Raw genomic sequence first — 56,691 nt, 5'->3', positions numbered from 1 at the left:
GATGATGCCTGCCGGTCCTCTGGAGAGGCTCTGGCGCTGGATGCCGTCGGGCTCGCCGTGGGTACGAAAGCGCCCGTGCAGCCAGGCGACATCGAGCCCATCGAACCAGCCGTCGAAGGCATAGCGCAGCACGCTCTGAAATTCCCGGCGGGAAAAACCTGCGTAGCCTTTGGCGTGATTGGAGGCAGCGTAGTGCATATCCAACTTCAGCCGCGGCAAGCCGAAGTCGGCGAAATCCATACCTCCCAGCAGCTTGAACATCTCCTCGTCCTGCAGGCCGAAGTAGTAGAACAGCTTGCCGCTGCTGTTCCAGGTGCCGTTGTCCTGGGCGAAGAAGGTGCGGTCATAGTCGTCACCCCAGACCTTGTTCCAGGTCAGCCCGGCGTAGTAGCGGCTGAACCGGTACTTGAACAGCAGATCCAGATGCCGAGCATCGTGAGAGCGCTCCGCCTCATACAGCCCGCGCACGCCGGAATACTCGAAGCGCTTGCCGGCATCCTGTTGGCGCCCCCAGATGGCATACACATCGATGCCGCGCTCGGGGGCCAGTTCGAAACTGTGGGTCAGTTTCACCGAGGACGCGCGCAGGTAGTCCCGGGCCACGCCGTGTTCAAGCTGCAGGTTGCTGCCACCAGGCAACACATGACCCAGGGCATAGAGCCGCAGGTCATCGATCCTCTGTCCTCGATAGTTGCGCAGGTCCTGGTTCCAGCCCGAGTCGTTGCGCGGACTGAAACCGTCGATGCGGCTGAAGTTCAGGCTTAGCGCGCCACGCTCGTAGCTCAGGTCCTGGCCCAGGGTGGCCGCCGGCAGGATGCGCGAATAGCGATCGTCGCGGTAAAGCTGGTATTGCCGGCTTTTTTTCCCCACTCCGGCGCTGAAGGTTCCGGCTTCATCCACCCAGCGCCCACGCAGGTACAGTTCGAGGGGCTTGGCGATGCCATGGGGCTGCTGCACGCTGCGGTCGGCTCGCAGGTTGCTGATGTTGTTGGCGTCTCGCCCTACGTGCAAGGCATCGGCCAGGCCATAGCTGTAGTCGAGACCCAGCACCTCGCGGTACCAGCCGGAACTGAAGCTGAACTGGGTGGCCTGTACCCATTCATCCCGGGTCGGACCGACCCCTCCCCCGTCGTTTTCCTTCCAGTAGGACTGGCTGTAACGCAAGGACCTGCGGCTGTCCTCGAAAAAGCCCTCGGCCAAGGCCCCACCGGCCACCAGACAACACAACAGCCCGCTCAGATAACGTTGCTCAGCCCGCATGAGATCACCTGTTCTTATTATTGGAATTGGCGTCATGGCCGCCGAAGGCGGACCAGGCTTCATTCTCGGAGCAGCGGGGCAAAGGGCAATGGGCACTGGTTCCGCAGAATGGAACCCGGTGTCTGAGGAGAGCGTTGTCCGCGCAGCACGATCAGGGCAGCCGGAATGCCCGAGCGGGAGGTTTCAGGCGATGTCTTTCTGCACCTGCTCGACGGTTTCCGCCAGTAGCCACAGGTGGCGGTTGCGCACCTGTTCGACACAGGCCAGGTCCCGCGGCCAGTGCAGGGCGATACTGCCGATCACCCGGCCTTCGGCCTGCAGCGGCAAGGCCACGGCGCGGATCAGGAACGGCAGGCGCACCGGGTATTCCCAGTGCCCTTCGGTGCGCTGGCCGAACCCCAGGTGCTGGGATTCCAGGCACTGTTGCCGGGCTTCGGCCGGCACCTGCTCCTGCTCGGCCAGACGCTCGACTTCTGCACTGGCCAGGGCCCCCAGGCAGGCCTTGCCCATGGCCGAATGAAACAGGCTGGCATGCTGGCCGACAATCCGGCTGTTGCTCGGGTAGCGCTTGCGCAATACCTCGGGCACCGCACTTTCCAGGACCTCCAGGCTCTCGCCGTCGAAGCTCGACAGGTCGGTGACCAATCCGGTACGTGCACTCAATTCCAGCAACCAGGGCGCCGCCTGCTCCACCATCTGGCGCTTGAAGCGCTGCCGGCTGTCACCGAACAGGCTCCGGGCGCTCAGGCGGTAGCGCCGGTCACTCAGGCCTCGATAGATCCAGCCCTGTTCCTGCAGGGTCAGCAGCATGCGCGATACCGTGGCCTTGGCCAGGCCCGTCAGGTAGTGCAGCTCCTCCAGGCCCAGGGCCTGGTGCTGGCCGATCAGCTCGACAATGGCCAGGGCCCGCTCCACTGAGCGCACGCTGCCGGTTTCTACCTTGCTGGCCATAGTCCGAGCTCCCTGACTGAGGAAAAGGTTTTACCCAGCAAGATGCGGGCCTGCGGACCTTGGCGACCACACCCCTTTGATTACCGCAGGTTGCCCGGCGGCCGCTGCCGCACCCACTGCGTCAGCTGCTCATGGGCGTAAGCCAATTGCAGCACGGCGTGGTCGGCCTGGGCCGGACCGATGATCTGCAGCCCCATGGGCAAACCGGCCAGGTTGAAACCCACCGGAATGCTGATACTGGGCAAGCCGGCCAGGGTCGGGCCGATCACCACTTCCATCCAGCGGTGGTAAGTGTCCATTTCCTGCCCATCGATCTGCCGCGGCCAGGCTTGCCGTGCATCGAAAGGGAACACTTGGGCGGTGGGCAGCAGCAGGAAATCGTAACGCTCGAACAGGCGCTGCAACGCGCGATACCAGTCGCTGCGGCTCTGGGAAGCGCGATACACATCCGCCGCGCTCAGCTTCGCCGCGCCCTCCACTTCCCAGCACGCTTCCGGCTTGAGCCAGCGGCGCTTGTCCGGGTCGTCGTACAGCGCCCCCAGGGAGCCCTGGACCAGCCAGTGGCGGTGTACCAGCCAGCAATCCCAGAGCTGGGCCAGGGAAAAGTCCGGCTGGCAGCTTTCCACCTCGCAGCCCAGGCTGGCGAAATCCCCGAGGGCCTTTTCGCACAGGCCCAGTACGCCCTGCTCCATGGCCAGGTAGCCGTTGTAGTCCCCCAGCCAGCCCAGGCGCAGGCCCTTCACATTTCGTTGCAGCGCCGCCTCCGGTTGCGCCGATGGGTCCTTCAGCGACAGAGGCGCCCGGGCGTCAAACCCGGCCTGGGTACCCAACAGCCGCGCCACGTCGGCCACCGTGCGCCCCATGGGACCTTCGGTGGCCAACTGCTGCACGGACAGTTCCGGAGTCGGGCCGAACGGCACCCGGCCCTGGGAGGGGCGCATGCCGAACACGTTGTTGAAGGCTGCGGGGTTGCGCAACGAGCCCATCATGTCGCTGCCGTCGGCCACCGGCAGCATGCGCAGGGCCAGAGCCACCGCGGCCCCGCCGCTGCTGCCGCCGGCACACAGGGTGCTGTCGTAGGCGTTGCCCGTGGTGCCGAACAACTGGTTGTAGGTATGGGAGCCCAGGCCGAACTCGGGCACGTTGCTCTTGCCGACGATGATCGCGCCACTGGCCCGGACCCGCGCCACGCTGATGGCATCCTGCTGGGGCACATGCTCGGCAAACAGCGGCGAACCCATGCTGGTGGTCATCCCGGCGGTGGCCGCCAGGTCCTTGATCGCCTGGGGCATGCCGTGCATCCAGCCCATGGACTGGCCCTGGGCCAATTGCCGGTCTCGCTCGTCGGCCTGCTCCAGCAGGGCCTCGGGGTCCCCCAGCGAGACCAGGGCATTGACCAGTGGATTGCAGCGCTCGATCTGCGCCAGGTAGGCCTGCATCACTTCGCGGCAGGACAGCTCGCGGGCATGGATGGCCCGGGACAGCGCCAGGGCATCCAGGTCGACAATCGACGCATTGATCGATGGTTCTGCGGGGTTGATCAAGACTCACCTCCCAGGCTCACGGCATCGGGTTTTTCGTCTCTGACCGCGTCATACATGCAGTAGGTACCCAGCAGGCTGAGGACCGAGGTCAGCAGGACATAGAAGGCTGGCGCCACCGGCGTGGCCATGACCTTGCTCAGCCAGGTCACGATCAACGGCGCAAAGCCACCGAACAGCATGACCGTGACGTTATACGCCACCGACACTCCGGTGGAGCGCACCTCGATGGGAAACTGCTCGGCCAGGGCCGTGGGGCCGGGGCCGAAGAAACCGCCGATGGCCCCGCACAGCAGCATCTGCATCACCAGCAGGCGCTCGATGGATGGCGCCGCAGCGACCCACACATACAAGGGATAGACCATGACAAAAAACGCCAGGGTGAACGCCATCAGCACTGGACGTCGCCCAATGCGATCCGACAAGGCCCCGGCAAAGGGAATCACCAGGGTCATCAGGGCCACGGCGAACATCTGCACCAACAGCACCTGATCCAGGGGCAGGCCGAGGTTGGTGTGGGCAAAGGTCGGCATGTTCACCAGCACCACATAAAAGGACACGGTGCCCCCGCAGCACATGCACATGGACACCAGGATCGCTCGGCGATAGGCCGATACCACCTGCCACAACCCGGGCCCTTTGCCACGCACCTGCTTGCGTGCCTCGACAAAGGCTTGCGGCTCTTCCATGTACTTGCGGATCCACAGCCCCACCGGACCGATCAGCAGGCCGATCACGAATGGCAGGCGCCAGCCCCAGAGTTCCAGGGTCTGGGGCGAAAAGAAATGGGTCACCGCCGCCACCATCGCCGCCCCGCTGAATACCGCCAGGCACTGCCCCACCAACTGCCAGGAGCCGTAAAGGCCCTTGCGGTGGGGCGGCGCACTCTCCACCAGGTAGGCCGTGGCGCTGGCGTACTCACCACCGGTGGCAAAGCCCTGGAGCATGCGTGCCACCACGATCAGCAGCGGCGCTCCGATACCGATGGCCGCATAGTTGGGGGCGAACACGATCATCGCGATGGCCAGGGTCATCAGTTGGATGATCACCAGCATCGCCGCCTTGCGGCCCCTGCGATCGGAATAGATCCCCAGCAGCACACCGCCCACCGGGCGCATGAAGAAACCCACACCGAAGGTGGCCAGGGCCATCAGCAGCGAGGTGTATTCATCTTCCGCGGGAAAGAACTGGCGAGCGATGAAGCTGGCGAGAAAGCCGTAGACGATGAAGTCGTACCATTCCAGGGCGTTGCCGACCACGGCGGCAACCACCTGCCGGGTCCTGGAAACAGAGGGAGTCGAGACGCTCATGGGATGTTCCTTGGAGACTTTTGAGCCTTCTGGCGGGCTCGCTAAAGTGCCGGGCGCCTACAACACGCCCGGGGCAGTCAGGGACACAGGAACAGGAAGGGTCAGGACGGTTTGAGCCAGCTTTCCGCCAGGGCGCCCCAATAGGCCGCGCCGGTGAGGAGGATGTCGTCGTTGAAGTCGTAACCCGGGTTATGCACCATCGGCTGGGCCACGCCGTTGCCGATGAACAGGTAGCTGCCCGGGCAGCGCTGCAGCATCCAGCCGAAGTCTTCGCTGCCCATCAGCTTCGGTGTATTGCCGTTGACCGCCTCGGCCCCCACCAGCTCGACACCGATCTTGCGGGCGAACTCGGTTTCCTCCGGGCTGTTGACCAGCACCGGATAGGCCGGGCGATGCTCGATACTGACCGAGCAACCGAAACTCTCGGCCTGGGTGCGGATAATGGCCTTGACCCGCTCCAGCATCTGCTCGCGCACCGGTGCGTTGAGGGCCCGCAGGCTCAGGCGCAGCAGGGCCTGCTGGGGAATGACGTTGGCCGCCTCGCCGGCTTGCAGGGCACCGACGGTGACCACCGCGGCTTCCTGGGCATCGATGTTGCGCGCTACCACTGTCTGCAAGGCCATGACCATGCTCGCCGCTGCCACCAGCGGGTCTACCGTCAGGTGCGGCATGGAGCCATGGCCGCCGACGCCTTCGACTATCACGTTAAGCAGGTCCTGGGAGGCCATCATCGGCCCCTCGCGAAAGCCCAGGTGCCCGGCCGGCAGCCCCGGCATGTTGTGCAGGCCAAACAGGGCATCACAGGGGAAACGCTCCAGCAGGCCGTCGGCAAGCATGGCCTCGGCGCCACCCTGGCCCTCCTCCGCCGGCTGGAAGATCAGGTTCAGGGTGCCGTCGAACTGCCGGGTGGCCGCCAGGTAACGGGCCGCCCCGAGAAGTAGGGTGGTGTGGCCGTCATGCCCGCAGGCGTGCATGCAACCGCTGTAGCGGCTGCTGTAGGGCACCCCGGTGTTCTCGATGATCGGCAGGGCGTCCATGTCGGCCCGCAGGCCCAGGGTGCGGGGGCTGCTGCCGTTGCGCAGCACCCCTACGACGCCGGTCCGGCCCACGCCGGTGTGCACTTCATAACCCCACTCTTCAAGGCTGCGGGCCACCAGCGCCGCGGTGCGGTTTTCCTCGAAACCCAGCTCGGGGTGGGCGTGAATGTCCTGGCGGATGGCCCGCAGGTCGCTGGCGACATCGTTGAGCCAGGCAAGAATGTGCTGGTGTCGGGTCATGGCGTATCTCCTCTGGGCCGGGTGGGTTCCCGTTCTTTTTTTCGGAGCGCTGCACGAGGGCCAGGGCGTGCTCGAAGCTCTGCGTCAGATAACCGCGAGCCGGGGCACAGGACAATCAAATGTGGTTCCACTGGATGGAACACAAAGCTGCCGCCATCGTTTCGACCCCGGTCAGGGGGCCAGGCGGCAACCTTCACGGGCACTGCGCCAGACCGCGCTATGGGTGCGCCCCAGCGCGCTGGCGGTGACACGACGGGGCTGCGGCTCATCGAGAAAAGCGCTGGTGGGCAGGTACTGGCGCACGTAGGCGCGGCAGTAGTCGGCAGGTTGTTGCATGACGTAACGGCAGGAGCAGTACTCCTTGGCGGTGTAGGCCCCGAGGATGTCCGGGAAGGCCTGCAACGCCACCCGCTGCTGCCAGCCCCAGCCCAGCAGCAGGAGCAGGAGCAGCCCGAGCGCCAGCAGGCTGAGCAGCGGACGCCGACGGATCAAGGGCCAGGGCTTCATGGCTGCTCCGGCGTGGCGAAGGCGGCCAGCACCCGCTTGAGCAATTCATTGTGCTGGTAGCTCCCGTCACGGTCGTCGCCATAGCGCACGATCACCAGGCGCTGCGCCGGCAGCACATACAGCGCCTGGCCCCAGTGTCCCAGCGCGGCGTAGGTATCGGCGGGGGCATCCGGCCAGGGTCGTGGCGCCCCGTCCACCTCGCGGTTGAGCCACCAGTGCCCGCCCGCCACGGCCACGTCCTGGTTGGCCCGATAGCCACGAAAGGGCGTGCGGCAGAATTCGACCCAGGCCTTGGGCAGCAATTGCCGGTCGCGCCAACGGCCATCGCGCTGCATCAGCAGGCCAATGCGAGCCAGATCGCGGGCCGTCAGGTAGAGGTACGAGGAAGCGACGAAAGTGCCAGCAGCATCCCGCTCCCACACCGCCTGGGTGATACCCAGGGGTTCGAACAGGGCACGCCAGGGATAGTCCGCATACTGCCCCTCCCCCACCATGCCCCGCAGGCTGGCCGCCAGCAGGTTGCTGTCGCCGCTGGAATAGCGAAACACCTGGCCCGGCGGGCCGGAGGCGGTCTGTTGCGCGGTGAAGGCGGCCATGTCCCGGTGCCCGCGGGTGTAGAGCATGGCCACCACCGAAGAGTTGAGAGGGGCGTATTCATAGTCTTCCTGCCAATCCAGGCCCGAGGCCCAGTGCAGCAGGTCCGCCAGGGTGATGTCGGGATGGGCCTCGAGCGGCGGGTAGAACTTCGCCGCCGGGTCCTGCAACTGGAACCGCCCCTCGCCAAAGGCCACTCCCAGCAGCACCGCCAGCAGGCTCTTGCTGGCGGACCAGGCGAGATGGGGCGTCTGTGGCCCGGTTGCCCCGGCGTAGCGCTCGTAGAGCAGTCGACCGTCGCGGATCACCAGCAAGGCGTCGGTGCGAATGCCCTGGCGGGATTCATCGTCCCGGGGCACAAAGGCGTATTCCTCCAGGGCCTGCAGCGCCGGGCCGCTGGCTGGCGTGCCCTGGCTCCATTGCAGCGCCGGCCACTCCTCGGCCCGGGCCGGCAGGCTGAGTAATAGAAGCAGGGCCAGCAGCAACCAAGCTTTGGGCATGAAGGACACTCGAGAGCCGTCTGGGGCCGAGCCTATTGCGGGCACATGACCGTTTCGCGACAACCTTCGCCGGCAAGCCGGCTCCTACAGGGTTGGGCGAATATTCGATAGGGCGCGAGAACCGCTTCTTGTAGGAGCTGGCTTGCCAGCGAATGCGGTTTCGGAGACTGCGCATTCCTCGCGGCAAGCCGGCTCCTACAGGGAGGCCAGGGCCTTGGCCAGGCGCTGTGCGCGAGCGCTGGCGGCGAGGTCCAGCAGGGCCTGGTCGCGGGTCCATTGCTCGCGCCAGAGCTGTGGCCCCTGGGCGAAGGCAATGCCGATCTCGGGTTTCAGCGCCTCGAACTGCACGAACAGGCCCGCCAGCAGAATGTGCCCGCTGCTCAGCGCCGGGTTCTGCCGGCTGGCTTCGGCACAGCCGGCCAGCAAGCCCAGCAATTGCAATTGCAAGGGCTGCGGCCAGCCGCTGTCCTGCCCCACGCCATACAGCCAGGCCAGCATGGCGCTCAGGACATAGATGTCTTCCAGGGTGCGGAACGGCTTGACGTAGGCATCCCAGCCGTCGCCGGCGAGCAACTCGCAGGCGGCGTTGTCCAGCTCCAGGCAGCCGTGGCTGATCTCCGGCATCAGGGCAATGGCAGGCAAGGTCTGGACCTTGACCCCGGGCTCGCCGGGATAGACCACCGTCAGGCGCAGGGCTGCGCGCTCCCCCGGGGCTTCGCAGCGAGCCGCCACCAGCAGCCAGTCGGCGGCATCTCCGGCAGTGACGAAATCCTTGCGCCCGTGCAGGCGCAGATCCTCCAGGCGGGTCTGCATGTCCGCCGGGCGCAGGCTGCGGCGTTCGGTCGCGCACAAAGCCCCCAGACTGGACGGCGCGCTGGGCCACAACATGCGCAATGCCGCCTGGTAGCCCACCAGGAACGCCAGCCCCGGGGTGGCCATCAAGCGCCCGCCGCGCACCGCCAGTTCGAAGGGCGTGACGTTGCCCAGGTGCGCCAGCAAAGCCCCGTAGCCCTCGGCCAGGTCGGGGTTGGCGGGCAATCGTTCACAGCTCTCGAGCAGGGCTTGCCAGGGCATTCGAAGGTCCTCAGGGGCTGTCATATAAGCATCACCAAAGCTTCATGGCGATGACACCGGGGCTACATAGCCTGACTTTGCACAACAAAGTCGATTGGCTGCAACCCAAGGCGGGTCAGTAGCCCGCACGGAGATTCACGATGACTCAGATCGCCCGCATCAGCGACACCGGCACTGAACGCCGCCTGCAAGCCGAACGCCTGATCGGCGCGAAGGCTCTGCAAGAAGCCCAGGCCCTGCGTTTCAACGTCTTCAGTGGCGAGTTCAACGCCAAGCTCAAGGGCGCGGAACTGGGTCTGGACATGGATGACTATGACGTTCATTGCAGCCACATCGGTGTGCGCGACCTGAACACCGGGCGCCTGGTGGCCACCACCCGCCTGCTGGACCACCAGGCCGCCAGCAGCCTGGGGCGTTTCTACAGCGAAGAAGAATTCAGCCTGCACGGCCTGGTGCAGCTCAAAGGGCCGATCCTGGAGATCGGCCGCACCTGCGTCGACCCGGCCTACCGCAACGGCGGCACCATCGCCGTGCTCTGGGGCGAACTGGCGGAAGTGCTCAATCAGGGTGGCTACAGCTACCTGATGGGTTGCGCCAGCATTCCCATGCAGGACGGCGGCGTGCAGGCCCAGGCGATCATGCAGCGCCTGCGCGAGCGCTACCTGTGCACCGAGCACCTGCGGGCCGAGCCGAAGAACCCGCTGCCGAGCCTGGACATTCCGTCCAATGTGATCGCCGAGATGCCGCCCCTGCTCAAGGCCTACATGCGCCTGGGCGCGAAGATCTGCGGCGAGCCGTGCTGGGACGAGGATTTCCAGGTCGCCGATGTGTTCATCCTGCTCAAGCGCGACGAGCTGTGCCCGCGCTACGCCCGGCACTTCAAGGCGGCGGTCTGATGCGCCGGCTGCGGGTCTACGGGCGTATCGCCCGAGTGCTGCTGGTGGTGGCGCTGGGCCTGAGCATGGCCAGTATCTTCGGTTTGCTGGAACGCTTGGGGGTCGCCAACTCCATGGTCCGGCGCCAGCGCTGGTCGCGCTTCTTCATGGCACGCTTGAGCAATGCCCTGCCCTTTCAGGTCTCGGTGCATGGCGAGCTGCCCCGCCAACCGATGCTCTGGATCAGCAACCATGTGTCCTGGACCGATATCCCGCTGCTGGGCATGCTGACGCCGCTGTCCTTCCTGTCCAAGGCCGAAGTGCGCACCTGGCCGGTGGCCGGTTGGCTGGCCGCCAAGGCCGGCAGCCTGTTCATCCGCCGCGGCGCCGGTGACAGCCAGTTGATCCGCAAGCAGATGACCCGGCATTTGCAGGAGCAGCACCCACTGCTGCTGTTCCCCGAAGGCACCACCACCGATGGCCGTGGCCTGCGCACCTTCCACGGGCGCTTGCTGGCCAGCGCCATCGATGCCGACGTCTGCCTGCAACCAGTGGCGATCCGTTACCTGCGCGACGGCCAGATCGATACCCTGGCGCCCTTCATCGGCGACGACGATCTGCTCTCGCACCTGATGCGCCTGTTCGCCAATGACCGGGGCCAGGTGGAGATCCACCTGCTCAAGCCGATTGCCTGCCAGGGCCAGGAACGTGCGGCGCTGGCCTTCCAGGCCCAGCAAGCAGTGCAGAAGGCGCTGTTCGGTGATGTCATGCTGCCCGCCGAACCACGCCGCAACGGCGAACTGGTCGCCGCCTGAAACTCTCTGCAGGAGCCGGCTTGCCGGCGAAAAGGCCCTTGAAACCTGCGTCGGTCATGAGAGCACCTTCGCTGGCAAGCCAGCTCCTACAACAGCCATCGTGAGTCAGGGCAATTGGATGTGCTGCGCGGCGAATGCCTGCAATTGCGGGTAGAAAGCGCGGAAGTCTTCGCTCAACGGTTCATACAGCCGTTCCAGCTCGACCATCGCCGCGGTCAGCTCCTCTGGCCGTGACAGGCGCCGGGCAATCCCCCGCAACACCGGCTCCAGCACCGCGAACTCGCGATAGGAACCCAGCCAGTCATCCGCCGCCATGTAAGGCGCAATCTGCGCCAGCCGCGCCGGCAACTGCGGCTCGGCCGCCAGCACCCGGTACACCTCGGCGGTGAACAGCGGCAGGGGCCGGTCGGCGTAATGCTGCCAATCCCGGGCCAGGCAATGGTCGAAGAACACGTCGATGACGATGCCGGCGTAACGCCTTCGCGTCAGGGAGAAACGCGACAGCGCCGCCACCACCAGCGGGTGACTGTCGGTGTAGGTATCGATGCGCCGATGCAGCTGGATCGCCGCCTCGACCTCGGGCGAAAACTGCCCTTGCAGGCGTCCCTTGACGAAATCGCCATACAGGCTGCCGAGTAATTGACCCGGGCGCTGGCCGCCAAGGTGCAGATGTGCGAGATAATTCATGGACGCAGCTTAGCACTGCGACCAACATATCGTTATAACCCGATATACCGATAAGTAATGATTTAAGACCAAAATCATATTGGTATATCGCGAAATAACGATTTAAATTTCGCTTCATCGCGATACAACGTTTCACAAAAAACGAGCACCGCCATGTCCCTCGACCTCGACGAAATAATAAAAGCCCTGGCACATCCGGTTCGCAGGGAAATCCTGCACTGGCTGAAAGACCCGACTGTCGAATTTCCCGATCAGGCTCACAGCAATGAGCACGGCGTCTGCGCCGGGCAGATCGACCAACGCTGCGGCCTGTCGCAGTCGACCGTGTCCGCCCACCTCGCCACCTTGCAACGCGCAGGCCTGATCAGCAGCCGGAAAGTCGGCCAATGGCATTTTTTCAAACGCAACGAGGAAACCATCCAGCAGTTCCTCACGCAAATGAGCCAACAGCTCTGACCTGACAAGGACCCGACAATGCCCCTTTCGCTTCTCATCCTGGCCTTGAGTGCCTTCGCCATCGGTACCACCGAGTTCGTCATCATGGGCCTGCTGCCCGATGTGGCGGCGGACCTCGGCGTGTCGATTCCCGGCGCCGGCTGGCTGGTCACCGGCTACGCCCTTGGGGTGGCCATCGGCGCGCCCTTCATGGCCCTGGCCACTGCCCGCCTGCCCCGCAAGGCAGCCCTGGTGGCGCTGATGGGAATCTTCATTGTCGGCAACCTGCTGTGTGCACTGGCCAGTGATTACAACGTGCTGATGTTTGCCCGGGTGATCACCGCGCTGTGCCATGGTGCCTTCTTTGGCATCGGTTCAGTGGTGGCCGCCGGCCTGGTGCCCGCCAACAAGCGCGCTTCGGCCGTGGCCCTGATGTTCACCGGCCTGACCCTGGCCAACGTCCTTGGCGTGCCCCTGGGCACCGCCCTGGGCCAGGCCGCCGGCTGGCGCTCGACCTTCTGGGCGGTGACGGTCATCGGCGTGGTGGCGCTGATCGGCCTGCTGCGCTTCCTGCCGGCCAAGCGCGACGAGGAAAAACTCGACATGCGTGCAGAGCTGGCGGCCCTCAAGGGCGCGGGCATCTGGCTGTCCCTGAGCATGACCGCGCTGTTCGCCGCGTCGATGTTCACCCTCTTCACCTACGTTGCACCGCTGCTCGGTGATGTCACCGGTGTCTCGCCCAAGGGCGTGACCTGGACCCTGCTGCTGATCGGCCTGGGCCTGACCCTGGGCAACATCATCGGCGGCAAACTGGCGGACAAGCGCCTGGGCGCCACCCTGATCGGCGTGTTCGCGGCCATGGCCGTGGTCTCCACCGTACTGACCTGGACCAGCGTGGCGCTGATCCCCACCGAGATCACCCTGTTCCTCTGGGCCACCGCTTCGTTTGCCGCAGTGCCGGCGTTGCAGGTCAACGTAGTGACCTTCGGCAAGGCCGCACCGAACCTGGTTTCGACCCTGAACATCGGCGCCTTCAACATCGGCAATGCCCTGGGTGCCTGGGTCGGCGGCAGCGTCATCGCCCACGGCTTCGGCCTGACCAGCGTGCCGTTGGCGGCTGCGGCCCTGGCGATCCTGGCCCTGCTGGTGACGCTGATTACCTTTCGCCAGGGCGGCAACGCCGAACTGGCTCCTGCAACCCACTGATCCTCTCCCTATCCCTTAAAGAAGGCTGCATTCCATGACGACTCTCTTTGATCCGATCAAACTCGGCGATCTCGAACTGTCCAACCGCATCATCATGGCGCCGCTGACCCGCTGCCGCGCCGATGCCGGCCGCGTACCCAACGCGCTGATGGCCGAGTACTACGTACAACGGGCTTCCGCCGGCCTGATCCTCAGCGAGGCCACCTCGGTGACCCCCATGGGCGTGGGCTACCCGGACACCCCCGGCATCTGGTCCAACGACCAGGTGCGTGGCTGGGCCAATGTGACCAAGGCAGTACACGGCGCCGGCGGCAAGATCTTCCTGCAGCTGTGGCACGTCGGACGCATCTCCCACCCGTCCTATCTGAACGGCGAAACCCCGGTGGCACCCAGCGCCCTGCAGCCCAAGGGGCATGTCAGCCTGGTGCGCCCACTGGCCGACTTCCCAACTCCGCGGGCCCTGGAAACCGCTGAAATCGCCGACATCGTCGACGCCTACCGGGTCGGCGCGGAAAACGCCAAGGCCGCCGGTTTCGACGGCGTGGAAATCCACGGCGCCAACGGCTACCTGCTGGACCAGTTCCTGCAAAGCAGCACCAACCAGCGTACCGACCAGTACGGCGGCTCCCTGGAAAACCGTGCCCGCCTGCTGCTGGAAGTCACCGACGCGGCCATCGAGATCTGGGGTGCCGGCCGGGTAGGCGTGCACCTGGCACCACGTGCCGACTCCCATGACATGGGTGATGCCAACCTGGCGGAGACCTTCACCTACGTCGCTCGGGAGCTGGGCAAACGCGGTATCGCCTTTATCTGCTCCCGGGAGAAAGAAGGCGCCGACAGCCTGGGCCCGCAACTCAAAGAAGCCTTCGGCGGCCCCTACATCGCCAACGAACGCTTCACCAAGGACAGCGCCAACGCCTGGTTGGCCGCTGGCAAGGCTGACGCCGTGGCCTTTGGTGTGCCCTTCATCGCCAACCCTGACCTGCCAGCCCGCCTGAAGGCCGATGCGCCGTTGAACGAAGCGCACCCGGAAACCTTCTACGGCAAGGGCCCGGTCGGCTATATCGACTACCCGACTCTGTAAGCCTGCATCGCTCGATAAAAAGCCCCGACTCTCGCGAGCCGGGGCTTTTTCATGGCCTGCACATTCGTTGTAGCCGCTGCCGCAGGCTCGGGCCGCGTACGCACGGTCGCCCCGAAGGGGCGCGATCATCTCAAGTTCGATGAAGGTCCTGCGGACCTTGTCGCGGCCTGCGGCAGGGGCTACAGAAAGCCATTCAGCGTTTGCGCTGGGCCCAGGCCACCGCCAGGCCGCTGAGGCAGATGACCGCGATACCGACCAGGGCGTACTGGTCCGGGGTATGGTCGAAGATCAGGTAGCCAAAGAGCCCGGCGAAAAGAATCTGCCCATAGCTGAAAGGCGCCAGCATCGCCGGCGCGGCATGGCGGAACGCCTGGGTTAGCAACATGTGGCCGAGCATGCCGCAGGTGCCCAGGCCGATCATGAACAGCCCATGAACTAGCGTCGGCGTGCTCCAGAAGAACGGCAGCAGCGCGCTCATGATCAGGCTGTTGAGGATCCCGGTGAGAAAGTTGCTGGTGGTCGGGCTGTCGACACCACTGAGCTTGCGGGTCAGCAACTGGTAGAAGCCGAAGCACAGCGCCGACCCCAGCGGCAGCAGGATTGCCGGCGTGAACAACGCGCCCCCGGGACGCACCACAATCAGCACCCCGACGAACCCCGCCAGCACTGCCAGCCACTGGGCGCGACTGACCCGCTCCCCCAGAAACGGCACCGACAGGGCAGTCACCAGCAAGGGCGCCAGGAAGTTGACCGCGGTCGCTTCTGCCAGGGGTATATAGCGCAGGCCGGTGGTGAACAGCAGGCTGGTGCCGATCAGGCACAGGGCCCGCAGCAATTGCAGCCCGGGGCGCTTGGTGCGCACCACCGCAGAGAAACCACTGCGCGGCACGAAGACCACCAGCATCAACAGGGTGTGCACCACATAGCGGGCCCAGACCACCATGACGATGGGATAAAAAGCCGACAGGTATTTGGATAACGTGTCGTGGCTGGCAAACAACAGGACCGCCAGGCAGATCAGGGCGATCCCCTTGATGGGGTGTTCCGCGCCGTTGAACGGTGAAGGGCTCACACTCATTCACACACCCGCAACAAAATCCCTACAAAATACGTAGCTCGCTATCTATCAACCGGCAGCAAGCCCGTATATAAAAGCACCCCATTGTGAAGTGCGACCCCGGGTATGAACGTCCCTCGCCTTAAATGTTGACACAACCGGACTCAATTACGCATTTTGTCTTAATGACGGAGGTTGGGGCTCAAGCGCAGCATATCCAGCCCGATGTCGATCCAGCGCTCTGCTTCGGTGTGCAGGGCGAAGCTGTCAGGGGCCAGCAACCACTGGTAGAGAATGCCATCGATGAACGCATGCAACGTGATAGCTGCCCGCGCCGCATCGAGATTCTCGGGCAATTGCCCACGATTCACTGCATTACGCAACGCCAGCTCGATGTGTACGTTGCAGTCCAGGCTGGCAGCGCGACGCTGGCGGCGCAGGTCGCACATTTCGTCGGTGAACTCGCACTTGTGAAACAGGATTTCATTGATGCGTCGGGTTTTCGGGTCCAGGGCAACTTGATGAAACAAATGAATGAGCAGCTTGCGCATGCAGCCCAACGGGTCCATTTCATCTACATTCTCACTGGCCGCGGCCATTTCATCCAAAGGTTCACGCAGGCTGTCGAGCATGGCCTGCACCAGGTCGGCCTTGTTGCTGAAGTGCCAATAGATGGCACCTCGCGTGACTCCCGCCAGCGCCGCGATGTCGGCCAGGGTGGTACGCGCCACGCCACGCTCGTAAAAGGCCTTTTCGGCAGCCTCGAGTATCTGGCTGCGAGTTTCTTGAGCTTCCTCTTTGGTACGACGGACCATGGCAGTAAAACCTCGATCAGGATCTTTCAGCGATGCGTGAAGACCTTCTGAATAAATATGGAACGGCATCTCGAGTGCCGTTTGCCCAGCCTACAATTCAACACCTACAGGGGCTTTTGTAACCGGATGGGTACGCCGCAGGGGTATTTACAAACAACCATGAACGTAAGTATATTCCTTAGCAAGCTACTTATCCACTCAGCCAAGCATTTTTACCCTTCCACTTTTCTTGTGCGCATCTTGCGTGCCTGACCCGAGGATTTTCATGCAACTCAAGCCAGCTGTTACCGCTCTGGTCACTGCCGTCGCCCTGGCATCGCTGCTCAGCGGATGTAAAAAGGAAGAGGCGGCACCTGCCCCTCAAGCCCCTCAGGTCGGCGTCGTTACCCTGCAACCACAAGCCTTTACCTTGACTTCCGAACTCCCGGGCCGGACCACTGCGTTCCGCATCGCCGAAGTTCGCCCACAGGTAAACGGGATCATTCTCAAGCGTCTGTTCAAAGAAGGTGGAGACGTCAAGGAAGGTCAGCAGCTTTATCAGATCGATCCATCGGTCTATGAGGCAACGCTGAAGAGTGCCGAGGCTAATCTGCAATCGACCAAGTCGATTTCTGATCGCTACAAGCAACTGGTCAACGAGCAGGCCGTAAGCCGCCAGGAATACGACACTGCCGTGGCCAACCGCCTGCAGTCGGAAGCCTCGCTGCAAAGCGCCCAGATCAACCTGCGCTACACCAAAGTGCTGTCGCCACTGACCGGCCGAATCGGCCGTTCCTCGGTGACCGAAGGCGCCCTGGTGAGCAATGGCCAGGCCGATGCCATGGCCGTGATCCAGCAGCTGGACCCAATCTACGTCGACGTTACCCAGTCCTCGGTGGAACTGCTGGAACTGCGTCGCGAACTGGAAAGCGGCCGCCTGCAGAAAGTCGGCGACAATGCCGCCAAGGTCAAACTGACCCTGGAAGACGGCAGCCAGTACAAGCTCGACGGCAAGCTGGAATTCTCCGAAGTCTCGGTGGACGAAACCACCGGCTCGGTGACCCTGCGCGCAGTGTTCCCGAACCCTGAGCACACCCTGCTGCCTGGCATGTTCGTCCACGCCCAGCTGCAAGCCGGGGTGAACAGCGCGGCGATCCTGGCTCCCCAGCAAGGCGTGACGCGCGACCTGAAAGGCACCCCGACCGCCCTGGTGGTTGGCCCGGATAACAAGGTCGAGCTGCGTCAACTCAAGGCCAGCCGCACGGTCGGCAGCCAGTGGTTGGTGGAAGATGGGCTGAAAGCCGGCGATCGCCTGATCACCGAAGGCCTGCAGTTCGTCAAGCCGGGCATTGAAGTCAAGGCCAGCGAAGCAACCAACGTTCCAGCGAAGAACCCGGCCCCTGCACAGGCAACTGACAAAGCTGCAGGCGGCAAAGGGGAGTAAACCATGTCGAAATTTTTTATCGACCGTCCGATCTTCGCCTGGGTAATCGCCCTGGTGATCATGTTGGTCGGGGCTCTATCGATCCTCAAATTGCCGATCAACCAGTACCCGAGCATCGCGCCGCCAGCGATCGCCATCTCCGTGACCTACCCAGGCGCTTCCGCACAGACCGTGCAGGACACCGTGGTTCAGGTGATCGAGCAGCAGCTCAACGGTATCGACAACCTGCGTTATGTGTCCTCGGAAAGTAACTCCGACGGCAGCATGACCATCACCGCGACCTTCGAACAGGGCACCAACTCGGACACCGCGCAGGTTCAGGTACAGAACAAGCTCAACCTGGCCACTCCGCTGCTGCCTCAAGAAGTGCAGCAGCAGGGTATCCGCGTGACCAAGGCAGTGAAGAACTTCCTGCTGGTGATCGGCGTGGTTTCCGAGGACGGCAGCATGTCCAAGGACGACCTGTCGAACTACATCGTGTCGAACATGCAGGACCCGATCTCGCGGACCGCGGGCGTCGGTGACTTCCAGGTATTCGGTGCCCAGTACGCGATGCGGATCTGGCTCGACCCGGCCAAGCTTAACAACTACAACCTGACCCCGGTGGACGTGAAGACCGCGGTTGCCGCGCAGAACGTCCAGGTATCGTCCGGCCAGCTCGGCGGCCTGCCTGCCCTGCCCGGCCAGCAACTCAACGCCACCATCATCGGCAAGACCCGCCTGCAGACTGCCGAGCAGTTCAAGGCGATCCTGCTGAAGGTCAACAAGGACGGCTCGCAAGTGCGTCTGGGCGATGTCGCGGACGTCGGCCTGGGTGGCGAGAACTACGCCATCAGCGCCCAGTTCAACGGCAAGCCGGCGTCCGGCCTGGCAGTGAAACTGGCCAACGGCGCCAACGCCCTGGACACCGCCAAGGCCCTGCGCAACACCATCAAGGACCTGGAACCCTTCTTCCCGCAAGGGATGAAGGTGGTGTTCCCGTATGACACCACCCCGGTGGTGACCGAATCCATCAAGGGTGTGGTTGAAACCCTGGTGGAAGCGATCGTCCTGGTGTTCCTGGTGATGTTCCTGTTCCTGCAGAACTTCCGCGCCACGGTGATCACCACCATGACGGTGCCGGTGGTACTGCTGGGTACCTTCGGCATCCTTGCGGCGGCCGGTTTCAGCATCAACACCCTGACCATGTTCGGCATGGTGCTGGCCATCGGCTTGCTGGTGGACGACGCCATCGTCGTGGTGGAGAACGTCGAGCGGGTGATGCACGAGGAAGGGCTGTCGCCCAAGGAGGCGACGAAAAAGTCCATGGGCCAGATCCAGGGAGCCCTGGTGGGTATCGCCCTGGTGCTGTCCGCGGTACTGCTGCCAATGGCCTTCTTCAGCGGCTCCACCGGGGTGATCTACAAGCAGTTCTCGATCACCGTGGTCTCGGCCATGGCCCTGTCGGTGCTGGTTGCCCTGATCTTCACTCCGGCCCTGTGCGCCACCATGCTCAAGGCCGTACCGCAAGGCGAACACGCCACCGAGAAGCGCGGCTTCTTCGGCTGGTTCAACCGCACCTTCGATCGCAGCGTGAAGAGCTACGAACGCGGCGTGGGCAACATGCTGCGCCACAAGGTTCCGTACCTGCTGGCCTACGTGCTGATCGTCCTGGGCATGATCTGGCTGTTCACTCGCATCCCGACCGCGTTCCTGCCGGAAGAAGACCAGGGCGTTCTGTTCGCCCAGGTACAGACTCCGGCCGGCTCCAGTGCCGAGCGGACCCAGGTGGTGGTGGACGAAATGCGCGCCTACCTGCTGGACAAGGAAAAGGACACCGTGGCTTCGGTGTTCACCGTGAACGGCTTCAACTTCGCCGGTCGCGGCCAGAGCTCGGGCATGGCCTTCATCATGCTCAAGCCGTGGGGCGAGCGTTCCGCGGAAAACAACGTGTTCAACCTGGCAGCCCGCGCCCAGCAGCACTTCTTCAGTTTCCGTGACGCGATGGTGTTCGCCTTCGCCCCTCCGGCGGTACTGGAGCTGGGTAACGCCACCGGTTTCGACGTGTTCCTCCAGGACCGCGCCGGTATCGGCCATGAGAAACTGATGGCTGCACGCAACCAGTTCCTCGGCATGGCAGCCCAGAGCAAGGTGCTGTCCCAGGTACGTCCGAACGGCCTGAACGATGAACCGCAGTACCAGTTGACCATCGACGACGAGCGCGCCAGTGCCCTGGGCGTGACCCTCACCGATATCAACAACACCCTGTCGATTGCCCTGGGCAGTAGCTACGTCAACGACTTCATCGACCGTGGTCGGGTGAAGAAGGTGTACATCCAGGGTCAGGCCGGTGCCCGCATGAGCCCCGAAGACCTGAAGAAGTGGTACGTACGCAACAGCGCCGGAACCATGGTGCCGTTCTCCTCCTTCGCCAAGGGCGAGTGGATCTACGGCTCGCCCAAGCTGGCCCGTTACAACGGCGTGGAAGCCATGGAAGTGCTCGGTGCCCCGGCCCCTGGCTACAGTACCGGTGAAGCCATGGCCGAAGTCGAGGCCATTGCCGCGAAGCTGCCGGCGGGTGTCGGTATCTCCTGGACCGGCCTGTCCTACGAGGAACGTCTGTCGGGCTCCCAGGCACCTGCGCTGTACGCCTTGTCCCTGCTGATGGTGTTCCTGTGTCTGGCGGCGCTGTATGAAAGCTGGTCGATTCCGATCGCAGTGATGCTGGTTGTGCCCCTGGGGATCATCGGTGCACTCATGGCAACCAGCATGCGCGGCCTGTCCAACGACGTGTACTTCCAGGTGGGTCTGTTGGTGACCATTGGTCTGGCGGCGAAAAACGCCATTCTGATCGTCGAGTTCGCCAAGGAACTGCACGAGCAGGGCCGCAGCCTGGTAGACGCCGCGGTGGAAGCCTGCCGGATGCGTCTGCGGCCGATCATCATGACCTCCCTGGCCTTCGTCCTCGGGGTCGTGCCACTGGCCATCTCCACGGGCGCCGGCTCGGGTAGCCAGCATGCGATCGGTACCGGGGTGATCGGCGGTATGCTCACCGCGACTATCCTGGCGATCTTCTGGGTGCCATTGTTCTTCGTCACCGTATCGTCCATGGGCCGCAGGAAAGCGGACCTGTCAGAAACTACTGCAACCCCTAATGAGGCTGGCCAATGAGCAAGTCGCTACTCTCCCTGGCAATCACCGCCATCGCGCTAAGTGGTTGCTCGCTGATCCCGGATTACCAGCGCCCGGAAGCGCCGGTGGCGGCGCAGTTCCCCCAAGGCCCAGCCTACTCGCCAAAGGAGGCCGCCAACGTGGCGGCCGCCGAACAGGGCTGGCGGCAGTTCTTCCATGACCCGGCTCTGCAGCAACTGATCCAGACGTCCCTGGAAAACAACCGCGACCTCAGGGTCGCGGCGCTGAACATCGATGCCTACGCCGCGCAGTACCAGATCCAGCGGGCTGACCTGTTCCCTGCGGTTTCGGCCAACGCCAGCGGCAGCCGCCAGCGCACTCCGGCACGCATGTCGCAGACCGGCGAAGCCGGGATCACCAGCCAGTACTCGGCCACCGTGGGCGTCAGTGCCTATGAACTGGACCTGTTCGGCCGCGTTCGCAGCCTGAGCGAGCAGGCCCTGCAGACCTACTTCTCCAGCGAAGAAGCCCGGCGCAGCACCCAGATCAGCCTGGTGGCCAGCGTGGCCAACGCCTACATGACCTGGCAGGCCGACAAGGAACTGCTGAAGCTGACCCAGGACACCCTCGCCGCCTACGAGGAAAGCTACCGGCTGACCTCGCGCAGCAACGAAGTGGGTGTGGCGTCGGCCCTGGACCTGAGCCAGTCGCGGACCTCGGTGGAAAACGCCCGGGTGCAACTGGCCCGTTACACCCGCCAGGTGGCCCAGGACGAAAACAGCCTGACCCTGCTGCTGGGTGCGGCGATTCCGGCCAATCTGCCGAAGGCCCAGCCGCTGTCGGCTGACCTGCTGAGCGACCTGCCGGCAGGCTTGCCGTCGGAGCTGCTGCAACGGCGTCCGGACATCCTCGAAGCCGAGTACAAGCTGAAAGCGGCCAACGCCAATATCGGCGCGGCGCGGGCAGCGTTCTTCCCGAGCATCAGCCTGACCGCCAATGCCGGTACCTTGAGCCCGGATCTCTCGGGCCTGTTCAAGGGGGGCTCGGGCACCTGGCTGTTCCAGCCGCAGATCAACCTGCCGATCTTCAACGCCGGCAGCCTGCGCGCCAGCCTGGACTACTCGAAAATCCAGAAAGACATCACCGTCGCGCAGTACGAGAAATCCATCCAGACCGCCTTCCAGGAAGTCTCCGATGGCCTGGCGGCACGCCAGACCTACAACCAGCAGTTGCAGGCCCAGCGTGATTTCGTCAACGCCAACCAGGACTACTATCGTCTGGCCGAGCGCCGCTACCGTATCGGGGTCGACAGCAACCTGACCTTCCTCGATGCCCAGCGGTCGCTGTTCAGCGCCCAGCAGGCACTGATCACCGATCGCCTGTCGCAGCTCACCAGCGAGGTCAACCTGTACAAGGCCCTCGGCGGTGGCTGGAGCGAACAGACAGCGAAGAACGAGCCACTGGCGGAAAAAGCCCCGGCGCTGCACCTGTTCTGAAGCGTCACCTGGCCATATGAAAAACCCACCTGACGGTGGGTTTTTTTATATGTACCAACTGGAACATTTGTGTTCGATTACCGCCCAAAAAGTGTTTCGTCCAATTGATTGGCCCTGATCCGCGACGCACCATTCCCGGCACCTGGACACACCAATAACAACAGGTCCGATGCCATGCCCCCACGCCCTGCCCGCTGCGGCTGATACCTCTGGTTCCACCCTGCTCCCCTGAAACCTGTGCCCAGACCCTTTGCGCGGCACTGGCCGGCTGCACCCCTAACAATTAGAGAGACCGACGAATGAAGCCAAGCACCCCGCCGTCCTACCTTCTGCCCAGCCTCCTGGCCCTGGCGCTGAGCAGCACCGCCCTGCCGGCACTGGCCGCAGAGTCGGGCTTTCTCGAAGATGCCCAGGCCAACCTGACCCTGCGCAACTTCTACTTCAACCGCAACTTCACCAACCCGACCAAGGCCCAGGGCAAGGCCGAGGAATGGACCCAGAGCTTCATCCTCGATGCAAAGTCCGGCTTCACCCAGGGCACCGTCGGCTTCGGCATGGACGTGCTGGGCCTCTACTCGCTGAAACTCGACGGCGGCAAGGGCACCGGCGGCACCCAACTGCTGCCCCTGGATCACGACGGTCGGCCGGCGGACAACTTCGGACGCCTGGGAGTAGCCTTCAAGGCGCGACTGTCTCAGACCGAGGTCAAGGTCGGCGAATGGATGCCAGTGCTACCGATCCTGCGCTCCGACGACGGCCGCTCGCTGCCACAGACCTTTCGCGGCGGCCAGATCACCTCGAAGGAAATTGCCGGACTGACCCTCTATGGCGGCCAGTTCCGCGCCAACAGCCCGCGTGACGACAGCAGCATGAGTGACATGAGCATGTTCGGCAAAGCGGCCTTCACCTCCGACCGTTTCAACTTCCAGGGCGCCGAATATGCCTTCAACGACAAGCGCACCCAGATCGCCCTGTGGAATGCCCAGCTCAAGGACATCTACAGCCAGCAGTTCGTCAACCTGATCCACAGCCAACCCCTGGGCGACTGGACCCTGGGCGCCAACCTGGGCTTCTTCTATGGCAAGGAAGACGGCAGCGCCCGCGCCGGCGACATGGAGAACCGCACCTGGTCCGGCCTGTTCTCGGCCAAATATGGCGGCAACACCTTCTATGTAGGCCTGCAGAAGCTCACTGGCGACAGCGCCTGGATGCGGGTCAATGGCACCAGCGGCGGCACCCTGGCCAACGACAGCTACAACGCCAGCTACGACAACGCCAAGGAGAAGTCCTGGCAGGTGCGCCATGACTACAATTTCGCCGCGCTGGGCGTTCCCGGCCTGACCCTGATGAACCGCTACATCAGCGGCAGCAACGTGCACACCGCCACCGTCAGCGACGGCAAGGAATGGGGCCGGGAAAGCGAAGTGGCCTACACGGTCCAGAGCGGCACACTGAAGAACCTCAACCTGAAGTGGCGCAACTCCACCATGCGCCGGGACTTCAGCAACAACGAGTTCGACGAGAACCGCCTGATCATCAGCTATCCCCTCAGCCTGCTGTAAGCCCCTCCAACACGGGGCCGAGCCAAAAGGCCGGCCCCTGCAGTTGTCGGCCTTGAACCGTGGCGCCCAAGGAGAGGTCCGCTGGTCGGGCTTAGTAAAAAAAATCCAATACACAGATAAAGTAAAGGGGTATTCACTTCAGGCGGGCAGTGCTCGCTTCCAGGAAAGGAAACCTATCGATTCAGTTCCGTTATCCATCGGATGTCGTACGTGAAGCTGGCGTAGCCTTGGAGGGTCTGCGTTATGAGCAAGCACATCGTCATTGTCGGAGGAGGTGTAGGCGGTACCATCCTGGCCAATCAACTGGTCAGCAAGCTCTACCCGGAGATACTCAGGGACGAGGTCAAAATCACCCTGCTGTCCGAATCGCCGGATCATTTCTACAAGCCCGCCTTCATGTATGTGGCGTTCAACCTGTTCTTCCAAGAAGAACTCAAGCGACCCGAACGCTCCCTGCTACGCCCCGAAATAACCTTCCGGGTCGACCCCGTCACCCGCTTCGATTTTGCCGCCCAGAGCCTGCACACTCGCAGCGGCAAGCGTCTTGGCTACGATTTCCTGGTGATCGCCACCGGCTGCGTGCCGGCACCGGAACGGATCGAGGGGCTCAAGGAAGCCGGCGACCACTTCTACCAATACCAGCCTGCCCGGCAACTGGCACAGCGCCTGAGCCGGATCGACAAGGGCCGGGTGTTCATCACCGTGTCGTTTCCGCAAACACCCAATGTTCCTCATCAATGCGGCATCGCGCCGGTAGAAACGACCCTGATGCTCGATGACTTCCTGCGGCGGCGCGGAGTACGGGATCGGGTCGAGATCATCTACACCTACCCCAGCACCGCGCAGCTACTGCGCAATTGCCTGTTCCTGCAACGCCCGGTCGGCGAGGTACTGCCGGATATCTTCGAACAGAGGAACATCCGCTTCCAGCGCGGCTTCACCCTGGCCAGGGTCGACCCGGACCGGCGCATCGCCTACTCGGAGGAAGGCGCTGAGCAGCCTTTCGACATTCTCATGGCCACCCCGCCGATCCGGGCCGTGGACGCCGTGCTCGAATCCGGCGCGTCTCAGGCACAGGGCCAGGAGGGCTGGTTGCCGACCCATCACGAAACCCTGCAAGTCTATGGCCTGGAGCGGGTCTATGTGATTGGCGATACCGTCGACCTGCCGATCAGCAAGGCCGGCGGCGCCTGCCACAACCAGGCCCCGGTGATTGCCAACAACATTGCCGGAGAAATCCGCCTGGGCTCTCCCGAGGCGGTTTATGACGGTAGGGTCCAGGCGGTCGCGCAGATGGGCCTCAATGCCGGCATGCCCCTTTGGTACGACTATGCCCACGACGTTCTGCCCACCCCGTCGAGCAAGTTGGGTGGCCTGCTGCGCACCGGATTCAATCGCGGCCTGTACTGGGCCGTAGCCCGCGGAATGCTTTGACCCTGCACAGGGAGGAGACAACGCCATGGACAGCTTTGATCCAAGCATGCCTGGTCCAAGGGCGACCCAGCCTGAAGTCGCCGGCACACCAGGCCTGGAAGCCCTGATGAAAAAGCTCCAGCCGCTGCTGGACAGCGCTCGCCTGGACAACATGGTCGACCTGTTGTCCCTGCTTTGCGATCTGATCGACATGCTCGATCAGGCGATGATCGAAAAACTTGCGCAACAGTTCGAAGAAGCCACCGCTGCCAGCTGGATGCTGGGCAATGCACTACGCATGGCCAAGGCCGAAACCTCAGCGCAAGGTACCGCTCCCAGCCTGTACGGGCTGCTCTCGCTGCTGCGTGAGGAGGACACGCGACGTGGTGCAGCCCTGCTCCTCAGAACCCTGAATGTCATTGGACGACAACTTTAAAAAGGATGTTTACATGAGTACCAAGCCTCAGCCGACCACGGCCAGGAACCTCAGCACCCAATGGGATCCCCAGGCCTACCAGCAGTTCGTGCGCCTGCGAGAACGACCGGCGGTCGAGCTACTGGATCATGTCGCCCTGCAGCACCCCCATCACATCTACGACCTGGGTTGCGGAACAGGTATCGCCACTCAACTGCTGGCGCAGCGCTGGCCCTACGCGGAGCTGACAGGCGTGGACAGCTCCTCGGAAATGCTTGCCGAAGCCAGCTGCCTGCCGATCAAGGCGCTGTGGCGCAGGTGCGACCTGCTGCAATGGAAAGCCGAACAGCCTGCCGACCTGTTGTTCGCTGCCGCAGTGCTGCACTTCATGAGTGACCACGAACACCTGCTGCCGCGCCTGTTGAACCAGCTCAACCCCGGCGGCTGCCTGGCGGCGCATATGCCCAATTGGCGCGACGCCCTGTGGTATCAGTTGATACTCGAAAGCCTGGAACAGGCAGGACCGGACGGCAAGCCGCTGGGCACCCCGGAGCTGCGGGCGTTCATGGCCGAGCGCCGGGTACTGTCGCTGGATAGCTACTACCGTTTGCTGGCGCCCCTGACTCGGGAACTGGACATCTGGGAAACCGAACACCTGCAGGTCGTGGAAGGCCAGTCGCCGATCTTCGACTGGGTCAAGGTCTCGGCCTTGCGCCCCGTACTCCTGAGCCTGGACGAGCGGCAACGACAATGCTTCCTCAACCATTACCTGGCACGGGTACATCGCTACTATCCGCCCGAAGGCGATGGCCGGACGCTGTTCCCGTTCAAGCGGGTGTTCATTCTGGCCACCGTCTGAAATCGCGCGGTGCAGCCCCGGCGCCTCAACTGCGGGATTCGATGCCCAGTTCGTCCCACACCGATTCCGCCAGGTGGAAGGTGGCGTTGGCCGCCGGGATTCCGCAGTAGATCGCGCTCTGCATGATCACTTCCTTGATCTCACTGCGGCTCACCCCATTGTTGGCGGCGGCCCGCAGGTGCAGCTTGAGCTCCTCGTTGCGGTTCATGCCGATCAGCATGGCGATGGTAATCAGGCTGCGGGTGTGTCGCGGCAGGCCCGGGCGGGTCCAGATGTCGCCCCAGGCATGGCGGGTGATCATTTCCTGGAACTCCGAGTTGAACTCGGTCAGGGCATTGAGGCTGCGGTCCACATGGGCATCGCCCAACACCGCGCGGCGAACCTGCATGCCTTCGTCATAACGCTGTTTCTCGTCCACAAAGGGCTCCTTGAATCGACTCTCAGGCCAGCAGAAAATCCACGACCCGGGCGCTGAAAGCGTCGCCGGCCTGGACGTTGGACAAATGCGCAGCATAGAACTCGGCATACTCCGCGCCCGCCACATGCTGCTGGATGAAATGCCCACCGGACGGTGGTGTCACGGCGTCTTCAGTGCCGGCAATCACCAGGGTGGGCACCTTGATCGCCCCCAGCTGTTCACGGAAATCCGCGTCCCGCACCGCCGCGCAGTTGGCCGCATAGCCTTGCGGCGAGGTGGCCGCGAGCATGTCGGTGATCAGCTTGGCCTGGTCAGGGTGAGCTTCGGCAAAGTCGCTGGTGAACCAGCGGGCGATGGAGGTATCGCGCAGTGCCACCATGGCTGCCTGGCCGTCACGTAGCACGGTCTCGATCCGCGGGTTCCATACGGACGGGTCGCCGATCTTCGCCGCGGTGTTGCACACCACCAGCTTGTGCAGACGCTCGCCGGCATTGATCCCCAGCCACTGGCCGATCAGCCCGCCCATGGACAGGCCACAGAAATGTGCACGCTGGATATCCAGCGCATCCAGCAGCGCCACCACGTCGCGGCCCAGTTGCTCGATGCTATAGGGACCTTCGGTGACCAGGGAACGGCCGTGGCCACGGGTGTCCATGCGCAGCACCTGGAAGTGCCGGGTGAAGGCCGCCATCTGCTTGTCCCACATGTGCAGGTCGGTGCCCAGGGAGTTGGACAGCACCAGTACCGGCGCGCCCTCGGGCCCTTCGAGTTGATAGTGCAGTTCGCCCTCGGCGAGTTTCACGAATCCCACAGCAGTCTCCTTCAGGCCTTCAAGGCAAAATGTTCAGCCACGGCGCGCTCGACCCAGGCCTGCGCCTGACCCAGGTAGTGCGCCGGGTCCAATAGACGATCCAGGTCCGCCGCCGACAGCTCGGCGGTAACCTGGGAATCCTCCCCCAATACCCCACGCAGATGGCGTTTCTCGGCCACTGCGCGCTTGCAGCATTGTTCCAGCAGATGGTGGGCGGTTTCCCGCCCCAGGCGCTGGGCCAGGGCAATGCTCACCGCTTCGGCCAGCACCAGCCCCTGGGTCAGGTCGAGGTTGTGCGCCATGCGCGCGCTGTCGACCTCCAGGCCTTCGGCCACCAGTAATGCTTGTTGCAACGCGCCAGACACCAGGCAGCAGATCTCCGGCAGGGTTTCCCATTCGGCATGCCACAGGCCCAGGCTGCGCTCGTGCTCCTGGGGCATGGCGGCAAACATCGTCGCCAGCAGGCCGGGAACCCGGGTCGCGGCGCTGATCAGCACCGCCGCGCCCACCGGGTTGCGCTTGTGCGGCATGGTGGACGACCCGCCCTTGCCCGGCGCCGAGGGTTCGAAGACCTCCGCCGCCTCGGTCTGCATCAGCAGGCTGATATCCCGCCCCAGCTTGCCCAGGCTGCCGGCCAACAGGCCCAGCACCGAAGCGAACTCCACCAGGCGGTCGCGCTGGGTGTGCCAGGGCTGCTCCGGCAGGGCCAATTGCAGCTCGTCGGCCAGGGCCTGGGCAATCGGCAAGGCCTGCTCGCCCAAAGCCGCCAGGGTTCCGGAAGCGCCGCCGAACTGCAGCACCAGCAAACGCGGCTTGAGCTGCTGCAGGCGCTCGCGGCTGCGGGTCAATGCCCCCAGCCAGCCGCCGATCTTCATCCCCAGGGTCACCGGCGTGGCATGTTGCAGCCAGGTGCGGCCGGCCATCGGGGTCGTGGCGTAACGTTGGGCCTGGGCAACAAGGATGTCCCCCAGGCGCTCCAGGTCCTGCTCCAGCAGGAGCATGGCGCGGCGCAGTTGCAGCACCAGCCCGCTGTCCATCACGTCCTGGCTGGTAGCCCCCAGGTGCACAAAGCGCTCGGCCTCGCCATCGCTGCGGGCGATCTGTCGGCCCAGGGCCTTGACCAGCGGAATGGCCGAGTTGCCGGCCGTGGCAATCGCCTCGCCCAGCATCTGGAAGTCATACAGCCCGGCATGGCAGGCGGCCTCGATGGGCGCTACTGCACTGGCCGGGATCACCCCGACGCGGGCCTGGGCCCGGGCCAGGGCGGCTTCGAAATCGAGCATGGCCTGGACCCGCCCCTGATCGCAGAACACCCCGCGCATTTCCCGGGCAGTAAAGTAGGCATCGAACAACTGATTGCTCGCAGTCAGGGTCATAAACAGTCCTTGGCAAACCTGCGCCCGAGCCGGGCGCAGGTACACAGGTCAAAGGTCGTGGTGCAGGTAGGCGGCCTGTTTCGGCAGGCGCAGGCTGAACAGGAAGGCAATCGCCATCATCACCGTGACATACCAGTAAAAGGTGTTTTCCATGCCCATGTTCTTGAAGTTCAGGGCCACCCATTCCGCCGAGCCACCGAAGATCGCATTGGCCACCGCATAAGCCAAGCCCACCCCGAGTGCGCGCACTTGCGGCGGGAACATCTCGGCCTTCACCAGGCCGCTGATGGAGGTGTAGAAACTGACGATGGCCAGGGCCAGGGTGATCAGCACAAAGGCCAGGAACGGGCTGGTGACGGTCTTCAAGGTCAGCAGGATCGGCACTGTGAACAGCGTACCCAGGGCACCGAACCAGAGCATCGAGTTACGCCGGCCGATCTTGTCCGCCAGCATGCCGAACAGCGGCTGCATGCACATGTAGAGAAACAGCGCGCCGGTCATGATGTAGCTGGCGGTCTTGGCGTGCATGCCCGCGGTGTTCACCAGGTACTTCTGCATGTAGGTGGTGAAGGTGTAGAAAATCAGCGAGCCGCCGGCGGTGTAGCCGAGCACGGTGATAAACGCCGCCGAGTGGTTCTTGAACAGCGCAGCGATGCTGCCGGCGTCCTTGTCCTCACGGATTTCCTTGCTGGTGGTTTCCTTCAGCGAACGGCGCAGCAGCAGCGAGATCACCGCGGCGATGGCACCGATCACGAAGGGAATGCGCCAGCCCCAGGCCTTGAGCTCGGCCTCATCGAGAAACTGCTGGAGAATCACCACCACCAGCACCGCCAGCAGTTGCCCGCCGATCAGGGTCACGTACTGGAAGGAGGCAAAGAAGCCGCGCTGGCCCTTGAGCGCCACTTCACTCATGTAGGTGGCGGTGGTGCCGTACTCGCCGCCCACCGACAGGCCCTGGAACAGGCGCGCCACCAGCAGCAGGAACGGCGCCCAGGCACCGATGCTGGCGTAGGTGGGCAAGAAGGCGATCACCAGGGAACCGGCGCACATCATCAGCACCGAGATCATCATCGAGTTCTTGCGCCCATGACGGTCGGCGACCCGGCCGAACAGCCAGCCGCCGATGGGCCGCATCAGAAAGCCGGCGGCGAACACCCCGGCGGTGTTGAGCAACTGCACCGTCGGATCGTCGGAGGGAAAGAAGGCCGGGGCGAAATAGATGGCGCAAAAGGCATAGACATAGAAGTCGAACCATTCCACCAGGTTGCCGGAGGAGGCGCCGACAATGGCAAAGATCCTTTTGCTGCGTTCCTCTCCGGTGTAGTGACTTGTCGTTGTTGTCATGGTTTTTTCACTCATGGGGGACAGTGTGAGTCTAGACACACTTGGCAACATTCCCGTTCCCTGCGGATAGCGCCCTGCCCGCTCCCGGGCAGAGGTCAATCGACCCTATCAACCTGTAGCGACTGTAGCCGCTGCCAAGCCACGGCGAGGCTGCGAAAAGGCCCGAAGGGCCTTGCTTGGCGGTCTCAAACCGAACCTCTGCCGGTCTCAAGCCCGCCGCGCCTGCTACGCAACCCGCGGCAGTGGCCACACAAGGCCGGGTCAGTAGTCGAAGAACACGGTTTCGGCGTCAGTACCCTGGAGGATCACGTTCCACTGGTAGTGACCGTCAGCATCGGCCTTGGCCAGCAAGGTGCCTCGGCGCTCCTCGGGCACGCAGGCCAGCAGCGGATCGCTGGCGTTGGCCGGCTCCCCCTCGAAGTAGATGCGGGTCAGCAGGTGCTTGACCAAACCGCGGGCGAACACCAGTACCACCAGATGCGGGGCCTGGGTCGTGCCTTTCAGGCCCGGCACCGTGCCCGGCTTGATGGTGGTGAAGCGAAAGCGCCCTTCGGCGTCCACCGGCACCCGGCCAAACCCCTGGAAGTTCGGGTCCAGGGGTTTGGCCTGATCGTCTTCGGGGTGGCGGTACTTGCCGGCGGCGTTGGCTTGCCAGACTTCCAGCATGGCGTCGTTGACGAAGTTGCCGTTGCCGTCCACCACCTGGCCGGTGATCGCCACCCGCTCGCCCAGGGTGCCTTCCTCGGTCAGGTCTTCGCGGTTCAGCCAGGTCAGGCCGATGTGGTAGTAGGGGCCGACGGTGTGGGATGTAGTCGCGGTCAGGGTCACGTTATTTCTCCATCGGCGTGGCGTCGCGGCCGCGCAGGACAATGTCCCAACGGTAACCGAGGGCGTAGGAAGGAATGGTTTTCTCCAGGTCGAAGCTGGCGATCAGGCGTTCCTTGGCGCGGGTGTCCGGCACGCAGTTGTAGATCGGGTCATAAGCCAGCAGCGGGTCGCCAGGGAAATACATCTGGGTCACCAGGCGGGTAAGAATGCTCGGCCCGAACAGCGAAAAATGGATATGCGCCGGGCGCCAGGCATTGTGGTGGTTGCCCCAGGGGTAGGCCCCGGGCTTGATGGTCTGGAACTGGTACCAGCCGTCGGCGTCGGTCACGGTGCGCCCGGTGCCGGTGAAGTTCGGGTCCAGGGGCGCATCGTGCAAGTCGCGGTCGTGGTTGTAGCGACCGGCCGCGTTGGCCTGCCAGATCTCCACCAGGATGCCCGGCACCGGCAGGCCGTTCTCGTCCAGAACCCGGCCGTGGATGATGATGCGCTCGCCCTGGGGCTGCCCTTCGTGCTGGGCCGTCAGGTCGTTGTCCCGTTCCTGGATCGACTCGGCGCCGATGCTCGGGCCGGTGATTTCCGACAGCGAGTGGGGAATGAACACCAGCGGCTTGGACGGCGAGCGGGTGTTGGTCGACTGGTAGGCCGGGTGCAGGTAATCAGGCTGAGTGCCCGCTTGCGGGCGCCGGTAACCGGGCTTGTCACTCATGGTGGTTCCTCGTTCTCTTCTTATATAAGGCAGGCAGTCAAACGCGCTCGATAGCCAGCGCCAGCCCTTGGCCGACGCCGACGCACATGGTCGCCAGGCCTTTTTTACCGCCGCTCTTTTCCAGCTGATGCAAAGCCGTCAGCACCAACCGCGCACCGCTCATGCCCAGGGGGTGGCCCAGGGCAATCGCGCCGCCGTTGGGATTGACCTGGGGCGCATCGTCCGCCAGGCCCAGCTCGCGCAGCACCGCCAAGCCCTGGCTGGCGAAGGCTTCGTTGAGTTCGATCACGTCGAAGTCGCTGACCGCCACGCCCAGGCGCTCGATCAGCTTGCGCACTGCCGGCACCGGGCCGATGCCCATGACCCGCGGCGCAACCCCGGCGCTGGCCATGCCCAGTACTCGCGCACGCGGGGTCAGGCCGTGTTTCTTGACGGCTTCGGCCGAGGCCAGGATCAGCGCCGCCGCACCGTCGTTGACCCCGGAGGCATTGCCGGCGGTGACGGTCTTGTCCGGGCCGTTGACCGGCTTGAGCTTGGCCAAGGCTTCCAGGGTGGTGTCGGCACGGGGATGCTCGTCCTGCTCCACCACTGTCTCGCCCTTCTTGTGGGCGATGCGCACCGCAACGATTTCCTCAGCGAAGAAACCGGCGGCCTGGGCCGCCGCGGCACGCTGCTGGCTGCGCAGGGCGAAGGCGTCCTGGTCAGCGCGGGACACTTTGTAGTCATCCGCCACGTTGTCGGCGGTCTGCGGCATGGCATCCACACCGTACTGGGCCTTCATCAGCGGGTTGATGAAACGCCAGCCGATGGTGGTGTCTTCCAGCTTCATGTTGCGCGAAAAGGCGGTATCGGCCTTGCCCATGACAAAGGGCGCGCGGGACATGGACTCGACGCCACCGGCAATCGCCAGCTCCATCTCGCCGCTGGCAATGGCGCGGAACGCCGTGCCGATGGCGTCCATGCCCGAGGCGCAGAGACGGTTGAGGGTGACGCCGGGCACGCTGTCCGGCAGGCCCGCCAGCAGCAGAGCCATGCGCGCCACGTTGCGGTTGTCCTCGCCGGCCTGGTTGGCGCAGCCGAGGAACACCTCGTCCACGGAGCTCCAGTCCACGCTGGGGTTGCGCTCCATCAAGGCCTTGATCGGCAGCGCCGCCAGGTCGTCAGCGCGCACTGTCGAGAGGCCGCCACCAAAACGGCCGATGGGGGTGCGAATGGCATCGCAGATGAATACGTCGCGCATCAGGCTTCTCCAGGGGCTTGGCCATGGGCCGCGGCGGTGCGCGCTTCCAGGTCACGCAGGGCGGTCAGTTCAACCTCGGTGGGTGCTGCGGTCTCGGCCACCTGGTCGGCGAAGCGGATCGCCCAGCCAGTGGCGGCCACCACCTGCTCGCGGGTCACGCCCGGATGCAGCGAAGTGACGATGAATTCGTGGGTACCGGCTTCCGGCTCCATGATGCACAGGTCGGTGATGATCCCCACCGGCCCCGCCCCTGGCAGGCCCAGGCGCTTGCGCGAATCGCCGCCTTCGCCGTGGCCGACCGAAGTCACGAAGTCGAGCTTGTCGACGAAGGAGCGCGAGGATTGCTTGAGGATGATCAGCACGCTCTTGGCCGAACCGGCGATCTCCGGAGCACCGCCGGCGCCCGGCAGGCGCACCTTGGGCCGGTGGTAGTCGCCGACCACGGTGGTGTTGATATTGCCGAAACGGTCAACCTGGGCCGCGCCAAGGAAACCCACGTCGATGCGCCCGCCCTGCAGCCAGTAGCGGAAGATCTCGCCGGTAGGCACCACGGTGTCGGCGGTTTCCGCCAGCTCGCCGTCACCGATAGAAAGTGGCAGGACGCTGGGCTTGGCGCCGATCGGGCCGGACTCGTAGATCAGCACCACGTCCGGTGATGAGGTCAGGCGTGCCAGGTTGGCGGCCTTGGACGGCAGGCCGATGCCGACGAAGCACACCGAGCCGTTCTGCAAGCGACGGGCCGCGGCCACGGTCATCATTTCATTGGTGGAGTAGGTCATTACTGGGCCTCCGAAGCTGCGGCCAGCTTGGCCTGGAATTCGCTGAAATCGGCACTGCCGTGGATGTATTCGTTGATCCAGGCGGTGAACGCGTCACGGTCGCGGGCGATCGGGTCCCAGGCCTGGTAGAAGCGGTTGTCGCGCTCGGAGTAGCCGTGGGCGTAGGACGGATGGGCGCCACCAGGCACATGGCAGACCGCGCTCAGCGCCCAGGTCGGCAGTACGCAGGCGTTCATCGGCGCGTTCAGGTCGTCGACGATTTCCTCGACGGTGACGATGCAGCGCTTGGCGGCCAGGGCGGCCTCTTTCTGTACCCCGAGAATGCCCCACAGCAGCACGTTGCCCTTGCGGTCGGCCTTCTGCGCGTGGATTACCGTGACGTCCGGGCGCACCGAAGGCACCGCCGCCAGCACTTCACCGGTAAACGGGCAGGTCACGGTCTTGATCAGGGGGTTGACCTTGGGCAGGTCGGAACCAGCGTAGGCCCGCAGGACGGCAAAGGGCAGGCCCGAGGCGCCGGCAACATAGGCGTTGGCCAGGTCGGCGTGGCTGTGTTCCTCGATCTCCAGGGGCTGTGGCCATTGCTTTTCCACGGCGTCGCGCAGGCGGTGCAGGGAGCCCACGCCCGGGTTGCCCCCCCAGGAGAAAATCAGCTTGCGAGCGCAACCGGCACCGATCAACTGGTCGTAGATCAGGTCAGGGGTCATGCGCACCAGGGTCAGGTCTTTCTTGCCCTGGCGGATGATTTCATGACCTGCGGCCGTAGGAATCAGGTGGGTGAAGCCTTCGAGCGCGACGGTGTCGCCGTCGTTGACGAATTGCTTCACCGCGTCGTGCAGCGAAAGGATTTCAGCCATGGATGGGGTCTCCCGATTGTTATTCAGCGACTGGAGAAAAAGGCGCTCTGGGCGCGCCGCAGTGACTGAAGATTAAGCCGGGGCCAAACCCCAAACAATCCGATAATCGACTGAGCGTTCGATTATCGAACAGATTGTTGCAGGGCTATCGATTGCTTTTCCTCAACCCCGCAACAGCCCTGCCGGCCTTCTGGGGCCGCTGCCGCGGGCGAGGATAACGTTCGAAGAACCCTCTGCGCCCTTCAGGAGCAGCGGGCCCTTCGAGCCCGGTCGCAGCTTGCGGCAGCGGCTACAGGGTAGTCCGCGCTCAGGTCGCGTCTGCGTGACTGACCATGCCCTTGATCACCACCGCAGTGGTGGCCAGGGCCGCCGGAATCACCAGGGCAGTCAGCACTTGTTCGAAGTTCCAGCCCAGGCCCAGCAGGGTCGCTCCCATCCACGCACCGAGAATGGCGCCGAAACGGCCGATGCCAAGCATCCAGGAGACCCCGGTGGCACGCCCCTGGGTCGGGTAGAAGCGCGCGGCCAACGACGGCATTGCCGATTGCGCACCGTTGACACACATGCCGGCGATCAGCACCAGGGTGGCCAACAGGGTGATGTTGCCCAGACTCTGCCCGACGGCGTAGGCAAAGACCCCAGCCAGCAGGTAGAAACAGCCGATCACCTTGTGCGGGTTGAAACGGTCCATGGCCCAGCCCACGGCCACCGCGCTGAGGACGCCGCCAAACTGGAACAGGGCGCCGATAAAGGCCGCCTGTTCCATGCTCGCCCCGCTGTCGCGCATCAGGGTCGGCAGCCAGCTGGTGAGCAGGTAGACAATCACCAGCCCCATGAAATAGGTCAGCCACAGCAACAGGGTGCCGACGCTATAGGTGCCGGAGAAAATCACCGCGAACACGTTGCGCGCCTTCACGGTCTTCTGTTCCGGCACGCTGAAGCTGCCAGCCTCGCCGACTATGGCCGGGGCAATCGGCGCCAGGGTCTTGCGCACCTTGTCGGTGCCGCGATTACGCACCACCAGGTAACGCGCGGACTCCGGCAGCCAGAGCACCAGCACCAGAGCCAGGATCAGCGGCAGGACCCCGCCGATCAGCAGCAGGCTGTGCCAGCCGAAGGCCGGGATCAGCTTGGCGGAAATGAAACCGCCGCCGGCCATGCCCAGGTTGAAACCGCAGAACATGCTGGTCACCAGCAACGACTTGTGGCGTTCGGGGGTGTATTCCGAAAGCAGCGTGGTGGCGTTGGGCATGCCCGCCCCCAGGCCCAGGCCGGTAAGGAAACGCAGGACCAGCAACTGGTCGACGTTGGTGCTGTAGGCCGAAGCCAGGCTGAAGGCACCAAACAGCAGCACCGCCCCCACCAGCACCACCTTGCGGCCGAAACGGTCGGCCAGGGGGCCGGAGCCCAGGGCGCCGAAGACCATGCCGATCAATGCAGCGCTCATGACCGGGCCGAGGCTGGCGCGGTCGATGCCCCAGTCCTGGGACAGCGCCGGGGCGATGAAGCCCATGGCCGCGGTGTCCAGGCCATCGAGGAAGACAATCAGGAAACACAGGATCACCACGCGCCACTGGTAACGGGACAGCGGCTGGGCATTGATGAAGGACTGCACATCAAGGCAGTTCCCTACAGCGGATTGGGGTTGGTTCATTGTTGTTATTTCCACGCTAAAACGCAGGCGAGCACAGGCCGCCAGGGCTGATCAGGTCACTAAAGGGGTGGCGATATCAGGCGATGCGAGCGGGACGGCAGGAACGGTCGCGGCAACGACGCAGGGAAAGCGTGCTCATGAGTGTTGGCCTCTTCTTTATTATTGGGCGGGCCACCAGCGGCGGGCGAAGATGCCAGCTTGCCGCCGATGACGCTGCCGCGACATTAATGAGCCAGGGGAAACAGCGTCAATTCGCCAAAGGCGTATCTGTGCGTTTATCGAACAGCTTAAGCAAACAACTGCGCGCTCAGATCGCGGCTGGCGCTCAGCAAACCGGGGAGAAAGCGCTGCTCCAGCTCGGCACGGCTGACCCGCCCGGCGTGGGTACTGACGTTCAGCGCCGCCAGCACCTGGCCGGAAGCGTCATACACCGGTACCGCAATGGAGCGCAGGCCCTGCTCCAGTTCCTGATCAACGATGCACCAGCCCTGCTGGCGCACTTGCTGCAGGCACTCCAGCAAGGCTTCCGGGGTGTGCAGGGTGCGGCTGGTCTTGGCTTGCAGGTCCGCATGGTCGAGGTATTCGTGCAGCGACGAATCGTCCAGGGCCGCGAGAAGGATGCGCCCCATGGAGGTGCAATAGGCTGGCAAGCGACCGCCGACAGACAGGTCGACCGAGATCAGCCGCTGGGTCGTGGCGGAACGGGCGATGTAGAGAATGTCGTCGCCTTCCAGGGTGGCCATGTTGCACGCCTCGTGCAGTTGCTCGCTCATGCGGTCCAGGTAGGGCTGGGCGGAGACCGCCAGAGGCGTCGACGAAAGATAGGCGTGGCCCAGGGTCAGCACCTTGGGCAGCAATGAATAGGTACGCCCGTCGGTGGTGGCGTAACCCAGCTTGATCAGGGTGTGCAGGCAACGGCGCACCGCAGCCCGGGGGATTTCCGTGCGATGGCTGATCTGGGCGATGGTCAAGTGCCGCTTGCGCTCCTGGAACGCCTGCACCACCGCCAGGCCCCGGGCCAGAGAGGTCATGAAATCCGGGTCACCGGTCAACGCCTGAATCCTCTTTGCCGCAGACGCCACGATCGGCGGGGCCACTGAGGTAAAGGAATTACGCATCTGATCGTTCATTTCAGGCTCTCTGCGACGAAATTCTTCGGTATTACAAGCCGTATTGGCGAAGAAGCACAAGCTGGGGCCGGCAACATTGGGCGATTATCGAACCATCGGCCGATAATCGCAATCCGCCAAGCCTGGCATCCGCGGCAGTGAGCCCGTGGGTTTATTGCAAAAAACCATAGTAATAATCACCAGTGGAATGCCCGGTTATCCCGAGTCTTTTGCAACCGACCACTTGCATCAAGATGCAGACTCCCCATATAGACTTGTACCAGCGGAGTAAGAATCAGGCTTTCCTCGTGTAGGAAATGATTAGAACTTTTGTGTCACAAAACGCTCACAATAAAGTTGGTCATTTTAAACTTGCCACCCATAGAGTTATTCTTCGCCGAAGCTATACTGCCGGAGTGAGGAATGTGGAGTCAGTTGCCCCATGCTCCTCTCTCGGGTGACTTGAGACGGTAATCGGTCACCTGCCGCAAGCGCTTGACCCCTAACCAGATTCGGCCAGCCCGCTTGCAACCAACAACACTGTTGCTACGACAGTTGTTTTCATCCGGTGACGTGGCCGCATGCAATTAACGGCACGCTTGAGAGACTCGAAGTCAAGGCCAGACTGGCACTGACTTCAGCTCCGCGTAGATGCCCGCAAGCAATGCGTCGCACCGGACTGGACCTTCACTCAATTAGGTAACACTGTGACGAAAGATGAACTGCGCGCGGAACTTGAGCGCCAGGAGCAACGTTACAAGGAAGTTTACGGCGGCGAGATCACCCGTTATGCCGCCCAGCCGGAACCTGAACGCAAACCTTGGCGCAAACGCGCCAGTATTCTCGATCAGGCCTTCACCCAAGAACTGCAAAAGATGGAAAAAGAGCTCAAGGCCGAACAGCCGTAATGCTGGCAGCCTGACTCATTCAGGGCTTGCTCTACTTGCCCGCCCGATCATCCCGGCGGCCAGGCAGACCATTGATGCTCGTTACCCCGGGCCCATGGCCATCTCGCCCATCCACAGCGAGAGAGGCTACCGGGCAAGCCCTTTGGTTGAAATTTCATACACGCGTTTTAACCCTCTGATTTCCGCGCCCAGGCCATCGGATTGACCGCTCGTGCCCAATAAACTCAATGGCTTGCCGTGTTTGAGGGGTATGTGCGAAAACTCTGCTCCCGGTCAGTTTTTTCGTTGAAGAATGTTACCGGCGAGCACCTTGTGCATTGATTAGCGGGGTTTTCTGGCATAATCGCGCCCCCTTATGACCGGGTCAGAAAACCTTCATGATCGATTTATTCAGCGGACTGGATGCTTGGGTGCTTGTGAGCCTCTTGCTCGCCCTGGCTTTTGTCCTCGCCTACGAGTTCATCAACGGCTTTCATGACACCGCAAATGCGGTTGCCACTGTTATCTACACCAAGGCCATGCCGCCGCACCTGGCCGTGTTCTTCTCCGGTGTGTTCAATTTCCTCGGTGTGCTGCTGGGCGGGGTTGGCGTGGCCTATGCCATCGTCCACCTGCTGCCGGTCGAGCTGCTGATCAACGTCAACACCGGCCACGGCCTGGCCATGGTCTTCTCGTTGCTCGCCGCGGCCATTACCTGGAACCTGGGCACCTGGTATTTCGGCATTCCGGCCTCCAGTTCCCATACCCTGATCGGCTCCATCCTCGGTGTCGGCCTGGCCAATGCCCTGCTCAGCGACATCCCCCTGGGGGATGGCGTGAACTGGCAGAAGGCAATCGACATCGGCGCTTCCCTGGTGTTCTCGCCGATGGCGGGCTTCATTATTGCAGCGCTGGTACTGATCGGCCTGAAATGGTGGCGGCCGATTTCGAAGATGCACAAGACTCCGGAACAGCGCCGCAAGGTCGATGACAAGAAGCACCCGCCGTTCTGGAACCGCCTGGTACTGGTGATCTCGGCCATGGCCGTGAGCTTCGTGCACGGCTCCAACGACGGCCAGAAAGGCATCGGCCTGATCATGCTGGTACTGATTGGTATCGTGCCTGCCCAGTTCGTGATGGACCTCAACAGCACCACCTACCAGATCGAGCGCACCCGCGACGCCACCCTGCACCTGAGCCAGTTCTACGAGCGCAATCACGAGTCCCTGGGTGAGTTCCTGGCCCTGGGCAAAAGCGTGAAAGACGACCTGCCGGGCAAGTTCCGCTGCAATCCGCAGCAAACCGAACCGACCATCGCCGCGCTCCTGAGCAGCCTCAAGGGCGTTTCCGACTACCATTCGTTGTCGCCGGAAAGCCGCATCGAAGTGCGTCGCTACCTGCTTTGCCTGGATGACACCGCGAAAAAGGTCGGCAAGCTGCCAGGCATCTCGGCCCGTGAAAAGGCCGACCTGGACAAGCTGCGCAAAGACTTGACCGCCACCACCGAATACGCACCGTTCTGGGTCATCCTGGCTGTCGCCCTGGCTCTGGGCCTGGGCACCATGATCGGCTGGAAGCGCGTAGTGCAGACCATTGGCGAGAAGATCGGCAAGCAGGGCATGACCTACGCCCAGGGCATGTCGGCACAGATCACCGCCGCCGGCCTGATCGGCCTGGCGAACATCTTCAGCCTGCCGGTTTCCACCACCCACGTACTTTCCTCCGGCGTGGCCGGGACCATGGTCGCCAACAAGAGCGGCCTGCAGAGCGGAACGGTACGGACCATCCTCCTGGCCTGGGTCCTGACCCTGCCGGCGACCGTGGCCCTGTCCGCCGGCCTGTTCTGGGCAGCCTCCAAGATCCTGGGTACCTGATACCCCAGCCGGCAACAAAAAAGGTGCGTCCCCAGGGACGCACCTTTTTTATGCCTTGAGCTTTCTTGCAGGCAAAAAAAAGGGCAACCGAAGTTGCCCAAAATGCCTTGCGTGCTCGTTGCCCTGGAAAGACTTAAGGCTTCTTGCGCTTATTCGCGTCTTTCCAGATAAAGAATCCAAACCCTGCGAAAAACAGAACCATGAGGCCGACAGTCAGCACTCCGGCGATCACCACATTGTCGAAAAACATGACTGGCCTCCTGCTCTTGCCCTGTTGCGATGGGGCTAAGTTAACCAAACGGGAGGCGGGGGAAATTGACCGGGGTCAATGTCGCCCATGACTGGGCGCGAGGAAGGGGGAATAAGTGACTTGCATCAACAGAAAGCGCCCAGATCAGCGCTTTTTCGGTTTGTTTTTCGGTTTTTTCTTGGCCTTGCCCAAGGGCATGGCGTGCTCGAATGCCTGGCGTACTTCGTTCAGGCGCTTTTCATTGAGATCATGCACACGCTTGGCACGCTCGGCGTTCAGGTCGATCAGCTTGTCGTCTTGATTCATGGCTTGGCTTGCATCACTCATGGTCTATATCGGCCGCACGCCTTGAAGCAGCGGGCGGCCCTGGCGAATGTGCCAATAATGCGACGTGGCGCCGCACCTGACCAGTGATCAGACCAAGGCGACTGCAATAAAGTCGCTGCCGGGAAGACTTTTTATCCGCACAATGGCCGCCCCTCCCCACAGGAAACCGCATGTGGAAATGCCCAAGCACCTGCCCCCGCTGCTGGCCCTGCGCGCCTTCGAGGCCGTGGCCCGGCACCTGAGTTTCAGCAAGGCGGCCCGGGAACTGTGCGTCAGCCAGAGCGCGGTCAGCCATCAAGTGCACAAACTCGAACAGCACCTGGGCCAGCCGCTGTTTGTACGACGCACCCGGGCCATCGACCTGACCACCGCCGGCGCCAGCTATTACCAACAGATCCAGCCGGCCCTGGAGCAGATCGCCGAAGCCACCCGGACGCTGTTGGCAGCAGAGCCATCGCAGGTTCTGCGCATCGGCCTGCTGGCCTCCTTCGCCACCTTGTGGCTGGCGCCGCGCCTGGCGGACTTCAGCCGCCGCCACCCTCAGATCCAGCTGGAGCTGCAACCGGCCATCAACCTGGCAGATGTGGCCGGTGCCGAGGTCGACCTGGCCATTCGCTATGGCAAGGGCCACTGGCCCAACGTCCAGGCCACACGCTTTCTCGCCGAGCAACTGTCACCGGTGTGCAGCCCCGAGTTCAAGGCCGGAGCCCTGGCCAACGGCACCTTGCTGATGGCCCGCTCCCACCGGCCCTTTGAATGGGACGACTGGAGCAGGCAGAACACCGTCGACCTCAGCCCTCACCCCAGCGTCATGCTCCACGACTACAACATCGTGGTGGAAGCGGCGGTGGCCGGCCAGGGCATCGCCATGGGCCGCCGCCAGTTGATCCGGCGCCACCTTGCCCAGGGCCGCCTGGTGGATGCCTTCGACCTCCCGGCTCTGCACAACGATCAGATCGGCTACTGGCTGGTGACCGCCGAAGGTCCGGCGAATCCGGCGGTGCAGTGCTTCGCCCAATGGCTGCTGGAGCAAGGGAGCGACCCATGAAAAATTCAGATACGTCGGATTAGATCTATCCGTTTGTCGCCCCCAGCCTGAACACCGATGCTGCAAGCCTTCCATTCGAGGACTTGCCATGCGCGACTCTCTGCAGCAACGAGTGCAACAACTGGGTCTTGAACTGCCGATCCCCGGCCAGCCGATCGCCAACTACGTCAACCATGCCCAGAGCCAGAACCTGCTGTTCATCTCCGGGCAAACACCGCAAGCAGAGCAGCATCCCCATCTGCTGGGCCGGCTCGGTGACAACCTCAGCATCGAGCAGGGTGCCCAGGCCGCGGAACTGGCGGCCCTGGCCCTGCTGGCGCAACTCTCGGCGGCCCTGGGGGACGACTTGTCGAGGCTGCAACGCATCAGCCGGCTGGGGGTGTTCATTGCCGCCAGCGCCGACTTCAAGGGCCATGGCCAGGTCGCCAATGGCGCCTCCAACCTGCTGGTCAATGCCCTGGGCGAGAAAGGCCGGCATGCCCGCACTTCGGTGGGCGTCGCCAGCCTGCCTGCCGGCGTCGCCGTGGAGGTCGACGGGATTTTCGAGCTCAAGCCGTGATGCCCCTGAACCCGGACCACATCGCCCGGCTACGGGCGGCCACACCGGGTTGCACCCGGGTCTGTCACTTCAACCATGCCGGGGGGTCCCTGCCCAGCCAGGGCACCCTGGACGCCATGTCCGGGCAACTGCAGCGGGAGGCCCACAGCGGGCCGATGGAAGCGGCCGGCGCCGGCGCCCAGTTGCAGGAGCAGGCGCGACAGACCGCCGCCCGAGTGCTCAACACCTGCCCGCAAGCCATCGCCTTTACCAGCAGTGGTTCGGCGGCCTGGGGCATGGCCTTCAACGCCCTGCCCGCCTGGCAGCCGGGCGACCGGATCCTGGTGGGGCGCCAGGAATGGGCCGGCAACCTGGCCTGCATGGCCCCGGCCGTGGCCGCCGGCGCGCAGCTGGAAGTCATTCCCTGTGACAGCCACGGTGCGGTTTCAGTCCCGGCCCTGGAGTCCATGCTCGACTCCCGGGTACGCCTCATCGCCTTGACCTGGCTACCGGCCAATGGCGGGCTGATCAACCCGGCCGCAGCCATCGGCCAACTGGCGCGCCAATGGCGCATCCCCTACTTCATCGATGCCGGCCAGGCGCTGGGGCAGGTGCCCTGCGACGTGCAGGCGCTCAACTGCGATGTGCTCAAGGGCGCGGGGCGCAAGTACCTGCGCGGCCCGCGAGGCACGGCCCTGCTCTATATAAGGCCCGGCTTCCTCGAGCAGTTGAATCCGCTGCCGCGGGACGTGCTGTCGGCGCCCTGGGACGGCCAGGGCTTCGCTCTGCGCAACGATGCCCGGCGCTTTGAAACCAGTGAAGTGTCGATGGTTCTGCTGGCTGGCCTGGCCAATGCCCTGCAGGAGTTCGAAAGCATCGGCGTGGCCGCCATTGCGCAAAGGATCAATGCCTTGAGCGAGCCGCTGCGCAAGAAGCTGCAGCGCTTGCCCGGCCTGCAACTCCAGGACCTGGGCAGCCCGGGGCAGCAATCGGGCCTGATCGCCTTCACTCTCGAAGGTTGGGACGGGCTGGCACTCAAGGAGGAACTGGCGCGGCGCGGCATCAATATCGGCGCCAATGGCGTCAACTACACACCACTGGACATGCAGGCCCGAGGCCTGGGCAACATTGCCCGGATCGCCTTGAGTTACTTCAATACACAAGAGGAAATCGAGCGCCTGTTGCAGGCCCTCGGGGAACTGGCGGGGAACAAGCGCTCCTAGACCTCGACATCCACCCACAGGCCCTGGCGCGGAGCATCTTCGATCAACGGCACCACCGGCACGGTGTTGTCGGCGTTCAGTTCATCGCCGGGCACTGCCAGGTGCTCTTCGGGGTCGTCCTCGGCCTCACGCTCACGGCGCTGCTTCTGTTGCTGGCGCCGCTGTTCCTCGCGCAGCAGCAGGGCGGACTCCTCGGGGTCGCGCTTTTGCAGGTCGATGGTGCTTTCGTTGGAGCTTTCCTGCACCGGTACCACAGGCGGGATGTCCGGTCGCTGGCGGATCGGATCCTGCTGGGCGGTGATCGGCACGGCACTCAAGGGGAGCATCGGTGGCAGCATATTATTGGTCTCCTGTCGGCAGGCTGTCGGCTGCGGCATGGGCGACTTGAGCCATCGGTCGCAAAACTGTGACCCAGTCGTCAGCCGATAGTGCCCCGCCACCCGACGAATGCACGCCGTACGCTACCTTTTAATCCAGGGGATTGATCAGAGTTCTTTGGACTGGAAGCGTCGTTCCGTTAAGATAGTCGGCTTTTTCAAAGCGGGAGTCAGGCAGCATGGCGCAGCAGTATCAACCGGGGCAACGCTGGATTAGTGACAGCGAAGCCGAGCTGGGTTTAGGCACCGTTCTGGCACAGGACGGTCGCTTGCTGACCGTGCTCTATCCGGCCACTGGCGACACCCGCCAGTATGCGCTACGGAATGCGCCCCTCACTCGCGTGAGGTTCTCTCCGGGTGACAGCATCACCCACTTCGAAGGCTGGAAAATGACCGTACAGGAAGTCGATGATGTCGACGGCCTGCTGGTCTACCACGGCCTCAACGGGCAGAACGAAGCCGTCACCCTGCCGGAAACCCAACTCTCGAACTTCATCCAGTTCCGTCTGGCCAGCGACCGTCTGTTCGCCGGGCAGATCGACCCGCTGGCCTGGTTCTCCCTGCGCTACCACACCCTGGAACACACCAGCCGCCAGCTGCAGTCCTCGCTCTGGGGCCTGGGTGGCGTGCGCGCCCAACCCATCGCCCACCAGTTGCACATTGCCCGTGAAGTCGCCGACCGCATCGCGCCGCGGGTCCTGCTGGCGGACGAAGTGGGCCTGGGCAAGACCATTGAGGCCGGCCTGGTGATCCATCGCCAACTGCTCTCGGGTCGCGCCAGCCGGGTGCTGATCCTGGTACCGGAAAACCTCCAGCACCAGTGGCTGGTAGAGATGCGCCGGCGCTTCAACCTGCAAGTGGCACTGTTCGATGAAGAACGCTTTATCGAAAGCGATGCCAGCAACCCGTTCGAAGACACCCAGCTGGCCCTGGTGGCCCTGGAGTGGCTGGTGGACGACGAGAAGGCCCAGGACGCGCTGTTCGCCGCCGGCTGGGACCTGATGGTGGTGGACGAAGCCCACCACCTGGTGTGGCACGAAGACCAGGTCAGCCCGGAATACGCCCTGGTGGAACAGCTGGCAGAGACCATTCCCGGCGTGCTGCTGTTGACCGCAACCCCGGAACAACTGGGCCAGGACAGCCACTTCGCCCGCCTGCGCCTGCTGGACCCGAACCGTTTCCACGACCTCGCGGCCTTCCGCGCCGAGAGCGAGAACTACCGCCCGGTGGCCGAAGCCGTGCAGGAACTGATGGATAAAGGCCGCCTGTCTCCCGAGGCGCACAAGACCATCCACGGTTTCCTCGGCAACGAAGGCGAAGCCCTGCTGGCCGCGGTCAACGACGGCGACAGCGAAGCCAGCGCACGCCTGGTGCGTGAACTGCTGGACCGCCACGGCACCGGCCGCGTGCTGTTTCGCAACACCCGCGCCGCGGTGCAGGGTTTCCCCGAGCGCAAGCTGCACGCCTACCCGCTGCCATGCCCGGACGAATACCTGGAGCTGCCCCTGGGCGAACACGCCGAGCTGTACCCGGAAGTCAGCTTCCAGGCCCAGCCCGACGTCAGCGATGACGAACAGCGCTGGTGGAAGTTCGACCCGCGGGTCGAGTGGCTGATCGACCAGCTGAAAATGCTCAAGCGCACCAAGGTGCTGGTGATCTGCGCCCACGCGGAAACCGCCATGGACCTGGAGGACGCCCTGCGCGTGCGCTCCGGCATCCCGGCCACGGTATTCCACGAGGGCATGAACATCCTCGAACGTGACCGTGCCGCCGCCTACTTCGCCGATGAAGAGTTCGGCGCCCAGGTGCTGATCTGCTCGGAAATCGGCAGTGAAGGCCGCAACTTCCAGTTCGCCCACCACCTGGTGCTGTTCGACCTGCCGTCGCACCCGGACCTGCTGGAGCAGCGTATCGGCCGTCTCGACCGGATCGGCCAGAAGCACGTGATCGAACTGCACGTGCCGTACCTGGAAACCAGCCCGCAAGAGCGCCTGTTCCAGTGGTACCACGAAGCCCTGAACGCCTTCCTCAACACCTGCCCGACCGGCAACGCCCTGCAGCATCAGTTCGGCCCGCGCCTGCTGCCGCTGCTGGAGAATGCCGATGACGGCGAGTGGCAAGCGCTGATCGACGAAGCCCGTGGCGAGCGTGAACGCCTGGAAGCCGAGCTGCACACCGGTCGCGACCGCTTGCTGGAGTTGAACTCCGGTGGTGCCGGCGAAGGCGACGCCCTGGTGGAAGCGATCCTCGAACAGGACGACCAGTTCGCCCTGCCGATCTACATGGAAACCCTGTTCGACGCTTTCGGCATCGACAGCGAGGACCATTCGGAAAACGCCCTGATCCTCAAGCCCAGCGAGAAGATGCTCGACGCCAGCTTCCCCCTGGGCGACGACGAAGGCGTGACCATCACCTACGACCGCAACCAGGCGCTGTCTCGCGAGGACATGCAGTTCATCACCTGGGAACACCCCATGGTGCAGGGCGGCATGGACCTGGTGCTGTCCGGCTCCATGGGCAACACCGCCGTGGCGCTGATCAAGAACAAGGCGCTCAAACCCGGCACCGTGCTGCTGGAGCTGCTGTACGTCAGTGAAGTGGTCGCCCCGCGCTCACTGCAACTGGGCCGCTACCTGCCGCCGGCTGCCCTGCGCTGCCTGCTGGACGCCAATGGCAACGACCTGTCGGCGCGGGTCGCCTTCGAGACCCTGAACGACCAGCTGGAAAGCGTGCCTAAGGCCAGCGCCAACAAGTTCATCCAGGCCCAGCGCGATCAATTGGCGCCGAAGATCAACGCCGGCGAAGCCAAGGTCGCACCGCGTCACGCCGAACGCGTGGCCGAGGCGCAACGCCGCCTGGCAGCCGACACCGACGAAGAACTGGCGCGCCTGACCGCGCTGCAGGCGGTCAACCCGACTGTCCGTGACAGCGAGCTGGTGGCCCTGCGTCAACAGCGCGAACAGGGCCTGGCCATGCTGGAAAAAGCCGCCCTGCGCCTGGAAGCGATCCGGGTGCTGGTGGCGGGCTGATAGCCCGGTTGTCAGCACTGAACAAAAGGCCCGCACTGTGCGGGCCTTTTTTTTGCCTGTCGCCTGCCAATGCAGCAACGCGCCCTAGCGGCTCACTGCACCATCGTTGATCGCCGGCAGACTCACCTCTGCTGGGGCATCAGCGGCATTCCCACAGGCCAGCCCCTCTTTCATCCGCTGGGCGTCACGGACAAAACAGCGCGCTGCCTGGAACAGAAACAGCAGGGTCAGGAACAGGGCCACGGGAATCAGGTACATCGCGTCGTGCAGACCGATGGCCTTGAACTCCTCGGTCATCAGCTCTGCGCCTGCGGCATACATTGCCGAATGGGCGAAGTGGTCGGAGAGCGCCCCCACCACCACCGGCCCCAGGCCGCCCCCCAACAGGTACAGGCCGGCGAAGAACAGGGCCATGGCGGTGGCGCGCAAGCGCGGTTCGACCACATCCTGCAGGGCGGTATAGACGCAGGTATAGAAGTTGTAGGCAAACAGCCAGCCGACACTGAATACCGCGACGAACACCCCGACCTCCACCCGCCCGGCATGCAGTGCCCACCCGGTGGCGAGGGTCGAGATGATCAGGCTGCAGGCCGCGAACAACAAACGACCATTGGCTACCCGCTGATGAATCTTGTCGGCGATCCAGCCACCCAGGGTCAGGCCCACCAGGCCGGTCACCCCGACGATCAGCCCGGTGGCCATGGCGGCTTCCTGCAAGGGCATGAGGAAGTAGCGCTGCAGCATCGGCACCAGGAACGAGTTGCAGGCATAGGTGGCGAAGTTGAAAGTCAGCCCGGCCAGAGTCAGCCAGAGAAAGGTCGGTATCACCAGCACCCGGCGAATGGGCCGGTCAATCCGCACCTGGGCCACTTTCACCGTTTCCGCCGCGCCGCGCTTGGGTTCCTTGATGAAGAACATGAACACCGCCAGCACCAGCCCTGGTACCGCCGCAATGAAGAACGGCGCCCGCCAGCTGTCGAAGGCCTTGACCATGGCACCGATGGTGAAGAACGCCAGCACCAGCCCCAGAGGCAGGCCGAGCATGAAGATGCCCATGGCCCGGGCCCGGCGGTGAGCGGGGAACAGGTCGCCGATCAGCGAGTTGGCGGCCGGGGCGTAGCTGGCCTCGCCAATCCCCACGCCCATGCGCACCAGCAAAAAGCTCCAGAAGCTGCCGACCATGCCGTTGACCGCGGTGAGCCCGCTCCACACCGCCAGCCCCCAGCCCATCAGCTTGCTGCGCGAGCCGGTGTCGGCCAGGCGCCCCAGGGGCAAGCCGGCAATGGCATAGACAATGGTGAAGGCGGTGCCGATGATCCCCAGCTGGAAGTCGCTCAGGTGCCATTCCATGCGGATCGGCTCGATGATGATGGCGGGGATGGTGCGATCGAAGAAGTTGAACAGGTTTGCCAAAAACAACAGGAACAGAATGCGCCAGGCATTTGCCGCTTGAGTCGAATTATCCATGGATCGATCTCTTTTATTGTTATTGGGCCAGACGCGAGCGGGCCTGGAAGCTGCAATCTAGTCAGCCGCACCCACGCTGTCTGTAATCATTCGCCAGCCTGATACCAAGGCATCGCAGGCAGGCGCGGGGATGGCACTTGCGGCTCCCCGGAACAAGCCGCCCGAACTTCGCCACAGCCCCCGCTACCCGGGCCTTTCCCAGTCTTTTCAAGGGCTTGGCCAAGGCCGAAAAAATACCTTGCGCCCCCCCTTCCCAAGGCCGATGCGAAGCCTAGAATAGCCGCCTTGCCAGCCCCCCTTATCAACCCCTCCCCCATCGAATACGCCAATGTCCGAAGCCAGTCCGTGTCTGAATTGCGGTGCCTGCTGTTCATACTTTCGTGTGTCTTTTTTCTGGGGCGAATGCGCCTCATCCGGCGGGACTGTCCCCGACGAGCTGGTGCAAAGCATCAGCCCCAGCCGGGTGGCAATGCTCGGAACCGACTGCAAATCCCCCCGCTGCATCGCCCTTGAAGGCGAGGTCGGCCAGGGTGTGAGCTGTTCGATCTATGACCAGCGCTCCAGCCCGTGCCGCGAGTTCGAGGCTTCCTGGACCGACGGCCAGCCCAACAGCGACTGCGACGCCGCCCGCGCCGCCTTCGGCCTGGCCCCCCTGGAACCGGCGGACACCGAGCCCTGGTACGAGGAAAGCGCTTAGCACCTTTGGCGATAGAGCCCATAAGCAAATCATTAGCAGCAGCGTGCCACCTCCCATTGCAGCCAGCGGGTGCCTTCTATACTCCAAGCACTCGTTGGCGCGCGGCTCCGCCGACCTCAGATGACTCAGAGATGGGCAGGCTATGGACTGGCTGGGCGTGCATTTCATTACCGAGCTTCCTCAGGCCGGGCAAGTGGTCCTGCATTGCACCCACAACCCGGTTCTGGTGCTTCTGGCCTACCTGGTAGCCTGTGCCGCCAGCTTCGCCACCCTGGACATGGCCGAACGTGTCAGTCATGCCGAACGACCGGCCAGCCAGCGCCTGTGGCGCTGGGTCGGAGCCTGCTGCCTGGCCGGGGGGATCTGGGCCATGCACTTCATCGCCATGCTGGCGTTCGAGGCGCCGCTGCAGATCCACTACGACCTGCCCCTGACCCTGCTGTCGCTCCTGATCGCGCTGGTCGCCGCCTGGCTGGCGATGAACACCCTGAGCCACGCGCACATGCCGCTGTGGCGCTATGGCGTTGCTTCGATCTGGATCGGCCTGGGCATCGCCGCCATGCACTACGTCGGCATGGCGGCCATGCGCAGCAGCGCCAGCCTGTACTACGACCCCTTACTGATGGCGCTGTCGGTATTGGTGGCGATCGCCTGCAGCCTGGCGGCGCTGCTGCTGTCCCGTCACCTGCGCGAAGGCAGCGGTATGTTCCACCAGTTGCTCAAGTACGCCAGCAGCCTGGTGCTGGGCGCTGCCATCGTGCTCATGCACTTCACCGGCATCTGGGCCATGACCCTGGTGCTGCCCGCCGGCAGCCTGCCCGCCCCCGCGACATCCGACGGGCATCTGCAACTGGGCCTGACCCTGAGCGCGATCGTGCTCTTGATCATCGGCAGCGGCATCAGCGCGGCCCTGGCCGACAAGAAGCTGCAACACAAGGAGCGGGACCTGCGGCGGGTCAATGCCCTGCTTTCGCAACTGGACCAGGCCCGGGTTTCCCTGCAGCAGGTGGCCCACTACGACGCCCTGACCAACCTGATCAACCGCCGCGGCTTCAACCAGCTGTTCGCCGAAAAGCTCATCGAGAAAACCACCTTTGGCGGCATGCTGGCGGTGATGTTCCTCGACATCGACCATTTCAAGCGCATCAATGACAGCCTCGGCCACGATGCCGGGGACGAGTTGCTGAAAGTCATCGCCGGGCACATCAAGAGCTCCACCCGCAGCCATGAAGACGTGGTGGCACGCCTGGGCGGCGACGAGTTCTGCATCCTCATCAATCTGTACGACCGCGAAGAAGCCCGGCAGATGGCCCAGCGCATCATGCAGAAAATGAAGGAGCCGATCGAACTGGGAGGGCGGCGCATGGTGATGACCACCAGCATTGGCATCAGCGTCTTCCCCGATGACGGCAAGACCTGCGAGGAGTTGCTCAAGAACGCCGACCTGGCCCTGTATCAATCCAAGGATTGCGGACGCAACAGCCTGCATTTCTTCAACTCCCACCTCAAGACCCGGGCCACCCTGGAACTGCAACTGGAAGAGGAATTGCGCAACGCCCTGCGCGACGACCAGGGCCTGCTGCTGTATTACCAACCTATCTACGACCTCAAGAGCGGCAGGGTCACCAAGCTCGAAGCCCTGATCCGCTGGCAGCACCCGCAACATGGGCTGCTGACCCCGGATCGCTTCATCTCCATTGCCGAAGCCAACGGCATGATCGCCGAGCTGGACAACTGGGTGCTGCGCAAGGCCTGCGCGGACCTGGCCTACCTGTCGCGCCATGGCGGTGGCGAACTGAAGATCGCGGTCAACTGCTCGGCCCTGAACCTGACCCGCGAAGAGCTCGCCGGGGAGATCGAAAGCGCCCTGCGCCAGGCCCAGGTGGCGCCGCAGCGGCTGGAGCTGGAAGTCACGGAAAACGCCCTGATGGGCAATATTGCCAGCACCCTGGCGCTGCTCAAGCAGATCCGCGGGCTGGGGGTGTCGCTGTCGATCGACGACTTCGGCACCGGCTACTCATCCCTGGCCTATCTCAAGCGCTTGCCCCTGAACACCCTGAAGATCGATCGCTCGTTCATCCAGGACATCCCCAAGTCGACCCAGGACATGGAGATCGTCCAGGCGATCATCATCATGGCCCACACCCTGCACCTGCAGGTGGTCACCGAAGGGGTCGAAACCCCGGAACAGCAAGCGTTTCTCCAGCACCATGGCTGCGACTACCTGCAGGGCTACCTGCTCAGCCATCCGGTGCCGCTGCGGGAGTTGCGCGGGGTGCTGGAGGAGCTCGACCAGCGCCACGCCGCGCCGATCAATCCGCGGGCGCCGGGTCCCGATAAAGGCGAACCAGGGTCGCTGGATCTTTTTCCAGATAGCCCTGCCCACCATGCAGACGCATCAACTGCGCAGCTAATCCGCTGATCGGCGTCGCCGAGCCTTGTTCGCGGGAAAACTTCACCGCTCCATCCAGGTCCTTGAGCAGGGTGCGCACATGCCACTTCACCGGCTCGAACCGGCTTTCAGCCATTTGCGGGGCCAGGATCTGCAAAGGTTTCGAGTCGGCAAAGCCACCGGCCAGGGCCTCGGCGATCAGCCGCGCATCCACCCCCGAGCGCTCGGCCAGGGCCACCACCTCGGCGATCACCAGGGCGTTGCAGGCGACGATCATCTGGTTGCAGGCCTTGGTCACCTGCCCGGCGCCCACCGCCCCCATGTGCGTGACCCGCTGCCCCAGGGTCAGCAGCACTGGCCGCACCCGCTCGACGTCCGTCGCCTCACCGCCAACCATGATGGCCAGGCTGCCGGCCTCGGCGCCCGGGGTACCGCCGGACACCGGCGCATCGACCCAGGCCACGCCGCGGCTTGCGGCCAGTTCGGCGGCCATTTCCCGGGTAGCCGTGGGTTCCAGGCTGGACAGGTCCAGCAGCAGCTGACCGGCCCGGGCGCCCTGGGCGATACCCTCGGGGCCAAACACCACCTCGCGCACCACCTCGGTATTGGCCAGGCACATCAGCATCAGGTCGGCATCGGCGCACAGCTGCGCCGGCGTGGCAACTTGTCGCGCCCCGGCAGCCACCAGGGGCGCGCATTTTTCCGGGTTGCGGTTCCACACCGTCAGCGGATAGCCCGCCGCCAGCAGCCGGCGGCACATCGGCAAGCCCATCAGGCCGATTCCGGCAAAGCCGAGTGAAGGTAACGCTGACATCATATTGCCCTCATTTGATTAAAGATCACCGAATACTGGCCGATTCATCATGATTCAGGAAAGGATTCCCCCGAGCGTCGCTCAGAAAAAACCCTGACGCCTTGGGCAAAATTCGCGCTCCACGCAGCGACGAGGTCCCATTCCGTGATGGTTCGACGACACCTCGTCCACGAGCCAACCTGACCAGGCATATGGCGCACAATGACTTCTAAAAACAAACCTGCCAACGCAGTCTCCGAGATGACGCTGACCTCCCCCACAACTAGCCCCTCAGACCCGAAGCCATTGTCCAGTTCACGCCCCCTGTCGACTCAGCAGTACCTGTATTTCACCGAAACCAATACCGACCGCATCCTCGACAACCTCGACGGTCTGCGCGACACGGTGTTCCCGCGGCCACCGCACCTGGAAGGCGAGCCGGACAACCGTCGCGACCAGGAATTTCCGTCAGTCTGCCTGATCGGCCTGGGCCGCTGCGGCTCCAACATCGCCCTGGATGTGGCCGAACTGGTGTACAACGCCCGCAAGTTCTACCTCAACGAATTCAATAACGAAGACAAGGCCTACGAAGGCGGCTACAGCCCCGGCCAGTGGATCCGCCAGAACCTGCGCCTGGGCCAGAACAAGGCCAGCAAGCCGGTGTTCCTGGTGGAACCGCTGGTGATGCTCGGCGACCTGGACAAGGACATTGCCGGGCGCATCCGTTTCTCGCGCAAGGGCGAGAAAAGCGGCTTCATCCGCGACTACAGCAAGATGAAGATCATGGACCTCTCGGAAGTCCACGCCGGTGGCGCCGGTAACGCGCCGATCCTCGGCCAGTACCTGGCCAAGATCATCCTCAACAAGGACACCCAGCGCTTCTCCAGCCCCGACTGGAAGATGATCCACTCGTACCTGATCGACTCCTGCGGGATCAAGGCCAACCAGTCGCGCCTGTACTTCTCGATCTTCAGTGCCGGCGGTGGTACCGGCTCGGGCATGGCCTCGGAATTCGGCCTGGCCCAGCAATACTCGTACATGAACAAGACCTTCGACACCAAGCCGATGGACGAGCACGACAGCAAGAGCGGGCACTCCTTCGTCTTCGAGCCGATCTTCACCAGTGGCATCTGCGTGCTACCGAACATTTCGGACCATCGCAGCGAAATGTCCGAGGCGCTGCACATCAACGCCGGCCGCCTGCTGTGCAAATACCTTTCGGAAGAGTGGGACTTCTCCTACAACTTCGACAATGAAGACAGCAGCGAAGCCAGCGTCATGGGACGGATCCGCCCCTGGAACGCGATGATGCTGATCTCCAACGACATCATGCGCTACGCCGAAGAAAGCGATGACGGCAACATCCAGAACATCGACGTCAACGCCATGGAGAAGCACGCCAACCAGTACATCTCCCAGCAGATCTTCAACATCCTCACCGCCCAGGCGGTGACCACCGACTACGACCAGAACTACTTCCGGCGGGCCGGCATCGACATCGGCGAAACCATCCGCCTGGATGCCAACGACCTGTTCATGAGCCTGGCGGGCCCGGTGGCGATCGCCTACGCCGAATCCGTGGTGCCGGAGCAGCCGGTGCCCACCGGCGACAAGTTCAAGGTGTTCGAGAAAGAGCCGCAGCGCCTGAACATCGACGACCTGTTCTTCCGCTCCATCGACCTGCCGCACTTCAACAAGGTGACCCAGGCCATCGAGGGCATCAGCCTGCTGCCGATCGAGTCCAAGCGCTATCGCGCGGCCCTGGAGCAGTACAAGGCCTCGGGTTACGACGCCGCGGCGCTGCACGACCTGCACTTCTTCAAGAACTGCTCGTCGGTGGTATCGATCGTGTCCCTGCCCAAGGACTACAAGCTGTCCTACATGGACCTGAACCGGCTCAAGACCCACCTCAACAGCCTGTTCCCCAACACCACCCTCAAGCGCTACGCGCTGGTGATCGGCGCTTCGGCCAACCTGTCGCTGACCACCCTGATCGCCAAGAGCCCGTGCCTGTCGGACGACTTCCTGACCCTGATCGTGGCCTTTATCAAGCGTTGCTTTGCACGCAATCCATACCGTTTCGACGACACCCTGGACAACTCGGTGCTGGACTTCATCGTCAGTGACCAGTTCGATGAAGACCGCATCGACGATCTGCTCAACGAATTCGAGAACCCGGCGAAGATCCTCGACACCAACTGGTATGCGATCAAGCCGATGTACGAGAAGAAGTACCGCGAGCTGATCAACGACAAGGACAAGTTCGTCTCGATCAACGACATCCGCCTGTCCCGGGATTGCGTGAAGAAGGCCATCAAGTACCTGCGGGAAATCTACCGCCACCGTATCGGCAAGACCCGGGTCATCTCGCTCAACAGTCACACGGGCAAGACCGCGTATTAAGAAGGGCTTCGCCGGCGCGCCGGCTCCTGCACGGCGGGGAAAAACCTGCTGTCCTGTGGGAGCCGGCTGGCTGGCGAATGGTCAATTTGCTCACATCGCGAAACAATTAAGCAGCTCGTCGGCTGGGCTTGAAACTGTTCCCCTTCCGTGAACGTCACCCTGAGGGAAAAGCCCGTGGGGCCTTTCTCTACGGCAAGGTGCCATCACTGGATTCACGGTTACTCGGCTACACACTTTTGTCCGACAAAAACCCGCCCCTTATCGGTGCACGCTTCTAGCGTTATGCCCTTTCCTGGATCAGGATCCAGGGTGAAACCACCACCGCCCACAGCGTCGGATCACGTTCCAGCAGATCGGATGCCCGCGTCGCAGACAGTTTCTCGACCTTTCCTTCGGCCAGCCAGGCCGCCACTTTTTCTGCCTGGTTCTCGGCCACGGCCTGGGCCGCCTCGATCAGATCCAGTTCGGCCTCGACCCACAATAGGGCACCCTTGGCGAAGAACGGCTCCAGTTCCTTCCAGCTGATAGATGCGGTCTCACCAAGCAGCTTGGCATAGAGGGTGCTAGGTTCTTGAGTCATGGGACTGTCCAGAAATGAAATCGGCGCAATCATAACGTCGGGGCTCTGGCAGAAAAACCCAGAAGCAAGCGCGACACCGATCGAGAAGCTCAGAAGCGCCAGGGACTGACGCCGAACCGGGCGCAAGCCACGCCGCAAATCTGTCTTTTTCTTTCAATTAAGCGACACCCCGCGTTTTTGCCCCCAGCAGCCAGCTTTTCAAGCGAACAACCGGCGCTCTACACTGTACCGGTACAGTTGCCAGGGGCATTTTCCGACGGGTATTCACGAAATATCTGATTCGGTTCTGCGACCAAGGCCGCCGGAACTATAAAAATTACAACAGTAAGAGTGGAGCACTATGAATAAGGCTACTAAGCAGATTTCCAAACTGTTTGCCGCTATGGTCCTGGCCGGGGTTGCCAGCCATTCGTTCGCAGCTGACACCATCAAGATCGGTATCGCCGGCCCCAAGACCGGCCCTGTAGCCCAATACGGCGACATGCAGTTCAGTGGCGCGAAAATGGCCATCGAACAGATCAACGCCAAAGGCGGCGTCAACGGCAAGAAGCTCGAAGCCGTTGAATACGACGATGCCTGTGATCCCAAGCAAGCCGTGGCAGTCGCCAACAAAGTGGTCAACGATGGCGTCAAGTACGTGGTCGGCCACCTGTGCTCCAGCTCCACTCAACCTGCTTCCGACATCTACGAAGACGAAGGCGTGATCATGATCACCCCGGCTGCCACCAGCCCGGACATCACCGCCCGTGGTTACAAGATGGTGTTCCGCACCATTGGCCTGGACAGCGCCCAGGGCCCTGCCGCCGGTAACTACATCGCCGACCACGTGAAACCCAAAGTGGTTGCCGTGCTCCACGACAAGCAGCAGTACGGTGAAGGCATCGCCACCGCCGTGAAGCAGACCCTGGAGAAGAAAGGCACCAAGGTCGCCGTATTCGAAGGCATCAACGCCGGCGACAAGGACTTCTCTTCGCTGATCGCCAAGCTCAAGCAGGCCAACGTCGACTTCGTCTACTACGGCGGCTACCACCCTGAGCTGGGCCTGATCCTGCGCCAATCCCAGGAAAAAGGCCTGAAGGCCAAGTTCATGGGCCCGGAAGGCGTGGGTAACGACTCCATTTCGCAGATCGCCAAGGATGCTTCCGAAGGCCTGCTGGTCACCCTGCCTAAATCCTTCGACCAGGACCCGGCCAACGTGGCCCTGGCTGACGCGTTCAAGGCCAAGAAAGAAGACCCGAGCGGTCCTTTCGTATTCCCTTCCTACTCCGCAGTTGAAGTCATCGCCGGCGCCATCACCAACGCCAAGAGCGAAGACGCGGCCAAGGTGGCTGAAGCCATCCACGCCGGCACCTTCAAGACCCCTACCGGCGACCTGAGCTTCGACGCCAAGGGCGACTTGAAAGACTTCAAGTTCGTG

At 63.4% G+C, this 56,691-nt stretch carries 50 protein-coding genes (2 of these 50 running past the window's edge); 22 read left to right on the top strand and 28 right to left on the bottom strand.

Annotation, left to right across the window (positions count from 1 at the left end):
• The 8 genes from BM382_RS15180 to BM382_RS15145 all read right to left on the bottom strand — a co-directional run.
• Positions 1-1,260 carry the 5' portion of an OprD family outer membrane porin gene (locus BM382_RS15180; RefSeq protein WP_019094793.1) on the bottom strand. The gene continues 48 nt to the left of window position 1, outside the view, so the window shows 1,260 of its 1,308 coding nt (coding positions 1-1,260); it begins with the start codon at positions 1,258-1,260; the stop codon falls past the left edge of the window.
• Positions 1,261-1,443: 183 nt separating this feature from the next.
• On the bottom strand, positions 1,444-2,211 hold the full coding sequence (locus BM382_RS15175; RefSeq protein WP_015634445.1) for an IclR family transcriptional regulator: 768 nt from the start codon (positions 2,209-2,211) through the stop codon (positions 1,444-1,446).
• Between the two features lie 80 nt (positions 2,212-2,291).
• Positions 2,292-3,755, bottom strand: a complete 1,464-nt coding sequence (locus BM382_RS15170; protein ID WP_072443207.1) for an amidase — start codon at positions 3,753-3,755, stop codon at positions 2,292-2,294.
• Entirely contained in the window at positions 3,752-5,062 is a 1,311-nt protein-coding gene (locus tag BM382_RS15165; RefSeq protein WP_011059687.1) for an MFS transporter, read from the bottom strand. Before BM382_RS15165 ends, BM382_RS15170 begins: the two co-directional genes overlap by 4 nt.
• A 101-nt stretch (positions 5,063-5,163) precedes the next feature.
• Complete coding sequence (locus tag BM382_RS15160; RefSeq protein WP_011059686.1) at positions 5,164-6,339, bottom strand: M20 aminoacylase family protein; 1,176 nt, start codon at positions 6,337-6,339, stop codon at positions 5,164-5,166.
• Between the two features lie 171 nt (positions 6,340-6,510).
• Positions 6,511-6,846 carry an amidase gene (locus tag BM382_RS15155; RefSeq protein WP_072443205.1) on the bottom strand — a complete coding sequence of 112 codons (336 nt, stop codon included), beginning with the start codon at positions 6,844-6,846 and terminating at the stop codon, positions 6,511-6,513.
• The gene (locus BM382_RS15150) at positions 6,843-7,940 is read right to left on the bottom strand and encodes a serine hydrolase domain-containing protein (RefSeq protein ID WP_072443203.1); all 1,098 of its coding nucleotides are present in this window, start codon (positions 7,938-7,940) and stop codon (positions 6,843-6,845) included. Before BM382_RS15150 ends, BM382_RS15155 begins: the two co-directional genes overlap by 4 nt.
• Positions 7,941-8,135: 195 nt before the next feature.
• On the bottom strand, positions 8,136-9,014 hold the full coding sequence (locus BM382_RS15145) for an acyl-CoA dehydrogenase middle domain-containing protein (protein WP_072443201.1): 879 nt from the start codon (positions 9,012-9,014) through the stop codon (positions 8,136-8,138).
• A 140-nt stretch (positions 9,015-9,154) separates the two neighbouring features.
• On the opposite strand from BM382_RS15145, the gene olsB reads away from it, so the two are divergent.
• Positions 9,155-9,910: an L-ornithine N(alpha)-acyltransferase gene (gene olsB / locus BM382_RS15140; protein WP_015634439.1), complete on the top strand. Its 756-nt coding sequence runs from the start codon at positions 9,155-9,157 to the stop codon at positions 9,908-9,910.
• Positions 9,910-10,704, top strand: coding sequence for a lysophospholipid acyltransferase family protein (locus BM382_RS15135; RefSeq protein ID WP_011059681.1), 795 nt, complete (start codon positions 9,910-9,912; stop codon positions 10,702-10,704). The genes olsB and BM382_RS15135 overlap by 1 nt, the downstream gene beginning before the upstream one ends.
• A 105-nt stretch (positions 10,705-10,809) precedes the next feature.
• Here the strand turns inward: BM382_RS15135 and BM382_RS15130 are convergent, their stop codons facing one another.
• A complete protein-coding gene (locus tag BM382_RS15130) occupies positions 10,810-11,391 on the bottom strand; it encodes an acyl carrier protein phosphodiesterase (protein WP_011059680.1) in 582 nt (193 codons plus the stop codon).
• 153 nt (positions 11,392-11,544) lie between these two features.
• Between BM382_RS15130 and BM382_RS15125 the strand changes: the two genes are divergently transcribed.
• Genes BM382_RS15125 through BM382_RS15115 form a run of 3 tightly spaced genes read left to right on the top strand, consistent with a single transcriptional unit; the run spans position 11,545 to position 14,116 of the window.
• On the top strand, positions 11,545-11,847 hold the full coding sequence (locus BM382_RS15125) for an ArsR/SmtB family transcription factor (RefSeq protein WP_011059679.1): 303 nt from the start codon (positions 11,545-11,547) through the stop codon (positions 11,845-11,847).
• 18 nt (positions 11,848-11,865) lie between these two features.
• Positions 11,866-13,032: an MFS transporter gene (locus BM382_RS15120; RefSeq protein ID WP_011059678.1), complete on the top strand. Its 1,167-nt coding sequence runs from the start codon at positions 11,866-11,868 to the stop codon at positions 13,030-13,032.
• Between the two features lie 34 nt (positions 13,033-13,066).
• A complete protein-coding gene (locus BM382_RS15115; RefSeq protein ID WP_011059677.1) occupies positions 13,067-14,116 on the top strand; it encodes an alkene reductase in 1,050 nt (349 codons plus the stop codon).
• A 193-nt stretch (positions 14,117-14,309) separates the two neighbouring features.
• Here the strand turns inward: BM382_RS15115 and BM382_RS15110 are convergent, their stop codons facing one another.
• The gene (locus tag BM382_RS15110) at positions 14,310-15,194 is read right to left on the bottom strand and encodes a DMT family transporter (protein WP_011059676.1); all 885 of its coding nucleotides are present in this window, start codon (positions 15,192-15,194) and stop codon (positions 14,310-14,312) included.
• 161 nt (positions 15,195-15,355) lie between these two features.
• Complete coding sequence (emhR, locus tag BM382_RS15105) at positions 15,356-15,988, bottom strand: efflux system transcriptional repressor EmhR (protein WP_011059675.1); 633 nt, start codon at positions 15,986-15,988, stop codon at positions 15,356-15,358.
• A gap of 265 nt (positions 15,989-16,253) precedes the next feature.
• Between emhR and emhA the strand changes: the two genes are divergently transcribed.
• From emhA to BM382_RS15070, 7 genes are all read left to right on the top strand, one after another.
• Complete coding sequence (emhA, locus tag BM382_RS15100; protein ID WP_015634435.1) at positions 16,254-17,411, top strand: efflux RND transporter periplasmic adaptor subunit EmhA; 1,158 nt, start codon at positions 16,254-16,256, stop codon at positions 17,409-17,411.
• Positions 17,412-17,414: 3 nt separating this feature from the next.
• Entirely contained in the window at positions 17,415-20,561 is a 3,147-nt protein-coding gene (locus tag BM382_RS15095) for an efflux RND transporter permease subunit (protein WP_041751993.1), read from the top strand.
• On the top strand, positions 20,558-22,018 hold the full coding sequence (locus tag BM382_RS15090; protein WP_011059672.1) for an efflux RND transporter outer membrane subunit EmhC: 1,461 nt from the start codon (positions 20,558-20,560) through the stop codon (positions 22,016-22,018). The genes BM382_RS15095 and BM382_RS15090 overlap by 4 nt, the downstream gene beginning before the upstream one ends.
• A gap of 299 nt (positions 22,019-22,317) precedes the next feature.
• Positions 22,318-23,580 (top strand): OprD family porin, encoded by a 1,263-nt coding sequence (locus BM382_RS15085; protein WP_041116337.1) that lies wholly within the window; start codon positions 22,318-22,320, stop codon positions 23,578-23,580.
• A 243-nt stretch (positions 23,581-23,823) separates the two neighbouring features.
• Positions 23,824-25,014: an NAD(P)/FAD-dependent oxidoreductase gene (locus tag BM382_RS15080; RefSeq protein ID WP_065364446.1), complete on the top strand. Its 1,191-nt coding sequence runs from the start codon at positions 23,824-23,826 to the stop codon at positions 25,012-25,014.
• A 25-nt stretch (positions 25,015-25,039) separates the two neighbouring features.
• Positions 25,040-25,429 carry a helical membrane plugin domain-containing protein gene (locus BM382_RS15075; RefSeq protein ID WP_019094783.1) on the top strand — a complete coding sequence of 130 codons (390 nt, stop codon included), beginning with the start codon at positions 25,040-25,042 and terminating at the stop codon, positions 25,427-25,429.
• Positions 25,430-25,442: 13 nt separating this feature from the next.
• Positions 25,443-26,267 (top strand): methyltransferase domain-containing protein, encoded by an 825-nt coding sequence (locus BM382_RS15070; RefSeq protein WP_011059668.1) that lies wholly within the window; start codon positions 25,443-25,445, stop codon positions 26,265-26,267.
• Positions 26,268-26,292: 25 nt separating this feature from the next.
• Here BM382_RS15070 and pcaC read toward each other — a convergent pair whose 3' ends face one another.
• From pcaC to pcaR, 11 genes are all read right to left on the bottom strand, one after another.
• Positions 26,293-26,685: a 4-carboxymuconolactone decarboxylase gene (gene pcaC, locus BM382_RS15065; protein ID WP_011059667.1), complete on the bottom strand. Its 393-nt coding sequence runs from the start codon at positions 26,683-26,685 to the stop codon at positions 26,293-26,295.
• 22 nt (positions 26,686-26,707) lie between these two features.
• Entirely contained in the window at positions 26,708-27,496 is a 789-nt protein-coding gene (gene pcaD / locus BM382_RS15060; protein ID WP_072443199.1) for a 3-oxoadipate enol-lactonase, read from the bottom strand.
• Between the two features lie 11 nt (positions 27,497-27,507).
• Entirely contained in the window at positions 27,508-28,872 is a 1,365-nt protein-coding gene (locus tag BM382_RS15055; protein WP_011059665.1) for a 3-carboxy-cis,cis-muconate cycloisomerase, read from the bottom strand.
• A gap of 48 nt (positions 28,873-28,920) precedes the next feature.
• A complete protein-coding gene (locus BM382_RS15050) occupies positions 28,921-30,231 on the bottom strand; it encodes an MFS family transporter (protein ID WP_258611541.1) in 1,311 nt (436 codons plus the stop codon).
• A 246-nt stretch (positions 30,232-30,477) separates the two neighbouring features.
• Complete coding sequence (gene pcaG, locus BM382_RS15045; protein WP_053156683.1) at positions 30,478-31,044, bottom strand: protocatechuate 3,4-dioxygenase subunit alpha; 567 nt, start codon at positions 31,042-31,044, stop codon at positions 30,478-30,480.
• Between the two features lies 1 nt (position 31,045).
• Positions 31,046-31,750, bottom strand: a complete 705-nt coding sequence (pcaH, locus tag BM382_RS15040; RefSeq protein WP_041116326.1) for a protocatechuate 3,4-dioxygenase subunit beta — start codon at positions 31,748-31,750, stop codon at positions 31,046-31,048.
• Between the two features lie 37 nt (positions 31,751-31,787).
• Positions 31,788-32,993: a 3-oxoadipyl-CoA thiolase gene (gene pcaF, locus BM382_RS15035; protein WP_170866331.1), complete on the bottom strand. Its 1,206-nt coding sequence runs from the start codon at positions 32,991-32,993 to the stop codon at positions 31,788-31,790.
• Positions 32,990-33,769 (bottom strand): CoA-transferase subunit beta, encoded by a 780-nt coding sequence (locus tag BM382_RS15030; protein ID WP_011059660.1) that lies wholly within the window; start codon positions 33,767-33,769, stop codon positions 32,990-32,992. The genes pcaF and BM382_RS15030 overlap by 4 nt, the downstream gene beginning before the upstream one ends.
• Positions 33,769-34,626, bottom strand: coding sequence for a CoA transferase subunit A (locus BM382_RS15025; RefSeq protein WP_072443197.1), 858 nt, complete (start codon positions 34,624-34,626; stop codon positions 33,769-33,771). The genes BM382_RS15030 and BM382_RS15025 overlap by 1 nt, the downstream gene beginning before the upstream one ends.
• Positions 34,627-34,933: 307 nt before the next feature.
• Complete coding sequence (locus BM382_RS15015; RefSeq protein ID WP_011059658.1) at positions 34,934-36,280, bottom strand: 4-hydroxybenzoate transporter PcaK; 1,347 nt, start codon at positions 36,278-36,280, stop codon at positions 34,934-34,936.
• A gap of 287 nt (positions 36,281-36,567) precedes the next feature.
• The gene (pcaR, locus tag BM382_RS15010) at positions 36,568-37,410 is read right to left on the bottom strand and encodes a pca regulon transcriptional regulator PcaR (RefSeq protein ID WP_011059657.1); all 843 of its coding nucleotides are present in this window, start codon (positions 37,408-37,410) and stop codon (positions 36,568-36,570) included.
• A 686-nt stretch (positions 37,411-38,096) separates the two neighbouring features.
• On the opposite strand from pcaR, the gene BM382_RS15005 reads away from it, so the two are divergent.
• Positions 38,097-38,297 carry a hypothetical protein gene (locus BM382_RS15005; RefSeq protein WP_011059656.1) on the top strand — a complete coding sequence of 67 codons (201 nt, stop codon included), beginning with the start codon at positions 38,097-38,099 and terminating at the stop codon, positions 38,295-38,297.
• A gap of 377 nt (positions 38,298-38,674) precedes the next feature.
• Positions 38,675-40,150 (top strand): inorganic phosphate transporter, encoded by a 1,476-nt coding sequence (locus BM382_RS15000; protein ID WP_011059655.1) that lies wholly within the window; start codon positions 38,675-38,677, stop codon positions 40,148-40,150.
• A gap of 133 nt (positions 40,151-40,283) precedes the next feature.
• Here the strand turns inward: BM382_RS15000 and ccoM are convergent, their stop codons facing one another.
• Positions 40,284-40,400, bottom strand: a complete 117-nt coding sequence (gene ccoM, locus BM382_RS32240; RefSeq protein WP_015634423.1) for a cytochrome c oxidase subunit CcoM — start codon at positions 40,398-40,400, stop codon at positions 40,284-40,286.
• A gap of 144 nt (positions 40,401-40,544) precedes the next feature.
• Positions 40,545-40,727 carry a hypothetical protein gene (locus BM382_RS14995; protein WP_011059654.1) on the bottom strand — a complete coding sequence of 61 codons (183 nt, stop codon included), beginning with the start codon at positions 40,725-40,727 and terminating at the stop codon, positions 40,545-40,547.
• Positions 40,728-40,905: 178 nt separating this feature from the next.
• Here BM382_RS14995 and gcvA point away from each other — a divergent pair, with 178 nt between their 5' ends.
• From gcvA to BM382_RS14980, 3 genes are all read left to right on the top strand, one after another.
• Positions 40,906-41,775 carry a transcriptional regulator GcvA gene (gcvA, locus tag BM382_RS14990; RefSeq protein ID WP_072443301.1) on the top strand — a complete coding sequence of 290 codons (870 nt, stop codon included), beginning with the start codon at positions 40,906-40,908 and terminating at the stop codon, positions 41,773-41,775.
• Between the two features lie 88 nt (positions 41,776-41,863).
• The gene (locus BM382_RS14985; protein WP_011059652.1) at positions 41,864-42,334 is read left to right on the top strand and encodes a RidA family protein; all 471 of its coding nucleotides are present in this window, start codon (positions 41,864-41,866) and stop codon (positions 42,332-42,334) included.
• The gene (locus tag BM382_RS14980) at positions 42,334-43,536 is read left to right on the top strand and encodes an aminotransferase class V-fold PLP-dependent enzyme (protein WP_072443195.1); all 1,203 of its coding nucleotides are present in this window, start codon (positions 42,334-42,336) and stop codon (positions 43,534-43,536) included. The genes BM382_RS14985 and BM382_RS14980 overlap by 1 nt, the downstream gene beginning before the upstream one ends.
• Here BM382_RS14980 and BM382_RS14975 read toward each other — a convergent pair.
• Positions 43,533-43,874, bottom strand: coding sequence for a hypothetical protein (locus BM382_RS14975; protein WP_011059650.1), 342 nt, complete (start codon positions 43,872-43,874; stop codon positions 43,533-43,535). The two genes, BM382_RS14980 and BM382_RS14975, sit on opposite strands and share 4 nt — an antisense overlap.
• 218 nt (positions 43,875-44,092) lie before the next feature.
• Between BM382_RS14975 and rapA the strand changes: the two genes are divergently transcribed.
• Positions 44,093-46,942, top strand: coding sequence for an RNA polymerase-associated protein RapA (rapA, locus tag BM382_RS14970; RefSeq protein ID WP_015634418.1), 2,850 nt, complete (start codon positions 44,093-44,095; stop codon positions 46,940-46,942).
• 84 nt (positions 46,943-47,026) lie between these two features.
• Here the strand turns inward: rapA and BM382_RS14965 are convergent, their stop codons facing one another.
• A complete protein-coding gene (locus tag BM382_RS14965) occupies positions 47,027-48,409 on the bottom strand; it encodes a spinster family MFS transporter (RefSeq protein WP_072443193.1) in 1,383 nt (460 codons plus the stop codon).
• A gap of 328 nt (positions 48,410-48,737) precedes the next feature.
• Between BM382_RS14965 and BM382_RS14960 the strand changes: the two genes are divergently transcribed.
• A complete protein-coding gene (locus tag BM382_RS14960; RefSeq protein WP_015634416.1) occupies positions 48,738-49,106 on the top strand; it encodes a YkgJ family cysteine cluster protein in 369 nt (122 codons plus the stop codon).
• 142 nt (positions 49,107-49,248) lie between these two features.
• Positions 49,249-51,528 carry a putative bifunctional diguanylate cyclase/phosphodiesterase gene (locus tag BM382_RS14955; RefSeq protein ID WP_072443191.1) on the top strand — a complete coding sequence of 760 codons (2,280 nt, stop codon included), beginning with the start codon at positions 49,249-49,251 and terminating at the stop codon, positions 51,526-51,528.
• On the opposite strand, the gene BM382_RS14950 is transcribed toward BM382_RS14955, so the two are convergent.
• A complete protein-coding gene (locus tag BM382_RS14950) occupies positions 51,419-52,315 on the bottom strand; it encodes an NAD(P)-dependent oxidoreductase (RefSeq protein WP_015634414.1) in 897 nt (298 codons plus the stop codon). The genes BM382_RS14955 and BM382_RS14950 overlap by 110 nt on opposite strands.
• A 198-nt stretch (positions 52,316-52,513) precedes the next feature.
• On the opposite strand from BM382_RS14950, the gene BM382_RS14945 reads away from it, so the two are divergent.
• A complete protein-coding gene (locus BM382_RS14945) occupies positions 52,514-54,694 on the top strand; it encodes a hypothetical protein (RefSeq protein WP_011059644.1) in 2,181 nt (726 codons plus the stop codon).
• Between the two features lie 280 nt (positions 54,695-54,974).
• Here the strand turns inward: BM382_RS14945 and BM382_RS14940 are convergent, their stop codons facing one another.
• Positions 54,975-55,274 (bottom strand): DUF2288 domain-containing protein, encoded by a 300-nt coding sequence (locus BM382_RS14940; RefSeq protein WP_072443189.1) that lies wholly within the window; start codon positions 55,272-55,274, stop codon positions 54,975-54,977.
• A 340-nt stretch (positions 55,275-55,614) separates the two neighbouring features.
• Here BM382_RS14940 and BM382_RS14935 point away from each other — a divergent pair, with 340 nt between their 5' ends.
• Positions 55,615-56,691, top strand: the 5' portion of a protein-coding gene (locus BM382_RS14935) for a branched-chain amino acid ABC transporter substrate-binding protein (RefSeq protein WP_011059642.1). It continues 51 nt past the right edge of the window; only the first 1,077 of its 1,128 coding nucleotides appear in the window; it begins with the start codon at positions 55,615-55,617; its stop codon lies beyond the right edge, outside the window.

Origin of the sequence: Pseudomonas sp. NFPP25, assembly GCF_900116505.1 — a bacterium.
GTDB lineage: Bacteria > Pseudomonadota > Gammaproteobacteria > Pseudomonadales > Pseudomonadaceae > Aquipseudomonas > Aquipseudomonas protegens.
Note: the sequence above shows the minus strand (reverse complement) of the source record. Positions and strands in the feature narration are given on the sequence as shown.

Excerpts from the sequence above, each read along its gene's own strand:
- BM382_RS14940 (WP_072443189.1), bottom strand. The coding sequence starts at position 55,274 with ATGACTCAAGAACCTAGCACCCTCTATGCCAAGCTGCTTGGTGAGACC.
- BM382_RS14955 (WP_072443191.1), top strand. The coding sequence starts at position 49,249 with ATGGACTGGCTGGGCGTGCATTTCATTACCGAGCTTCCTCAGGCCGGG.
- BM382_RS15025 (WP_072443197.1), bottom strand. The coding sequence starts at position 34,626 with ATGGCTGAAATCCTTTCGCTGCACGACGCGGTGAAGCAATTCGTCAAC.
- BM382_RS15050 (WP_258611541.1), bottom strand. The coding sequence starts at position 30,231 with ATGAGTGAAAAAACCATGACAACAACGACAAGTCACTACACCGGAGAG.
- BM382_RS14995 (WP_011059654.1), bottom strand. The coding sequence starts at position 40,727 with ATGAGTGATGCAAGCCAAGCCATGAATCAAGACGACAAGCTGATCGAC.
- BM382_RS15175 (WP_015634445.1), bottom strand. The coding sequence starts at position 2,211 with ATGGCCAGCAAGGTAGAAACCGGCAGCGTGCGCTCAGTGGAGCGGGCC.
- BM382_RS15090 (WP_011059672.1), top strand. The coding sequence starts at position 20,558 with ATGAGCAAGTCGCTACTCTCCCTGGCAATCACCGCCATCGCGCTAAGT.
- gcvA (WP_072443301.1), top strand. The coding sequence starts at position 40,906 with ATGCCCAAGCACCTGCCCCCGCTGCTGGCCCTGCGCGCCTTCGAGGCC.
- BM382_RS15135 (WP_011059681.1), top strand. The coding sequence starts at position 9,910 with ATGCGCCGGCTGCGGGTCTACGGGCGTATCGCCCGAGTGCTGCTGGTG.
- rapA (WP_015634418.1), top strand. The coding sequence starts at position 44,093 with ATGGCGCAGCAGTATCAACCGGGGCAACGCTGGATTAGTGACAGCGAA.
- BM382_RS15115 (WP_011059677.1), top strand. The coding sequence starts at position 13,067 with ATGACGACTCTCTTTGATCCGATCAAACTCGGCGATCTCGAACTGTCC.
- BM382_RS15030 (WP_011059660.1), bottom strand. The coding sequence starts at position 33,769 with ATGACCTACTCCACCAATGAAATGATGACCGTGGCCGCGGCCCGTCGC.
- BM382_RS15130 (WP_011059680.1), bottom strand. The coding sequence starts at position 11,391 with ATGAATTATCTCGCACATCTGCACCTTGGCGGCCAGCGCCCGGGTCAA.
- BM382_RS14950 (WP_015634414.1), bottom strand. The coding sequence starts at position 52,315 with ATGATGTCAGCGTTACCTTCACTCGGCTTTGCCGGAATCGGCCTGATG.
- BM382_RS14985 (WP_011059652.1), top strand. The coding sequence starts at position 41,864 with ATGCGCGACTCTCTGCAGCAACGAGTGCAACAACTGGGTCTTGAACTG.
- BM382_RS15155 (WP_072443205.1), bottom strand. The coding sequence starts at position 6,846 with ATGAAGCCCTGGCCCTTGATCCGTCGGCGTCCGCTGCTCAGCCTGCTG.
- BM382_RS15160 (WP_011059686.1), bottom strand. The coding sequence starts at position 6,339 with ATGACCCGACACCAGCACATTCTTGCCTGGCTCAACGATGTCGCCAGC.
- BM382_RS15015 (WP_011059658.1), bottom strand. The coding sequence starts at position 36,280 with ATGAACCAACCCCAATCCGCTGTAGGGAACTGCCTTGATGTGCAGTCC.
- pcaH (WP_041116326.1), bottom strand. The coding sequence starts at position 31,750 with ATGAGTGACAAGCCCGGTTACCGGCGCCCGCAAGCGGGCACTCAGCCT.
- BM382_RS15085 (WP_041116337.1), top strand. The coding sequence starts at position 22,318 with ATGAAGCCAAGCACCCCGCCGTCCTACCTTCTGCCCAGCCTCCTGGCC.
- BM382_RS15165 (WP_011059687.1), bottom strand. The coding sequence starts at position 5,062 with ATGAGCGTCTCGACTCCCTCTGTTTCCAGGACCCGGCAGGTGGTTGCC.
- BM382_RS15150 (WP_072443203.1), bottom strand. The coding sequence starts at position 7,940 with ATGCCCAAAGCTTGGTTGCTGCTGGCCCTGCTTCTATTACTCAGCCTG.
- BM382_RS15080 (WP_065364446.1), top strand. The coding sequence starts at position 23,824 with ATGAGCAAGCACATCGTCATTGTCGGAGGAGGTGTAGGCGGTACCATC.
- BM382_RS15070 (WP_011059668.1), top strand. The coding sequence starts at position 25,443 with ATGAGTACCAAGCCTCAGCCGACCACGGCCAGGAACCTCAGCACCCAA.
- BM382_RS15145 (WP_072443201.1), bottom strand. The coding sequence starts at position 9,014 with ATGCCCTGGCAAGCCCTGCTCGAGAGCTGTGAACGATTGCCCGCCAAC.
- emhR (WP_011059675.1), bottom strand. The coding sequence starts at position 15,988 with ATGGTCCGTCGTACCAAAGAGGAAGCTCAAGAAACTCGCAGCCAGATA.
- BM382_RS15125 (WP_011059679.1), top strand. The coding sequence starts at position 11,545 with ATGTCCCTCGACCTCGACGAAATAATAAAAGCCCTGGCACATCCGGTT.
- emhA (WP_015634435.1), top strand. The coding sequence starts at position 16,254 with ATGCAACTCAAGCCAGCTGTTACCGCTCTGGTCACTGCCGTCGCCCTG.
- BM382_RS15110 (WP_011059676.1), bottom strand. The coding sequence starts at position 15,194 with ATGAGTGTGAGCCCTTCACCGTTCAACGGCGCGGAACACCCCATCAAG.
- ccoM (WP_015634423.1), bottom strand. The coding sequence starts at position 40,400 with ATGTTTTTCGACAATGTGGTGATCGCCGGAGTGCTGACTGTCGGCCTC.
- BM382_RS14960 (WP_015634416.1), top strand. The coding sequence starts at position 48,738 with ATGTCCGAAGCCAGTCCGTGTCTGAATTGCGGTGCCTGCTGTTCATAC.
- BM382_RS14945 (WP_011059644.1), top strand. The coding sequence starts at position 52,514 with ATGACTTCTAAAAACAAACCTGCCAACGCAGTCTCCGAGATGACGCTG.
- BM382_RS14975 (WP_011059650.1), bottom strand. The coding sequence starts at position 43,874 with ATGCTGCCACCGATGCTCCCCTTGAGTGCCGTGCCGATCACCGCCCAG.
- BM382_RS15000 (WP_011059655.1), top strand. The coding sequence starts at position 38,675 with ATGATCGATTTATTCAGCGGACTGGATGCTTGGGTGCTTGTGAGCCTC.
- BM382_RS15095 (WP_041751993.1), top strand. The coding sequence starts at position 17,415 with ATGTCGAAATTTTTTATCGACCGTCCGATCTTCGCCTGGGTAATCGCC.
- BM382_RS14965 (WP_072443193.1), bottom strand. The coding sequence starts at position 48,409 with ATGGATAATTCGACTCAAGCGGCAAATGCCTGGCGCATTCTGTTCCTG.
- BM382_RS15075 (WP_019094783.1), top strand. The coding sequence starts at position 25,040 with ATGGACAGCTTTGATCCAAGCATGCCTGGTCCAAGGGCGACCCAGCCT.
- BM382_RS15120 (WP_011059678.1), top strand. The coding sequence starts at position 11,866 with ATGCCCCTTTCGCTTCTCATCCTGGCCTTGAGTGCCTTCGCCATCGGT.
- olsB (WP_015634439.1), top strand. The coding sequence starts at position 9,155 with ATGACTCAGATCGCCCGCATCAGCGACACCGGCACTGAACGCCGCCTG.
- BM382_RS14980 (WP_072443195.1), top strand. The coding sequence starts at position 42,334 with ATGCCCCTGAACCCGGACCACATCGCCCGGCTACGGGCGGCCACACCG.
- BM382_RS15055 (WP_011059665.1), bottom strand. The coding sequence starts at position 28,872 with ATGACCCTGACTGCGAGCAATCAGTTGTTCGATGCCTACTTTACTGCC.
- pcaR (WP_011059657.1), bottom strand. The coding sequence starts at position 37,410 with ATGAACGATCAGATGCGTAATTCCTTTACCTCAGTGGCCCCGCCGATC.